50 protein-coding genes are annotated in these 57,020 nt (G+C 71.6%); 24 read left to right on the forward strand and 26 right to left on the reverse strand.

Annotated features, from left to right (window positions below):
* Positions 1–1,257 (reverse strand): BTAD domain-containing putative transcriptional regulator (locus tag KUF83_RS14875; RefSeq protein ID WP_217455140.1); only part of this gene is annotated, 1,257 nt, incomplete at its 3' end.
* A gap of 222 nt (positions 1,258–1,479) precedes the next feature.
* Between KUF83_RS14875 and KUF83_RS14880 the strand changes: the two genes are divergently transcribed.
* The 3 genes from KUF83_RS14880 to KUF83_RS14890 all read left to right on the forward strand — a co-directional run bounded on the left by KUF83_RS14880 (position 1,480) and on the right by KUF83_RS14890 (position 3,423).
* Complete coding sequence (locus KUF83_RS14880) at positions 1,480–2,394, forward strand: alpha/beta fold hydrolase (RefSeq protein ID WP_254643865.1); 915 nt, start codon at positions 1,480–1,482, stop codon at positions 2,392–2,394.
* A 47-nt stretch (positions 2,395–2,441) separates the two neighbouring features.
* Positions 2,442–2,915, forward strand: a complete 474-nt coding sequence (locus tag KUF83_RS14885; RefSeq protein WP_217455141.1) for an SgcJ/EcaC family oxidoreductase — start codon at positions 2,442–2,444, stop codon at positions 2,913–2,915.
* Positions 2,916–2,997: 82 nt separating this feature from the next.
* The gene (locus KUF83_RS14890; protein WP_217455142.1) at positions 2,998–3,423 is read left to right on the forward strand and encodes a luciferase family protein; all 426 of its coding nucleotides are present in this window, start codon (positions 2,998–3,000) and stop codon (positions 3,421–3,423) included.
* Here KUF83_RS14890 and KUF83_RS14895 read toward each other — a convergent pair.
* From KUF83_RS14895 to KUF83_RS14905, 3 genes are all read right to left on the reverse strand, one after another.
* Positions 3,404–4,534 carry a HoxN/HupN/NixA family nickel/cobalt transporter gene (locus KUF83_RS14895; protein WP_217455143.1) on the reverse strand — a complete coding sequence of 377 codons (1,131 nt, stop codon included), beginning with the start codon at positions 4,532–4,534 and terminating at the stop codon, positions 3,404–3,406. The genes KUF83_RS14890 and KUF83_RS14895 overlap by 20 nt on opposite strands.
* Before the next feature lie 138 nt (positions 4,535–4,672).
* Positions 4,673–5,515, reverse strand: a complete 843-nt coding sequence (locus KUF83_RS14900; protein WP_217455144.1) for a L,D-transpeptidase — start codon at positions 5,513–5,515, stop codon at positions 4,673–4,675.
* Entirely contained in the window at positions 5,505–6,014 is a 510-nt protein-coding gene (locus KUF83_RS14905) for a SigE family RNA polymerase sigma factor (RefSeq protein ID WP_217455145.1), read from the reverse strand. The genes KUF83_RS14900 and KUF83_RS14905 overlap by 11 nt, the downstream gene beginning before the upstream one ends.
* A gap of 192 nt (positions 6,015–6,206) precedes the next feature.
* Here KUF83_RS14905 and KUF83_RS14910 point away from each other — a divergent pair, with 192 nt between their 5' ends.
* The 3 genes from KUF83_RS14910 to KUF83_RS14920 are packed head-to-tail and all read left to right on the forward strand — an operon-like array spanning position 6,207 to position 10,874.
* Complete coding sequence (locus KUF83_RS14910) at positions 6,207–7,265, forward strand: sigma-70 family RNA polymerase sigma factor (protein WP_217455146.1); 1,059 nt, start codon at positions 6,207–6,209, stop codon at positions 7,263–7,265.
* Positions 7,262–9,037, forward strand: a complete 1,776-nt coding sequence (locus KUF83_RS14915) for a transglycosylase domain-containing protein (protein WP_217455147.1) — start codon at positions 7,262–7,264, stop codon at positions 9,035–9,037. Before KUF83_RS14910 ends, KUF83_RS14915 begins: the two co-directional genes overlap by 4 nt.
* Positions 9,027–10,874: a SpoIIE family protein phosphatase gene (locus KUF83_RS14920; protein ID WP_308403001.1), complete on the forward strand. Its 1,848-nt coding sequence runs from the start codon at positions 9,027–9,029 to the stop codon at positions 10,872–10,874. Before KUF83_RS14915 ends, KUF83_RS14920 begins: the two co-directional genes overlap by 11 nt.
* Before the next feature lie 23 nt (positions 10,875–10,897).
* Here the strand turns inward: KUF83_RS14920 and KUF83_RS14925 are convergent, their stop codons facing one another.
* The gene (locus KUF83_RS14925; RefSeq protein WP_308403003.1) at positions 10,898–11,815 is read right to left on the reverse strand and encodes a TIGR03943 family protein; all 918 of its coding nucleotides are present in this window, start codon (positions 11,813–11,815) and stop codon (positions 10,898–10,900) included.
* A complete protein-coding gene (locus KUF83_RS14930; RefSeq protein WP_217455148.1) occupies positions 11,812–12,822 on the reverse strand; it encodes a permease in 1,011 nt (336 codons plus the stop codon). Before KUF83_RS14930 ends, KUF83_RS14925 begins: the two co-directional genes overlap by 4 nt.
* 542 nt (positions 12,823–13,364) lie before the next feature.
* Here KUF83_RS14930 and KUF83_RS14935 point away from each other — a divergent pair.
* Positions 13,365–14,708 (forward strand): helix-turn-helix transcriptional regulator, encoded by a 1,344-nt coding sequence (locus KUF83_RS14935; protein ID WP_217455149.1) that lies wholly within the window; start codon positions 13,365–13,367, stop codon positions 14,706–14,708.
* Between the two features lie 109 nt (positions 14,709–14,817).
* Here the strand turns inward: KUF83_RS14935 and KUF83_RS14940 are convergent, their stop codons facing one another.
* On the reverse strand, positions 14,818–15,390 hold the full coding sequence (locus KUF83_RS14940; protein WP_217455150.1) for a TIGR03086 family metal-binding protein: 573 nt from the start codon (positions 15,388–15,390) through the stop codon (positions 14,818–14,820).
* Between the two features lie 248 nt (positions 15,391–15,638).
* Between KUF83_RS14940 and KUF83_RS14945 the strand changes: the two genes are divergently transcribed.
* A complete protein-coding gene (locus tag KUF83_RS14945) occupies positions 15,639–16,337 on the forward strand; it encodes a response regulator transcription factor (RefSeq protein ID WP_217455151.1) in 699 nt (232 codons plus the stop codon).
* A gap of 163 nt (positions 16,338–16,500) precedes the next feature.
* Here the strand turns inward: KUF83_RS14945 and KUF83_RS14950 are convergent, their stop codons facing one another.
* Together KUF83_RS14950 and KUF83_RS14955 are read right to left on the reverse strand one after the other, a co-directional pair.
* Positions 16,501–17,763, reverse strand: coding sequence for a hypothetical protein (locus KUF83_RS14950; protein ID WP_217455152.1), 1,263 nt, complete (start codon positions 17,761–17,763; stop codon positions 16,501–16,503).
* 105 nt (positions 17,764–17,868) lie between these two features.
* Positions 17,869–19,095, reverse strand: coding sequence for a PP2C family protein-serine/threonine phosphatase (locus KUF83_RS14955; protein ID WP_308403005.1), 1,227 nt, complete (start codon positions 19,093–19,095; stop codon positions 17,869–17,871).
* 292 nt (positions 19,096–19,387) lie between these two features.
* Here KUF83_RS14955 and KUF83_RS14960 point away from each other — a divergent pair, with 292 nt between their 5' ends.
* Complete coding sequence (locus KUF83_RS14960) at positions 19,388–19,789, forward strand: hypothetical protein (RefSeq protein ID WP_254643866.1); 402 nt, start codon at positions 19,388–19,390, stop codon at positions 19,787–19,789.
* A gap of 154 nt (positions 19,790–19,943) precedes the next feature.
* Here the strand turns inward: KUF83_RS14960 and KUF83_RS14965 are convergent, their stop codons facing one another.
* Positions 19,944–20,480: an SH3 domain-containing protein gene (locus KUF83_RS14965; protein ID WP_217455154.1), complete on the reverse strand. Its 537-nt coding sequence runs from the start codon at positions 20,478–20,480 to the stop codon at positions 19,944–19,946.
* Positions 20,481–20,787: 307 nt separating this feature from the next.
* Here KUF83_RS14965 and KUF83_RS14970 point away from each other — a divergent pair, with 307 nt between their 5' ends.
* The 3 genes from KUF83_RS14970 (at position 20,788) to KUF83_RS14980 (ending at position 23,727) form a co-directional block, all read left to right on the forward strand.
* A complete protein-coding gene (locus KUF83_RS14970; RefSeq protein ID WP_217455206.1) occupies positions 20,788–21,861 on the forward strand; it encodes an ATP-binding cassette domain-containing protein in 1,074 nt (357 codons plus the stop codon).
* Complete coding sequence (locus KUF83_RS14975; protein ID WP_217455155.1) at positions 21,858–22,718, forward strand: ABC transporter permease; 861 nt, start codon at positions 21,858–21,860, stop codon at positions 22,716–22,718. Before KUF83_RS14970 ends, KUF83_RS14975 begins: the two co-directional genes overlap by 4 nt.
* A gap of 124 nt (positions 22,719–22,842) precedes the next feature.
* On the forward strand, positions 22,843–23,727 hold the full coding sequence (locus KUF83_RS14980) for a hypothetical protein (protein ID WP_308403006.1): 885 nt from the start codon (positions 22,843–22,845) through the stop codon (positions 23,725–23,727).
* Here the strand turns inward: KUF83_RS14980 and KUF83_RS14985 are convergent.
* Positions 23,642–24,964, reverse strand: coding sequence for a PLP-dependent aminotransferase family protein (locus KUF83_RS14985; protein WP_217455207.1), 1,323 nt, complete (start codon positions 24,962–24,964; stop codon positions 23,642–23,644). The two genes, KUF83_RS14980 and KUF83_RS14985, sit on opposite strands and share 86 nt — an antisense overlap.
* Before the next feature lie 82 nt (positions 24,965–25,046).
* Here KUF83_RS14985 and KUF83_RS14990 point away from each other — a divergent pair, with 82 nt between their 5' ends.
* Together KUF83_RS14990 and KUF83_RS14995 are read left to right on the forward strand one after the other, a co-directional pair.
* Complete coding sequence (locus KUF83_RS14990; protein WP_217455156.1) at positions 25,047–25,823, forward strand: alpha/beta fold hydrolase; 777 nt, start codon at positions 25,047–25,049, stop codon at positions 25,821–25,823.
* A gap of 138 nt (positions 25,824–25,961) precedes the next feature.
* Positions 25,962–27,044, forward strand: coding sequence for an endonuclease/exonuclease/phosphatase family protein (locus KUF83_RS14995; protein ID WP_374106068.1), 1,083 nt, complete (start codon positions 25,962–25,964; stop codon positions 27,042–27,044).
* 96 nt (positions 27,045–27,140) lie between these two features.
* Here KUF83_RS14995 and snpA read toward each other — a convergent pair whose 3' ends face one another.
* Positions 27,141–27,797 (reverse strand): snapalysin, encoded by a 657-nt coding sequence (gene snpA / locus KUF83_RS15000; protein WP_217455157.1) that lies wholly within the window; start codon positions 27,795–27,797, stop codon positions 27,141–27,143.
* A gap of 186 nt (positions 27,798–27,983) precedes the next feature.
* Here snpA and KUF83_RS15005 point away from each other — a divergent pair, with 186 nt between their 5' ends.
* Complete coding sequence (locus KUF83_RS15005) at positions 27,984–28,907, forward strand: LysR family transcriptional regulator (protein ID WP_217455158.1); 924 nt, start codon at positions 27,984–27,986, stop codon at positions 28,905–28,907.
* Between the two features lie 321 nt (positions 28,908–29,228).
* Here the strand turns inward: KUF83_RS15005 and KUF83_RS15010 are convergent, their stop codons facing one another.
* Positions 29,229–31,301 carry a PhoX family phosphatase gene (locus KUF83_RS15010; RefSeq protein ID WP_217455159.1) on the reverse strand — a complete coding sequence of 691 codons (2,073 nt, stop codon included), beginning with the start codon at positions 31,299–31,301 and terminating at the stop codon, positions 29,229–29,231.
* Between the two features lie 237 nt (positions 31,302–31,538).
* On the opposite strand from KUF83_RS15010, the gene KUF83_RS15015 reads away from it, so the two are divergent.
* The 3 genes from KUF83_RS15015 (at position 31,539) to KUF83_RS15025 (ending at position 35,780) form a co-directional block, all read left to right on the forward strand.
* Positions 31,539–33,296 (forward strand): VWA domain-containing protein, encoded by a 1,758-nt coding sequence (locus KUF83_RS15015; RefSeq protein WP_217455160.1) that lies wholly within the window; start codon positions 31,539–31,541, stop codon positions 33,294–33,296.
* A 175-nt stretch (positions 33,297–33,471) separates the two neighbouring features.
* Positions 33,472–35,199, forward strand: coding sequence for a methionine--tRNA ligase (gene metG / locus KUF83_RS15020; RefSeq protein WP_217455161.1), 1,728 nt, complete (start codon positions 33,472–33,474; stop codon positions 35,197–35,199).
* A gap of 26 nt (positions 35,200–35,225) precedes the next feature.
* Entirely contained in the window at positions 35,226–35,780 is a 555-nt protein-coding gene (locus KUF83_RS15025; protein WP_217455162.1) for a hypothetical protein, read from the forward strand.
* A gap of 25 nt (positions 35,781–35,805) precedes the next feature.
* Here KUF83_RS15025 and KUF83_RS15030 read toward each other — a convergent pair whose 3' ends face one another.
* Both KUF83_RS15030 and KUF83_RS15035 read right to left on the reverse strand, forming a co-directional pair.
* On the reverse strand, positions 35,806–36,534 hold the full coding sequence (locus tag KUF83_RS15030) for a class E sortase (RefSeq protein ID WP_217455163.1): 729 nt from the start codon (positions 36,532–36,534) through the stop codon (positions 35,806–35,808).
* Between the two features lie 390 nt (positions 36,535–36,924).
* Entirely contained in the window at positions 36,925–37,341 is a 417-nt protein-coding gene (locus KUF83_RS15035) for an ATP-binding protein (protein WP_217455164.1), read from the reverse strand.
* Positions 37,342–37,580: 239 nt separating this feature from the next.
* Between KUF83_RS15035 and KUF83_RS15040 the strand changes: the two genes are divergently transcribed.
* On the forward strand, positions 37,581–38,432 hold the full coding sequence (locus tag KUF83_RS15040) for a helix-turn-helix transcriptional regulator (RefSeq protein ID WP_217455165.1): 852 nt from the start codon (positions 37,581–37,583) through the stop codon (positions 38,430–38,432).
* A gap of 8 nt (positions 38,433–38,440) precedes the next feature.
* The gene (locus KUF83_RS15045) at positions 38,441–38,638 is read left to right on the forward strand and encodes a DUF397 domain-containing protein (RefSeq protein WP_217455166.1); all 198 of its coding nucleotides are present in this window, start codon (positions 38,441–38,443) and stop codon (positions 38,636–38,638) included.
* A 54-nt stretch (positions 38,639–38,692) separates the two neighbouring features.
* Here KUF83_RS15045 and KUF83_RS15050 read toward each other — a convergent pair whose 3' ends face one another.
* The 3 genes from KUF83_RS15050 to KUF83_RS15060 form a co-directional block, all read right to left on the reverse strand.
* Complete coding sequence (locus KUF83_RS15050; protein WP_217455167.1) at positions 38,693–40,036, reverse strand: polysaccharide lyase family 1 protein; 1,344 nt, start codon at positions 40,034–40,036, stop codon at positions 38,693–38,695.
* A 169-nt stretch (positions 40,037–40,205) separates the two neighbouring features.
* Positions 40,206–41,171, reverse strand: a complete 966-nt coding sequence (locus tag KUF83_RS15055) for a DUF3152 domain-containing protein (protein WP_254643869.1) — start codon at positions 41,169–41,171, stop codon at positions 40,206–40,208.
* A 258-nt stretch (positions 41,172–41,429) separates the two neighbouring features.
* On the reverse strand, positions 41,430–42,275 hold the full coding sequence (locus KUF83_RS15060; protein WP_217455168.1) for a hypothetical protein: 846 nt from the start codon (positions 42,273–42,275) through the stop codon (positions 41,430–41,432).
* A gap of 327 nt (positions 42,276–42,602) precedes the next feature.
* Between KUF83_RS15060 and KUF83_RS15065 the strand changes: the two genes are divergently transcribed.
* On the forward strand, positions 42,603–43,715 hold the full coding sequence (locus tag KUF83_RS15065; RefSeq protein WP_217455210.1) for a glycosyltransferase: 1,113 nt from the start codon (positions 42,603–42,605) through the stop codon (positions 43,713–43,715).
* A 65-nt stretch (positions 43,716–43,780) separates the two neighbouring features.
* A complete protein-coding gene (locus tag KUF83_RS15070) occupies positions 43,781–44,257 on the forward strand; it encodes a hypothetical protein (RefSeq protein WP_217455169.1) in 477 nt (158 codons plus the stop codon).
* A 130-nt stretch (positions 44,258–44,387) separates the two neighbouring features.
* Here KUF83_RS15070 and KUF83_RS15075 read toward each other — a convergent pair whose 3' ends face one another.
* The 5 genes from KUF83_RS15075 to aspS all read right to left on the reverse strand — a co-directional run bounded on the left by KUF83_RS15075 (position 44,388) and on the right by aspS (position 50,577).
* Positions 44,388–44,753, reverse strand: a complete 366-nt coding sequence (locus tag KUF83_RS15075; protein ID WP_217455170.1) for a hypothetical protein — start codon at positions 44,751–44,753, stop codon at positions 44,388–44,390.
* A 222-nt stretch (positions 44,754–44,975) separates the two neighbouring features.
* Positions 44,976–45,401 carry a hypothetical protein gene (locus tag KUF83_RS15080; protein WP_217455171.1) on the reverse strand — a complete coding sequence of 142 codons (426 nt, stop codon included), beginning with the start codon at positions 45,399–45,401 and terminating at the stop codon, positions 44,976–44,978.
* A 263-nt stretch (positions 45,402–45,664) separates the two neighbouring features.
* Complete coding sequence (locus KUF83_RS15085; RefSeq protein WP_254643870.1) at positions 45,665–47,020, reverse strand: MFS transporter; 1,356 nt, start codon at positions 47,018–47,020, stop codon at positions 45,665–45,667.
* A gap of 224 nt (positions 47,021–47,244) precedes the next feature.
* On the reverse strand, positions 47,245–48,240 hold the full coding sequence (locus KUF83_RS15090; RefSeq protein WP_217455172.1) for an intradiol ring-cleavage dioxygenase: 996 nt from the start codon (positions 48,238–48,240) through the stop codon (positions 47,245–47,247).
* A 567-nt stretch (positions 48,241–48,807) separates the two neighbouring features.
* A complete protein-coding gene (gene aspS, locus KUF83_RS15095; RefSeq protein ID WP_217455173.1) occupies positions 48,808–50,577 on the reverse strand; it encodes an aspartate--tRNA ligase in 1,770 nt (589 codons plus the stop codon).
* 168 nt (positions 50,578–50,745) lie between these two features.
* Between aspS and KUF83_RS15100 the strand changes: the two genes are divergently transcribed.
* Positions 50,746–52,953 carry a SpoIIE family protein phosphatase gene (locus KUF83_RS15100; protein WP_217455174.1) on the forward strand — a complete coding sequence of 736 codons (2,208 nt, stop codon included), beginning with the start codon at positions 50,746–50,748 and terminating at the stop codon, positions 52,951–52,953.
* Here the strand turns inward: KUF83_RS15100 and KUF83_RS15105 are convergent.
* Complete coding sequence (locus tag KUF83_RS15105; protein WP_217455175.1) at positions 52,866–53,993, reverse strand: AI-2E family transporter; 1,128 nt, start codon at positions 53,991–53,993, stop codon at positions 52,866–52,868. The two genes, KUF83_RS15100 and KUF83_RS15105, sit on opposite strands and share 88 nt — an antisense overlap.
* Positions 53,994–54,205: 212 nt before the next feature.
* On the opposite strand from KUF83_RS15105, the gene KUF83_RS15110 reads away from it, so the two are divergent.
* On the forward strand, positions 54,206–55,150 hold the full coding sequence (locus tag KUF83_RS15110) for a Bro-N domain-containing protein (RefSeq protein WP_217455176.1): 945 nt from the start codon (positions 54,206–54,208) through the stop codon (positions 55,148–55,150).
* Positions 55,151–55,312: 162 nt separating this feature from the next.
* Here KUF83_RS15110 and KUF83_RS15115 read toward each other — a convergent pair whose 3' ends face one another.
* Positions 55,313–56,284 carry a pirin family protein gene (locus KUF83_RS15115; RefSeq protein WP_217455177.1) on the reverse strand — a complete coding sequence of 324 codons (972 nt, stop codon included), beginning with the start codon at positions 56,282–56,284 and terminating at the stop codon, positions 55,313–55,315.
* 137 nt (positions 56,285–56,421) lie between these two features.
* Complete coding sequence (locus KUF83_RS15120; protein WP_217455178.1) at positions 56,422–56,922, reverse strand: SseB family protein; 501 nt, start codon at positions 56,920–56,922, stop codon at positions 56,422–56,424.
* Positions 56,923–57,020: the final 98 nt, after the last annotated feature.

The following is a 57,020-nucleotide window of genomic DNA, read 5'->3' on the forward strand; positions in this document are numbered from 1 at the left end:
CCCGCGCGGCCCGCTCGCCCCGCGGGTCTCCACCGCGACGGTGGCGAGCAGGCGGCAGCGGGCCGCGTCGTGCGTACCGGCCGGCAGGGCGGCGAGAGTCCGTTCGGCGGCGGCCACGACGAGTCCGGCCGCCGCCGGATCGTCGGCGCGGGTCCAGATCGCCGGGACGTCGTACGCGCCGATCACCCGGGCGGTCAGCTCCGGGTCGGCGAACTCCTCGGCCGCGGTGACCGCGGCCGAGCGGTGCCGGCGGGCTTCCGCCAGGCCGTCGCCGCCCGTGACCGCGAGGCTCCGGATCAGGCCGACGGTGGATTCGAGGCGGGCGCGGGCGCCTCCGGCGACCGTGCGGTCGTAGGCCTTGGCGGCCTGTGTCCATAGGTCGGCCGTTGTGGGTTGTGTGTCGGGTGCGGGTGCGTGGGGGCTGGTCGCGCAGTTCCCCGCGCCCCTGGGTGGGTGGGGCTGGGCGACGTCACACGGTGGAGCCGCGTCGGGTCGTAGGTCCAGTGCCGGAGCCTGGGTGAGGATGTCCGATTCCAGGTGGCGTAGGCGGGGGCCGGGGTCCACGCCCAGTTGGCCGACCAGGACTTCTCGGGCTCGGCGGAGTACGGCGAGGGCGTCGCCCTGCCGGTGCTGGCGGTAGAGGGCCAGAGCCAGCAGGCGCCAGGCGTCCTCCCGCCAGGGATGGTCGGTGAGGTGGGCGTCGAGGTCGGGGACCGCGTCGGCCGGGCGGCCGAGGGTGAGCAGGGTCCCGGCCCGGCGTTCCACGGCCTGGAGCCGCAGTTCGGCGAGCCGGGCGCGTTCCCCGCGGGACCAGTCCTCGTCCGCGTACTCGGTGTAGGCGGGGCCCCGCCACCACCCGAGTGCCTCCTCCAGGGCCGGGAGCGCCGCCGCGGCGGGCAGGTCGGCCGCGGTGGCGATAGCCCGCTCGAAGCGCCAGGCGTCCACCGCGTCCGGCGCGGCCCGCAACGCGTACCCGGGTCCTTCGGTGACCAGCAGCCGGGCCGGTGCCCGCGGCGGACGCTCCGGTTCCAGCTCGCGCCGCAGGGCGGCCACGAAGGTCTGGACGGCCCCCACCGCACCGGGCGGCGGGTCATCCCAGAGGTCCTCCACCAGCCGGGTGACGGGGACGACGCGACGGCGGGCCACGATCAGCCGGGCCAGCACGGCCCTGTGCCGCGGCCCCTTGAGTGCGAGTTCCCGCCCGTCCCCGGCCACGGCCACCGTCGGCCCGAGCACTCCGAACGCGACCCGATCCATGCCGAACGCCGACCTCTCCGCCTGTCCCGGACCTCGTATGCCCAGGCCACGGTACTGCGCCCGGCCCGCGCCACCCGGCTGCTGACCGGCTGCTGACCGGCTGCTGATTCGCACCCGCCAGGCTCGGAGCGACACCCCACTGCCCAGGGGCGCGGGGAACCGCGCGCCCAGCCCCCACCCACCCGCAGACGACTCACCACCCGAAAGGCCCCCGTGACCCCCATGCCCAAGCCCTCCATGCCCTCCATGACCCCCGAGGCCCCCGTCATCCCGGGCTTCGCCCAGCACCGCGTCCCCGTCGCGGACGACGTCACCCTCCACGCGGCCGTCGGCGGCTCCGGCACCCCGGTCGTCCTCCTGCACGGCTTCCCGCAGACCCACCTGATGTGGCGCCACGTGGCCCCCGCGCTCGCGGCCGGGCACACCGTCATCTGCCCCGACCTGCGCGGATACGGAGCCAGTGACAAGCCCGCGGACACCGACGGGACGACGTACTCGAAACGCACGATGGCCGCCGACGTGGTCGCGCTCGCCAAGGCGCTGGGGCACGAGCGGTTCGCGCTGGTCGGCCACGACCGGGGCGCCCTCGTGGCGATCCGGGCCGGTCTCGACCACCCGGACACCGTCACCCACCTCGCCTCGCTGGACGTCCTGCCGACGCTCGACATGTGGGACGTGATGCGCGGGACGTCGGCCGCCGTCGGCTTCCACCTCTACCTCATGGCCCAACCGCCCGGTCTGCCCGAGCAGTTGATCGGGGCGAGTCCCGACGCGTTCTTCGGCCACTTCCTCGACGTGTGGACGCGCGATCCGGCCGCCGTGCCGCCCGCTGTCCGCGCCGCCTACCTGGCGGCGTGCCGCGCGGCCGTCCCCTCCATCGTCGCCGACTACCGCGCCTCCGCGGGCGTCGACGTCACGCACGACCGGGCCGACCGCGCGGCCGGCAACCGGCTGCGGATGCCGGTGGCCGTCCTCCAGCAGGACTGGGGCGCCGCCCTCGGGTTCGACGCGGCCGCCCTGTGGTCGGCGTGGGCGGCCGACCTGCGGCACACCACCGTCTCGTGCGGCCACTTCATGGCGGAGGAGGCGCCCGACGAGGTACTCAAGGCGGTGACGGACCTGCTGAACGGCGGATGAGAACACCTCTTGACCTCAAGCATCCTTGAGGTTGTTGGCTGATCCTCATGAACACAGCAACGCAGGTGAACGGGACGGGCGTCGACGCCGCGGAGGGCAACGCGAGGGGCACCGACGGGCCGGACCGGCGTGCCGACATCGAGGCCATCGAGCAGGTGGTCGCCGCGGTCGAGCACGCCCAGCGCAACGAACTGCCCGACGCGTTCGTGAGCCTCTTCCGCGAGGACGCGATCTGGACCACCGGGCACGGCAGGAGACTCGTCGGCCGGGACGAGATCTCCGAGTTCACGCACCGGGTGCTGCCCGGAGCGATGCGGGACATGACGGCCACGTACGAAGTGGTGCACGTGCTGTTCGTCCGGCCGGACGTCGCCGCCGTCAAGGTCCGCCAGCGGTACGCGACCCTCGACGGCCGGCCCGTGGAGGGCGGCCGGGAGGGCAGCCCGCTCTACGTGATGGCCCGGGAGGACGGGCGCTGGCTGCTCACCGCGTGCCAGAACACGGAAGTCACGGAGGAGTGATCGAGTAACCGGCCGTGCGGGAGGAGTAGTGGCAGGTGGCTGGGGGTGGTCCTCCAGGTGAAGCGTGAGCGAGTATGGGGTCATGACCGCGGCCCCTCGCGCCATGGCTCTCCTGGAGACCTGGCCGAACCTGGTAAGTGGCCCGCCCCGGTGCGCCGTTGGGCATGCCTTCGCTTCGGCGGGACACGAGATCGTCCACTTCCACTCCGACGACTCCGCCGACCTCTGCCTCACCTCCACGGCGGTCGAGCGCCTGCTTCCCCAACTCCTGCACGCCAGCGCCATCAGGGTCCGCCCCGGCGCGTCATGGATCACCGTGCTCCTGGACTGCGACGCCGACGTCCAGCTCCTGCTCGGCCTCGTGAGCGTCGCCCTGAAGGAGCAGGGTGTGGTCCCGCCCCGCCGCCCGTCACCGCCCTGCGACTGGGAGCGTCCGGCGGCCGTCCCCGGGCCCCGTCCGGGCGCGGCCCGCCGCGTGGTGGACCGGATCATGGCGCACGGCCACTGAGCTCCCCTCCGGCGGGCTGGGCCTGCGGCTCACGCAGGCCCGCCGTCCACCTCTCCTCGATCCGCCCGACCCGCCACACCACCAGCGCGACCACCCAGGTGGCGACGAACAGCCCCACGATGACGAACCCGACGACGTTCAGGTCGACTCCGGCCACCCGGTCCCAGAACTCCCCGTGCAGGGAGAACCGTTCGGCGAGCAGCCCGAGGAGCTCCACGGTCCCGATGAGGAGGGCGACCGCGACCGACAGCCCGGTCACGGTGAGGTTGTAGTAGACCTTGCGCACGGGCTTGGAGAAGGCCCAGCCGTACGCGAAGTTCATGAACGAGCCGTCGATCGTGTCGAGGAGCGACATGCCCGCGGCGAACAGCACCGGCAGGCACAGGATCGCGTACCACGGCAGCCCGGAGGCTGCCCCGGACCCGGCGAGCACCAGCAGCGCGACCTCGGTGGCGGTGTCGAAGCCGAGCCCGAAGAGCAGCCCCAGCGGGTACATCTGCCACGGCCTGGTGATCGACCTCGTGACCCGGCCCAGGAGCCGGTTCAGCAGACCGCGGCTGTTCAGCTGCTCCTCCAGCGCGGCCTCGTCGAAGTGTCCGTGCCGCATCTCCCGGAAGACCCTCCAGATCCCGGCGAGGACCACGAGGTTGACCGCGGCGATGAGGTACAGGAAGGCCCCGGACACGGTCGTGCCGATCAGCCCGGTGACGTCGTGCAGGCGGGAGCCGTCGTCCGTGACGGGCCCGGCGACCGCCTTCACGCCGAGCGACAGCAGGAAGGCCAGCGCGAACACGACACTGGAGTGCCCGAGCGAGAACCAGAAGCCGACCGACAGCGGCCGCTGCCCCTCGCTCATCAGCTTCCGCGTGGTGTTGTCGATCGCGGCGATGTGGTCGGCGTCGAAGGCGTGCCGCATGCCGAGCGTGTACGCGGTCACTCCGATGCCGATCCCGAAGGACTTCGTCCCGATGCTGTGGTGTTCGGGCGCCACGATCGCGACGAGCGTGAACCAGCCGATGACGTGCAGCGCCACGATGAAGGCGGCCATTCCGCCGAGCCGCACCCACTCCTCCCGGTTGAGGGAGGCACGCCAGGAGGAGCGGGTGGTCATCGGGGGTTCGCCTCACGTGCGTCCGGTGGAACTGTCCCCACCCTCACGCCGACCGGGAGCACCTGCAACTAATGCGCAGTAAAGCTCGCCCCAGGACTTGGCCCGCAACAGGTCCGCGGCAGGGAAAGTCCGCGCGCCTCAGGAGCGCGGGTCGGGGCGCGCGGTCGCCGAGGCCACCGGCGGCGCCTGGAGGGCGGGGGCCGTGGGGGACACCGTCTCCGGTGGCGCCGCGGACGCCCCGCTCCGCGCGGACGGCGTCGCCGGGGCCGAGCTCAGCACCTGCACCACCGACCCCGGCCTGAGCTCCTTGTAGAGCCACATCGCGTCGTCGGACCGCAGACCGATCGCGCCGCCGGTGATGTCGTAGCCGCCGGGTGCCTTCTCGTTCCAGCTGAGGGCGAGGAGGTAGTTCGTACGGCCGTCGGGTCCGCGCAGGGTCATCACCCAGGTCGTCTTGAGGTCGTACTCCTTGCCCTCGCCGAAGCCCGCCGTCTGGCCGGGCACCGTCGCCGTCGGGTACTTCGCGGTGACCGTCATCAGCCCTGTCGGCGTCGGCGTCCGGGCCCTCCCGGAGGAGATGGGCAGGGTCCGGCCCTCGGCGGTCAGTTCGCGCCGGGAGAGATCCACGGTGGCGGCGACCGGGGCCGCGGAGAGCTCGGGGGTGGCCGGAGGTGTACGCGCGGAGGAGGCGGCGGGCGGAGTCGACCGGGTGTCCCCACCACCGGTGAACGCCACGGTCAGGACCAGGGCCAGCGCTCCCGCCCCGGCGGCGCCCGCCGTGGCCAGCGCGGCCCGCCTGCGCCGGCGGCGGCCCACCGCCCGACGGCGGATCTCCGCCCCCGCCACGGGCACGGGTGTCTCGTGCCGCTGGGCCAACTCGTGCAGGGCGACGGTCAGTTCGGATCCGCCGGGGTCCACGGCCGGGCCCACGCCCGGGTCCTCGCCCGGGTGCCTTCGACCGGGCGTGAGTTCATCGGACACGGCCGCCCTCCCTCTCACCCAGTTCGTCGGCCTCGCCGAGCCGCCGCGCCAGCGCCGCCCGGCCACGGGACAGCCGGGCCTTGACCGTCCCCACCGGCGCACCGGTTTCGGAGGCTACCTGTTCGACACTCAAGTCGCACAGATGGTGCAGAACGACAGCCATGCGCTGCGCCTCCGGCAGCTCCCGCAACGCCCCCACCAGTACCGCCCGTTCCGGCCCCGGTCCGGCCGTGTGCTCCGGCGGCGGATTGCGGCGCACCAGTTCCAGCCAGCGCCGGGCCCGCCGCCAGCGGCTCACGGCGAGCCGCATCGCGACCGTGCGTATCCACGCCTCGGGCGCCCCCTCGGCGAGGAACTCCCGCCGCCGGTCCCAGGCACGCACGAACGCCTCCTGGACGACGTCCTGCGCCTCGCCGTGATCCCCGGTGAAGGCAAAGAGCTGCCCGGTCAGCCGGGGGAACGCGGCGGCGTAGAAGCCGTCGAACTCCTCCTCGGTCATAGCCCGCCCCGCCCTCTGCCGCTGTCGTCGCGTTCGCCGTGCAACCCGGTCGCCTCCGCCGTGCGTACAGGTCTCGTACGTCACAGACGTCGCAGAGGGCACGGAGGTTTCGGACGCCGCGTACATCGAAGCACAAGCACCACACAGGTCTGAGCCGGAGGGAGTGGCGCGCACCGGCGCGCTCGACTGACCATGGACGACGACTTCACCGCCCGTGCCGGGGCGTACTGGCCCCGGCTCACGCGTACGGCCCGTCTGCTCACGGGGAACGCCGCCGACGCGGAGAGACACGCGAGAGCGGCCCTCGCGGAGGTGTACGCACGGCGCCGGACCCCGGGCGACGACGCGGAGTTCTACGTCCGGCGGGCTCTGGTGCGTGACTTCACACGGCGGCGGCCCCGGCCGCTCGCCCGGTCCGGGCCGACACCGGAGCCGTACGTCCCCGACCCGCTCGACCCGCTCACCGAGGTGCTGGCCGCCCTTCCGCCCCGGCGGCGGGCCATCGCTGTCCTGCGGCACTGGGACGGTCTGTCCCCTCGCGAGGTCGCCGCGCTCCTCAACTCCTCGCCCGGCGCGGTCAAAGCGGTCGGACGCCGGGTGGAGAAGGCCCTGTGCGCCCATCCGGCACACGGCAGGACTCCTCACGCCGGGAGGCCGCCCGTGCCCCGGCCCGTCCCCGTCGTCGAGGTCGAGGCGGCGGGCCGCTCGCTCCGCCGCCGGCGCCGGCGCACCACGGCCCTGCTCACGTCGGCGGCGGCCCTGCTCCTCGCGCCCCTGGTCGTGGGCGCTGTACGCGGCACGGCCGGCGGGTCCGGCGACGGCACGACTCCCCCGGCCAGGACGGCGGTTCGCGTCGTCACGCCCGGCGAGCGCGTCAGTGCCGCGCCCGGTGTGCAGTTCTGGCTCACCAAGGACGGCACGCACTGGTCGACTCCCCGGCAGCCGAAGCAGTTCCGCGGCGCGGGTCAGGGCGAGGGCCCCGCCCTCACCCTCCGGTCGGCCCCCACCGCCGGGAAACGGCTGTTCCTCTCCGGCGTCCACCGGGGCACCCGTGAGGCCTCCCGCGTCGAACTCAGCACACCCGACGGCACGTTCACCGCCCGTGTCCTCACCCTCGCGGGATCACCCGGCTGGTCGGCCTGGTACGCGGACTCCCAACTCCCCGACACACAGCAGCCGTTGAAGGACGTCACCGTGAAGGCCTACGACTCCGCAGGCAAACTCCTCGCCCGGACGGACACCCCCTCATGAGCGCCCACGACCGGCTCCACGGCGTCCACTCCCGCCTCCGACGGGCCCGCCTCCGGCTGCGCCGCACCCGCGTCCGCCGTCTGCGCCGCGCCCTGGCCGCGCTGCTGGCGCTGTTCCTGTCGGCGTGCGCCGCGCTCGTCGTCGCGTACCGGATGACCGGCATCCCCGACCCGCATCCCGAGACCGTCAGCCAGAGCACGGTCTTCGTGGACACGGAGGGCGATTACCTGGGCCGCCGAGGACCGGTCGACCGCCAGGACATCCCCCTCCGGCAGGTCCCGCGGCATGTCCAGGACGCCGTGATCGCCGCCGAGAACCGCTCCTTCCGTACGGACTCCGGGGTCGCCCCGACAGCGATCCTGCGAGCCGCGCTCGCGGCGGTGACGGGCGGCGAGCGCCAGGGCGGTTCCACCATCACGCAGCAGTACGTGAAGAACGCCCTGCTGACCCCCGAGCAGTCCCTCGAGCGCAAGGCCCACGAGGCACTGATCGCCGTGAAGCTGGACCGCACGCGGTCCAAGGCCGCCATCCTGGCCGGCTACCTCAACACCGTGTACTTCGGGCGTGGCGCCGCCGGTGTCGAGTCGGCCGCACGGAACTACTTCGGCGTCGGCGCGCGGGACCTGACCGTCTCCCAGGGCGCGGCCCTCGCCTCGATCCTCAACCTGCCCTCGTACTACGAGCGGGCGGGTGCGGACGCCAAGGTGACGGGGACGCTGGAGCGCCGCTGGGCGTGGGTGCTCGACGCGATGGCGGACTCGGGCGCGATCAGCGGCCGCGAGCGGACGGCCGCCCGGTTCCCCGCCTTCCGCTTCTATCCGCCGGGCGGCACCGACGGGCAGCGGCAGTACCTGATCGACGCGGCGTCCGCCGAGGCCGCCGACCGGCTCGGCATCACGGAGGACGAGCTGGCGCGCGGCGGCTACAAGGTGCACACCACCTTCGACCTCGGCCTCCAGGACGAGACGGCGGAGCTGCTGCGCGAGCGGACGCCCGCGGACGTGAAGGGCGTCCGGCTGCACACCGCCGTCGTCGCGACCGTGCCCGGCGACGGCGCGGTCCGTGTGCTGTACGGCGGGTCCGACTACGCGCACCAGCCGTTCAACGACGCCGTCGACGGGGCGGTCGAGGCGGGCACGGTCCTCGACCCGTTCGCCTTCAAGGGCATGCGGCGCGACGGCCCGCTGGGCAGCCTCGCCGACGAGACGGCGCCCACGCCCCTGCGCCTGAACTCCGCGTACGCCACCCTTGCCGCCGGCGGCAGGCACGCGACCCCGTACACGGTCGCGAAGATCACCAGGGCGGGCCGCACGGTCCACACCGCGCGGCCGAAGACGCGTACGGCGATGCACGAGAAGGAGGCGGCGTTCATCACCGGGCTGCTGAACGAGCAGGTCGCGCCGCCGGTCGCGCCGGACAGCGCGTACGTGCCGGCCGCGACCGTGCCCGACCAGCCGGTCAGCCATTCCGCGGGCGCGGGCAGTGGGCCGGGCGCACGGACGGTGTGGCAGAGCGTGCACTCGCCGCGGCTCGCCCTCACCCTCGCCCTGTTCGCCGAACGCGGCGGAAAGCCCGCCCGGGTCGCGGGCCTCACCGGCGCGCTCCCGCCCGCCGAGTACGCGGCGCTGGGGGCGAGGGACATCTGGCAGCTGGCCGGCTCACCGGGAGGCAGGCCCCCGGAGTTGGCGGTGCCCGCGCCCGCGGTCACCCGGACAGACCCGCCCGTTGGTGGGCAGGAGGGTGCCGTGGTGCCGTGGAAGGGTGCCCGGTGACCAGGTCCAGCCCACACCGCGCGTCCTGCTGACCCAGGCGGAACTGGCGGAGCTCGCGGACGCGGTGCACCGTGCCGAAGGGGTGCGGGAACCCGCGGAGCGGCTGCTCGACGAGCTGACGCTGACCCGGCGGCTCCTCGACGGCTGCCCGGCCGGCATCGCCGTCCTCGACACCGAGCTGCGCTACCTCTACCTCAACGACGCGCTCGCCCTCCTCAACGGCGTCCCGGCCGCCGAGCACATCGGCCGCCGGCTGCGGGACGTACTGCCGGGCCTGGAGTCCTCGGAGCAGCTGCTCCGGCAGGTGCTGCGGACGGGAGTTCCGCAGGTCATCACGGTCGGCGGGCAGACCCCGGCCGATACGACGCAGGACAACCGCTGGTGGCTGGGCGCCTACCACCGGCTGTCCGCGCCGTCCGGTGAGATCCTCGGGGTGGCCGGAGTCCTCCTGGAGGTCACCGACGCGCTGCGCGGCCGCGAGGACCTCGTACGGGCGGGCAACCGCATGGCGCTGCTCGACGAGGCGAACCGCAGCACCGGCGCGACGCTCGACCTCCGCCAGGCCTGTCAGGCGCTGGCCGACCTGCTGGTACCGCGCTTCGCGGACTACGCGGCGGTGGACGTGGTGGACCCGGAGGGCACCCCCCGGGTGCCCTCCGACCGCTATCCGCTGCGCCTGCGCCGCATCGCGCTCGCCACCACCCCGGACCTTACGGAGGTGTCCTCCCCGCTCGGCCTCCTCGGCGAGTTCGTCGTGCACCGGGCCGGTTCCCCCATGGCCCACGTACTGGCCGACCGCCGGCCGCTCGTCCTCAGCCACCCCGACGACGAGGCCATGCGGCAGTTCTCACCGTCGGCCGAACGCAAGGAGCACTACCTCCGGATGGGGGCGCACTCGGGGATCTTCCTGCCCCTGACGGTCCACGAGGAACTGGTGGGCGCGGTGATGGTGTTCCGCACCGGCGAGTCCCCCCGGCTCACCGACGCGGACGTCGAGCTGCTCGTCGACCTCACCGCACGTGCCGCCACGGGCATCGCCCACGCGGTCCGCTTCACCCGCGAGCACGAGACGGCCCTGGAGATGCAGCGGGCCTTCCTGAACGCGCCCACGGTCACAGGTCCCGGTGTGGAGACCCTGGGCCGCTATCTCCCGGCGGGCTCGGGGGCGGAGGTGGGCGGCGACTGGTTCGACACGCTCGCGCTGCCGCACGGCCGGACCCTGCTGGTGGTGGGGGACGTCATGGGCCACGGGGTCCGCGCGGCGGCCGCGATGAGCGAGTACCGCTCGGTCCTGCGCACCCTGGCCATCCAGAGCAGCACCCCGGACTTCATCCTGCTCCAGGCCGAACGGACCGCGCTCACCCTGGAGCTGGACCGGGTGGCGACCTGCCTGCTGGCCCTCCTGGACCCCCGCCGGGAATGCGCCACCTTCTCCAACGCGGGCCACGTCCCCCCGCTCCTCGTCACCCCCGACGGCACCCGGACCCTGCTCAGCCTCCCGGTCGCCCCGCCCCTGGGCGTGGGCCTCGGCTCCTTCTCCGCCACCACGGTCCCCGTCCCGCCGGGCTCGGTCCTCCTCCTGTGCACCGACGGCCTGGTCGAACGCCGCGACCGCGACATCGAGACCGGCCTCGACGCCCTCGCGACCCTCCCCATCAACCCGGCCGCGCCCCTCCCCACCCTCCTCGACACGGTCATCACCCACCTGGACCCGTCCACCTCGGAGGACGACGTAGCCGTCCTCCTGGCCCGCACGGGCCCCACGAACCCGGACTCACTCCCACTGGGCTGGCTCCCCCAGGACTGGGTGAGGGGGGCGGGGTCAGCGCCGGGGTGAACCCGGTCGCCGGCCGGGACGGCCTACCGCTGCTCGTACGGGTCCGAAGGCGCCCGCGTTCTTCTCACCGATTCGGCGTCCAGGACCGGGCGGGCCGTGTCCGAGCCGGGTTCTCCCATGGGGTGCCAGGTTCCGGTGACCGTGACCCAGGTGTCGGGGGCCGGGGCGTCCGCGCCGCGGATCTCCACCTTCAGCGCCTGGGCGTCGGCGGCGCAGCAGGTGACGAGCAGCCGGGCGACGGACCAGGTGCCGTCGTCGCCGCGGGTGACGAAGCCCGTCAGCCGGACCGTGCGGCCCTTGAGGGACGCCCCCGTGTCCCACTCCGCCCGGGAGGCGAAGGCGCCGAGGGTCAGGTCGACCGGGTTGCCGGCGGGGAGCTCGGGGAAGGTGCCGGCTCCTTGCGCGGCGACCCTCGCCTCCTCGCGTTCCGCGCTGTACGAGCCGAGGGCGGGCGGGGGGAAGAGGAGGAGGGCGAGGGCGGGAGCGGTGAGGAGCCAGGCGATGCGCGGATTGCGGGCGTGGTCGTGGTCGTGGTCGTGGTCGTGGCGGTGGTCGTGGTTGTGGTTGTGGTCCTCGTCCCAGTCACGGCCGTCGTCCTGGTCACGGCCGTCGTCCCCGTCCCGGCCGTCGTTCGGGTCATGGTCCTCGTACGGGGCGTGGTCCTCGTACGGGGCGTGGCCGTCCTGCGGGGCGTCGTCCGTGGCCGGGGCGTGGGTGGTCTTCTCGTCGTGGGTGTGGGTGTGGGTGTGGGCGTGGTCGCGGGTGAGCAGGCCCACCAGGCCGAGTGCGATCAGTGCCACGCCGGAGACGACCAGGTAGGGGCGCAGCCCCTCCTTCACGTACCGCAGGTACAGCTCGCTGAAGAGCCCGATCCTGAGCAGCGCCGCTCCGCACAGGAGCAGCAGCACGCCCTGGGGGCGCAGACGTATTCGCGGGCTCACAGCAGCCACCAGCCCACCAGCACGCTGCTCGCCACGGCCACCACCCACGTCACGGACGAGAACCGCACCGCGAACGCCCGCCCGAAGGTGCCCGTCTGGAGGGCGATGAGCTTCAGGTCGACCATGGGTCCGACGACCATGAAGGCCAGCCGGGCCGTAGGGGAGAACCCGGTCAGCGAGGCCGCCACGAAGGCGTCCGCCTCGGAACACACGCACAGCACGACGGCGAGGACCGCGAGCAGCAGCACCGACAGCCAGGGCGATCCGGTGAACACGTCGAGCACGGACCGCGGTACCAGGATGTTGAACGTCGCCGCGGCGGCCGCTCCCAGGACGAGGAAGCCTCCTGCGTGCAGGAAGTCGTGCTGGAGCCCGTCCCTGAAGCCCCGCCATCCGCCGGGGGCGGCCGGTCCCCGGCCCGCGCGCCGTACGGAGGGCAGCCACTCCTCCTTGCCGAACCGCACCCACAGCCAGCCCATCACCACGGCGGTGGCGAGCGAGGCGACGAGGCGGGCGCCGACCATGGCCGGATCCCCCGGGAAGGCGATGGAGGTGGCGACGAGGACGACCGGGTTGATGGCGGGCGCGGACAGCAGGAAGGCGAGAGCGGCCGCCGGAGCGACCCCGCGCCGCATCAGGCTGTCCGCCACGGGTACGGACGCGCACTCGCAGCCCGGCAGCACGACCCCGGCCGCCCCGGCGACGGGCACGGCCAGCGCCGGGTTCTTCGGCAGTACGCGCCGGAAGACCCGCTCCGGCACGAACGCCCCGATCGCCGCCGAGACGACCGTGCCCAGCAGCAGGAAGGGGATTCCCTGTACGGCGACGGCCGTGAACACGGTCCACCAGGCGGCCATCGCGGGGGTGGCGAGGTCGAGTGCGACCATCGGGCCGAGCACGGACCCGACGGTGGCGATGGCGATCAGCGCGACGCCGCCGACCACCGCGTACACCAGGGCACGGGCCGCCACCCGGGCCCCGTCGGCCACACTCCGTCGGTTCTCCACGCGCCTTGCTTCCCGCCCGCCTCACCCGTTCGTACGTTCGGGCAGGTTATCGGGTGCTTCTGTGCGGGACCCGCGTACGGGCCAGGAGGGACCTGTGGACGGGCGCGGCGCCCCTCACGGGCAGCGCGCCCGCGGCGGGCGCGCCGAAGGGGCGCGGGGAATCGCGCGCCCGGCCCTCGACAGCTCTCGGAGGCGAACCGAAGCGCCCGGCGGAGCTCCTACTGGGGAATCGCGTTCGCCGCACTCATCAGCGCGGAGAACGCGATGACGGCAGCCCCCAGCGCGGCGATGAACCGAGCCGGGATGTAACGCGCGGCAATGCGTCGGAACACGGCGGCAACCTCGCATCGTCAACGTAGGCCAGCGTATTAAGTCTGCGTCATCGTGCGTTTAACGCGCCGCTTAACCTAGGGCGTGTTCGCCTTCGGGGCAAGGGCCGCATTGAGCCGTTCGGGTTGTCGCCCGGGCTGTTTAACTCCCCCTTTTCAAGAGGAAGTTGGATAGCAGACGGGTGTAAGTCGCCTTACTGGCATGCTTACGCCATGGCCGAGCGCGACGACCCGGGAATCATCGGGCGCAGAGTGCAGCAACTGCGTACGGAACGCGGGCTGACACAGAAGCAGTTGGCGGAACCCGCCTACACCCCCGCCTACGTCTCCACACTGGAGGCAGGGCGCGTACGGCCCTCCGAGGAGGCCCTGCGGCACATCGCCGAGCGCCTCGGGGTCGCGTACGAGGAGCTGGCCACCGGGCGGCCCGCCCACCTGGCCACCGACCTGCGACTGAGGCTCACGGACGCCCAGCGGACCCTGGCGACCGGCGAGGCGGAGATCGCCGCCGAGCAGTACACCGCGCTGCTCGCGGAGGCCGAGGCCCACCGGCTGGACGCCGAGTGCGCGGCGGCCCTCCTCGGGCTCGGCGAGTGCGCCCTGGACACCGGTGACCTGGCGACGGCCCGGCTGCGGTTCGAGCAGACGGAGAAGCGGCTGGCGGACGCCCCGCTGCCGGTCCGGGTCCCCGCCCTGCGCGGCCGGGCGGTCTCGCACTACCTCGCGGGCGAACTCCGGTACGCCTGCTACCTGTTGGAGTCGACGCTCGACGAACTGAACCGGGGCGGACTGCACGACCCGGACGCCCTGCTGCTGCTCTACGCGGCGGTGATCGCCCCGTACATGGACATGGGTGCGCACGCGCGGGCCGCGCAGGCCGCCGAGTTCGCGCTCGCACTCGCCCCGCAGGTCGGCGATCCCGCGCTGCTGGCCCGTATGCACCGGTCCGTCGCCCGCACGATGATCGCCGAGGGGCGGATGGCCGAGGCCGACGCGTCCCTGGGAAAGGCGGCGGAGCTGTACCGGCAGCTCCAGATCCGCACCGAGCTGGCGAACTGCCACTGGATGCGCGGCTACCTGTACGCGCAGAACGGCGACCTGGAGCGGGCGGAGGCCGAGCTGCGCGAGGCACTGGAGATGCATTCCGTCCAGCGCGCCACGCTCTACACCAGCCAGGTCGCGGTGGAACTGGCGGACGTGCTCCACCGGCGCGGGAAGTCGCAGGAGGCGGCGGCGCTGCTCCACGGCGTGCTGGGGGACCTCAACTCGGAGCGGGGGGCCGTCCATTCCGCGGCCGCGCACCGGCTGCTCGGCATCATCGCGGACGACGCCGGGGACACCGAGACGGCCGAGGAGCACTACGTCCGTGCCCTCAGCCTCCTCGAACGGGCGGGCGCGGCGGGCGACCTGGCCGACCTGTGCCGCCTGCTCGGCGACCTGCTCCGGCGTACGGGCCGGATCGACGCGGCCCTGGACGCGTACCGCACGGGACTCGGGCACCGCACCGCGCCCGGCACGACGACCCTGGGCCCGGCCCCGGCGCACCCACCGCTCTGAACCGCACCCACCGCTCGGAACCGCGTCCACCGCCCCGAAGCGCGCACGCCTCACCGGGCGGAGCCGCCTCCCCGCGCCGCCGGCCCCGGGCGACCGCCCGCGCCCGCGTCTACGCCCGCCAGGCCGGATCGCGTCCGAGGAAGCCCGCGAGCCGGTCCACGGCCGGCGCGTCCCGGGGCACGGGGACGATGTCGCCGAAGGACATGCCCTCGCCCCGGTACTGCGGCGGGAGCGTGACCTCGGCGCGGGCCAGGACCTCCGCCGCCTCCCGCTCCGTGAAGGGGGCCGGCCGGCCGGTGGCCACCGCCAGGTCCCAGCCGTGGACCGTGAACTCCATGAGCGCCATGTCGAACACCATGGCGGCGGGCAGCCCGCTCGCACCGGTCAGGGCCACCTCGCGGTCGAAGCCGTACTTCTCCCACCCGGCGACCAGTCCTGCCGCGGCGGCGCGGAACTCACCGGCGGGGTCGGCCCCGCACCGGTGCCGCGCGGGGTCGGCGTCGTACGCACGGCCGTTGCAGCGGGCCTCGAACAGCAGCAGCCAGCCGACGAGATGCCCGACCAGGGTCTCTACGTCGTAGTCGTCGCACGGCGTCGGCGAACCGAGCTGTCCGGGTTCCACGCCCTCGATGAGGTCACCGGTCTTGGACAGAACACCTGAAAGCAGAGCGGTATCGGCCATGCCGCGAGTCTAGGAGCGCCCGCGGACCCCGGTCTTGAAGAAACACGACACGGTGGGCGCCCCGGACCGTCACTTCGAGGGCGCCCCGGCGCGTGCCGGGCCGGGTGCGCCGCCGTGGGACGCCGGCGCTGTTTGCCGCGTAGCAGCTGTTACCCACTACCTGCCGGTACGTGTGACGATGTGCGACCAGCGATGTTGAAACCTCAATCGTCCCCACCCGCATGGCCGGTACAGCGAAGGAACAGGACATGACCGCCCCTGTCTCCGCGGCCCCCGCCCATCTCCTCGTCGTGGACGACGAGGAGGGCGCCCGCGGTGAACTCACCACGGCGATGGAGTTCCTCGGCTTCCGGGTGACCGCCGCCGCCACCGGACACCAGGCCCTGGAAGCCCTCTCCCACCACAGACCCGACCTCGTGCTGCTCGACGTCGGCCTCCCCGGCCTCGACGGCTTCGACGTCTGCCGGACCCTGCGGACCCGGGGGCACACCATGCCGGTGATGTTCCTCGCCGGCCGCGACGACGTCGACGAAGGCGTACGCGGACTCGACCTGGGCGGCGACGACTTCGTCACCAGACCCTTCGAGCTCAAGGAGGTCGCGGCACGGATCCGCGCCCTCCTGCGCCGCACCGCCGACCGCTCGGCCGAACACCGCACCCTGCGCGCCGGCGACGTACTGCTGGACGCCGTCACCTACGAGGTGTGGTCCGGCGGAACCCCCGTGCGCCTCACCACCACCGAGTTCGCCCTGCTGCGCTACCTGCTGGAGAACCCCGGCCGCGTGCTGACCCGCGCCCAGATCCAGGACCGCGTCTGGAACCACCGCGCCGAGGGCCCGGGCAGCGTCGACACGTACGTCTACTATCTGCGCCGCAAGCTGGGCGCCCCCGGGCGGACGCTGATACGGACCGTGCGCGGCGCGGGCTACCTGCTGCGCGCGGACTGACCCGGGCGGTCCGCCCGCCGCGTCGCACCCGGTCTACCCGCATAGGGATTTCTGAGAGAAATCTGATGCAGGGCACACCATTTCGTGATCTTGGATTGATTCACTCAGCACCTGGAAGTGCGCTCCCCGGCGGCTTCCGTCGACGAGGAAAGGCTCAGCCTCGTCACACCTGCGCCTGAAGCCGGCTGAGGTGCCGCTGGACGTCGTCCAGCGCGCCCTGCCGACGCCCCGGAACGCGCAGGCGCAGGTCGGCCAGCGCGGGCCCGAGCTCACGGGCCCGCGCCGAGTCGTCGATACGGCCCCACTGGTGGTGCGCCCGGTCGACGGCCGCCTCCACCCCGGGCGCGTCCGCCGGCTGCCCCGCGGTCAGCCGTACGTCGGCCACCGCCAGCCAGATCCGGCAGCTCAGCTCGGCGTCACCCGCGAACTTGGCCAGGTCCGCTCGCACCTCCATCCAGTGCACGACCTCGTCGGCGCCCGGACCGTGCGTCCGCAGCGCCGCCCGCTCCCAGCGCTCGGCCAGCGCGACGGCCTCGGCGTGACGCCCACCCTGCACGGCGGCGGCGATCTCGGCGTGCGGATCGGCGGGCGGGACGGGCGCGGGCACCACCACGGGCACCACCACCGCCACGGGCATGGACGCGGGTGCGGGTGCGGGTTTGGGTTCGGCGGCAGGTGCAGGTGCGGGTGCGGGTGCCAATACCGGTACGGGTACGGGTACGGGTACGGCGGACGTTGTGGGGCGGGCCGTCGGTGCCGTGTACGCGGCTGCGGGAGCCGGGTTCGTGGGATCGACCGTCAGCAGCAGGTCCCGGCGGGCGGCGTCCGGGTCCTCGCCGTACGACCGGGTCAGTGCCTGCTGGTGGAGCTGCGCGAGCGGCGGACGGTGACCACTGCGGAGAATCGTGGCCAGGGACTTCATGTACGTGGGCACCGCCACCGAGCGCCGCGGGGGAGGCGGGGCCACGCGGCCGTACAGTGCGGCGCCCGGCCCCACGACGAGCGGCCGGCCGGCCAGGTACTGCCAGGCCTCCGCGTCGGCGTGCAGGTCGACGACCAGGGTCGTGGTGCCCGGGGTGCGCAGGCGGAGTTCCTCGGGGATCCAGTGCCACGGGAAGCCGGTGTAGCGGACGGTCGCGGGGGTCGTCCGGGCGAGCGCCAGGTGCGGAAGCCGCTGGCGGCGGTCCAGCTGGAGCTGCCCGGTGAGGAAGACCGTGAGCGGGCCGGGGGCCGTCGCGGCGGCACGCAGCCGGGTCAGGACCGCCTGCGGTTCCAGGGGGTCGGCGAGTTCGACCACGTTCGCGGTGTCCGTGCCGGAGAGCACGGAGGGTGCCACCGCGGCGAGCACGGGGAGCACGGACGCGGCGTCCACGAGGCAGCTCCTGCCGGTCGGCGACGCCGCGAGCAGCAGTACGGTTCCTGGCATCGCCGTTGTCTCCTGCCCTTGGATCACCACGGTCAGCACCGTAACCGGTGCGGGTGCAAAGGGGGTTGGGGTGGGGGCGATAGAGGGCGGGTGGTGCCGGTTTGTTCAGCCCTCGCGGGGTGTTCCGGGCCGGTCGGGCGGTTCACCGGGCCCCTGGTGCGCCCCGGGAGGCGCCTGCCGCACCGCGAAGATCGTCGTGTCGTCCGCGAGGCGGTCCGTGCTGTGGCGGAGGGTGCCCTCGCGGACCAGCTCCACCAGGTGGCGGGGGTGGGCGGCCGCGGGGTCGGCGGCCACGGCGAGGACGACGTGTTCGCGCAGAGGGAAGAAGACGCCGTCGGCGTCACGGGCCTCGGTCACCCCGTCCGTGACGAGGAGCAGGGTCTCGTCGGGGGCGAGGGGCACCCGGCGGACCGGCGGGACTCCCGAGTCCGGCCCGGCAAGACCGCCCAGCCCGAGCGGCAGGCCGTCACCGGGCGGCAGGGCCCGCACCCCGGACGGCCCGACCACCAGCGGGGGCTCGTGCCCGAAGTTGACGACCTCGATGTGGCCTCCGGGGACGCCCGGCGGCGGGAACGCGACGAGGACCGCGGTCGCGAAGCGCTCCACGCCCCGCGCCGGTTCCCCCTCCGGGTCCTCGCCCAGGTCCGTCACGTACTGCCGGTGGCGGCCCATCCGCACCTCCAGCCGTTCGGCGACGGCGGCCAGGGACGCCTCGTGGAAGCCGGCCTCGCGGAACGTGCCGAGCAGCGCGGCGGCCGCGGCGACGGCGGGCAGGCCCTTGCCCTGGACGTCCCCGAGGAGCACCCGCGTGCCGTGCGGACCCGGCTGGATGTCGTAGAAGTCGCCGCCGACGCGTGCCTCGCTGTCGGCGGCCAGATACACGGCCGCGTGCTCCAGCCCGGCCCAGGGGGACGGCATGGGGCGCAGCACGGTACGGCGGGTCGTGTCGGCCACGTCCTGCATGTGGAGCATCCGCCGCTCCTCCCGGACCCGCACGGCGCACGCCGTCGTCGCCAGGGCCCCGCCCACCGCGACGAGGATGAAGTCGGGCAGCCCGGTCTGGTCCTGGTGCGGCCAGGCGGCGTCCACCTCGATGTACGTGACGAGGGCGAGCACGGCGAAGGCCGCCGTCCCCCTGACCCCGCAGATCGCCGCCGCGATGCCGGGCACGAGGACGATCCAGGAGATGATCCTGAACTCTCCCGAGGTGTTGCTGTCGATCGCGGCGATGGCGACGAGCAGCAGCAGGGGCGGTACCCAGGCGACGCTCCGTCCGCGCACGCGCAGCAGTTGCTGCCGCCGGGCGCGGCTGCGCGGGTCCGTGCCGCTCACTTGTTCAGCGAAGCATGGGTGGGTGCTTGGCGCACGCCGGGGTGGTTTTGGGTGGCTCGTGTGTCTGGTGCGGGTGGGTGGGGGTTGATCGCGCAGTTCCCCGCGCCCCTTGGAAGCCGGGGCTGCGCCCCTTGCCCATGTGATCTGCCCCGATGTGATCTGCGGGTGCGTGGGGGCTGATCGCGCCGTTCCCCGCGCCCCTTGAAGGCAGGGCGTGGCCCCACCGACTTGCCTGTGGGCTCCCCCAGGTGTGCTCTGGAAGGCGGGGGTGAGGAAAGAGAGGAGTGCTGTCATGGCTCAAGCGGCACCCGCAACACCCGCACCGGCCACGAAGCGGCCGGCGATGCCCGCGGTCACCGCGAAACTGGTGGTGCCCGCGCTGGCCGGCGTCGTCTACGGCCTGTGGACCTCCGGCATCGACCGGCATTCGGGCCCGATCACCGGCTGGAACGTCCTCCTGGGCGTGGTGTCGGCTCTCGTGTTCGCCGGGGTGATGTACGGCATCCACGCCTTCGCGCCGCGCCTGCCCCGCGAACTGCACGCGTTCGCGTGGGCGGCCTTCGCGGGCATCTCGTTCGGCTTCCTCTACAGCCTGTCGGACGCCAGCATCCTCAAGTCCGCAGGCCTGTCCCTCGTCGTCACCGCGGGCGTGTTCGCGATGGTGTTCTACCGCTTCTACACGACCGAGGACTGACCGGCGCCCGCCGAAGGACGCCGTTCCAGAGCGGCGGAGGACGTACGAAAGCGGTTCCGGGGCCCCGGCTTTGCGCCGGGGCCCCGGAACCGCGTGCGGGCGTCCGGGCCTCACCCACAACTTCCCCGTCCCGGACGACCCGCTGTCCTCGGACTCACCGCCTGCCGGGCACCCACTCCCAGCCCGAGCCCGAGGCGTCCCAGGAGCCGGAGAAGGTCCAGCTCCACGTTCCGGACGCGGTCCAGGAGCCGGTGGAGCTCCAGGAACCCTCGTCGCAGCCGTTGCAGTTGCCGGTGTCGTGCCACCGGTCCTTCCAGTCCCCCTCGCAGGGGTCGGAGCACCTCGGCACCCCCGCCGTGCCGATGTCCACGAACGCGGCACTCGCCCAGGCCCGCGCCCCGACGAGCCAGTACCAGTACGGGTCGCCGAACACCCGCGATCCGGTCGTGGCGCACGCGACCCGGTCCTGACTGCCGGGCGAGAGCCGCCCGAGGACGGCCGAGCCGGTGTCGGGGTGGGCCCGCAGGTTCAGTTCGCCGCGGGAGACGACGGTGCCCCACACGGGTTCCCCGTCGTCGTGGCCGAGGCCGCGGGAGTCTCCCGCGGTCGCCGTGCCGGCGGCCGCGACGGTCAGCACACCACCGCTGACCAGCGCGATTCCAAGGGTCCGCAGAGCCGGGGTCACACGCATGATCGGCCTCCTTTCCCCAGAACCAGGTAACACCCGTTCGGGTGAACCCTCCACCGGAGGCCCGTCGGGCACCGCCGTCACGGGCCCGGCGCACATCTCCCGCCGTCCGGCCGATGAGTTTTCGAACCGTCGGAGGTCTACATCCCGAGACCGATCGAAAACCGCGCCGCCGGACCGATGCCCTCCTGGGACGGCGGACGCACCCTTGAGGGGTCCCGGCAGTGAGCCGGGGGATCCCGAAGGACACCGGCAGGGCCACGGGCAGGCAACGAGCAACCACGTGAACGACGCGAATGGGCGGACCGACATGACGAGCAGCAAGCGCACCGACCAGTGGGCCGGGCCGGCCATCGAGACGGCGGGCCTGGTGAAGACCTTCGGCGACAACCGCGCGGTCGACGGAGTGGATCTGCGCATCGAGGCGGGCACGGTCTACGGCCTCCTCGGTCCGAACGGCGCGGGCAAGACCACGACCGTGCGCATGCTGGCGACCCTGCTGCGTCCCGACGGCGGCGAGGCCCACGTCTTCGGCCACGACGTCGTCCGGGACGCGGACGCGGTCCGCAGCCGGGTGAGCCTCACCGGCCAGTACGCCTCGGTGGACGAGGACCTGACCGGCACCGAGAACCTCGTGCTGCTGGCCCGCCTGACGGGCCACGCCAAGAAGGCCTCGTACGACCGCGCGGCCCAACTGCTCGACGCCTTCGGCCTGTCGGAGGCGGCCGGCCGGCAGGTGAAGAACTACTCCGGCGGCATGCGGCGCCGCATCGACATCGCCGCGTCCATCCTCAACACACCCGACCTGCTGTTCCTGGACGAGCCGACGACGGGTCTGGACCCGCGCAGCCGCAACCAGGTCTGGGAGATCGTGCGGGCGGTCGTCGCCCAGGGGACGACGGTCCTGCTGACGACCCAGTACCTCGACGAGGCCGACCAGTTGGCCGCCCGGATCGCGGTCATCGACAAGGGCAAGGTCATCGCCGAGGGCACCAAGGGCGAGCTGAAGGCGTCGGTGGGTGCGGGAGCGGTCCACGTACGGCTGCGGGACGCCGACCGCCGCCCGGACGCCGAGCGGCTGCTCCGGCAGGCCCTGGACGCCGACGTCCAGCTGGAGCCCGACCCGGTGGCACTGACCGCCCGCGTCGGCAACGGCGGCCAGAACGGGAGCGGGGCCGCCGAGAAGGCGTCCCGGGCCCTCGCCGAACTCGCCCGGGCGGGCATCACCGTCGACAACTTCTCCCTGGGCCAGCCGAGTCTGGACGAGGTGTTCCTGGCCCTCACCGGAAAGTCCGAGCACCCGCAGACGCCGTCCGACACGCAGTCCGGGACGCCGACCGACACGCGGCACGAGTCGCAGCAGAAGAAAGAGGCCACGGCATGAGCACCGCGACCAAGTCCACCACCACCGCGGACGCCGCGGACCTCGCGCCGGTCCGCGCCGAGAGCCTGGCCGAGGTCCTCGTCTCCGGCGAGCGGCCACCGCGCCCCAACGCGCTGCAGACGTCCCTGACCTTCGGCTGGCGGGCGATGCTGAAGATCAAGCACGTCCCCGAGCAGCTCTTCGACGTGACCGCGTTCCCGATCATGCTGGTGCTGATGTACACGTACCTGTTCGGGGGCGCGCTCGCCGGTTCCCCGCGGGAGTACATCCAGTACCTGCTGCCCGGCATCCTCGTCATGTCCGTCACCATGATCACGATGTACACGGGTCTCGCGGTCAACATCGACATCGAGAAGGGTGTCTTCGACCGCTTCCGCTCGCTGCCCATCTGGCGTCCGTCCACGCTCGTCGGCTATCTGCTCGGCGACGCCCTGCGCTACACGATCGCGTCCGTCGTGATGCTGGTGGTGGGGCTGATCATGGGCTTCCGTCCGGACGGCGGTGTCCAGGGCGTGGTGGGCGGTGTCCTCCTCCTCATCGTCTTCTCCTTCGCCTTCTCCTGGGTGTGGACGATGTTCGGCCTGCTGCTGCGCACGGAGAAGTCCGTGATGGGCGTGAGCATGATGATCCTGTTCCCGCTGACCTTCCTCAGCGACATCTTCGTCCGCCCCGAGACGATGCCCGGCTGGCTCCAGGCCTTCGTCAACAACAACCCCATCACGCACCTCGCCTCGGCGGTGCGCGGCCTGATGGACGGCACCTCGCCGAGCACCGAGATCGCGTGGTCGCTGGGCTGGGCCGCGGTGCTGATCGCCGTCTTCGGCCCGGTCACGATGAGGCTCTACAACCGCAAGTGAGCCGGCGGGTCCCGGGCGGCCGAAGGCCCGCGGGTCCCCCGGAAGAACGCAATCCGCGTCCGGATGCAGTCACCCCGGCCGTGCCCCGATGGCGGAGGGCACGGCCGGGGTTCTTCCTTGAGGGGTGCGGAAAGTCCTCTCGGCGGTGCTGATCGTGCTCGCCTGCGTCCTCGTGCCGCTGGGCGGCCTCTCGGCGTGGGCGAAGTACGAGATCGGCGACACCGGGCGGTACGTCGACACGATGGCGCCGCTCGCCGCCGGACCCGACGTGCAGGGCGCGATCGCCGACACGGTCACCGACGGGATCATGAGCGAGGTCGAGGTCGGGCCGCTGGAGGGCGAGGTCCGCGCGTACGTGCGCAGGGCGGTGCGGTCCTTCACGGGTACGGAGGCCTTCCGCGCGGCCTGGAACACCGCGAACCGGGCCGCCCACGACGCCGTCCTGCGGGCCCTGCGCAGCGACAGCGAGGGCGCCGTCACCGTCGACCTGGCGCCGGTCACGGCCCGGCTCAAGGCGCAACTCGCCGACGACCGCGTGCCGTTGGCGAACCGCATCCCCGTCGAGCACACCGAGGTCACGGTCCTTCGGGCCCAGGAGCTGAGCTCCCTGCGAAAGGGTTTCCACATGCTGGAGATCGCCGGTTTCTGGCTCCCGCTCTCGGCCGTCGCCCTGGCCGCCGGCGGCATCCTCCTGGCGGTACGCAGACGCCGGGCCGTCACGGCCACGGCACTCGGCATGGCCCTGGGCGCCGCCCTGCTGGCCCTCGCCACGGTCGCCGGACGGGCCCTGACCCTCGCCGGCCTGCCCCCGCACGTCTCCCGGGCGGCGGTGGGCGCGGTCTACGACGCCCTCACCTCGACCCTGCGCACGGCCACCTGGTTCATCCTCGCCCTCGGGCTCACGGTGGCCCTGGCGACCTGGCTCATCGACCACCGCGCGCGACGTCGCGCAGCGTCCGCAGCGCCTGGCCCAGCACCGGCACCGGCACCGACGCGAGCCCGAGCCTGACGGCGTCCGGCGCGCCCTGCGGCCCCACGGCGAAGGCGGGCCCGGGGGTGACCGCGATGCCCCGCGCGGCGGCGGCCGCCGTGAAGGTGTCCGCGCGCCAGGGTGCGGGCAGCTCCCACCAGGCGTAGTACGCGTACGGATCGGCCCGTACGCGGAAGCCGCCGAGCAGTTCCGCGACGATCCGCTGCCGCCGGGCCGCGTCCGCCCGTTTCTGTCCGACGAGCCGCTCGACCGTCCCGTCCCGGATCCACCGTGTGCCCGCCTCCAGCGCGAACCGCCCCGCCGTCCAGCCTCCCGACCGCAGCGTCCCCGCCACCGCGTCGACCCGTTCCTCGGGCACGACGAGGAAGCCGACGGTCAGTCCGGGCGCGACCCGCTTCGACAGGCCGTCGACGACGTGGACGCGCTCGGGAGCGTAGGCGGCCAGCGGCACGCCCTCCGCGTGGAGGAAGGACCAGATGCGGTCCTCCACCACGGGCAGGTCCAACTTCCGCACGACATCGGCAAGTTCACGCTTGCGTGCGTCTCCGGCCGTCACCGAGGTGGGATTGTGCAGCGTCGGCTGGACGTACAGGGCGGAGAGCGGCGCGGCGCGGTGGGCGGCGACGACGGCGTCGGGCCGCAGCCCCTCCTCGTCCGTGGCGAGGGGGACGAGCGGGCATCCGATCCGCGCCGCGATCTCCTTGACCAGCGGATACGTCAGCGCCTCGACGCCCACCCGGCCGCCGGGCCGTACCAGCGAGGCGAGGACGCCCGCGATGGCCTGTCGCGCGTTCCCGGCGAAGAGGAGCTGTTCCGGGCGGGGCCGCCACCCCGATGCGGCCAGCAGTCCGGCGACGGCCTCCCGTGCGGGGGCGGTCCCGGTGGCGGGGACGGTACGGGTGGCCTCGCCCAGCACGTCGGTCCGCAACAGCGGCGCCAGTCCGCCCGCCAGCAGCTCCGACTGGCCTTCCACGGACGGGTAGTTGAGCTCCAGGTTGACGGCCGCCTCGCCCGTGGCCTCGGCGAGGGCCCGGCCGGACGGCACCGGCGCGGCGCGCACGAAGGTGCCCCGCCCGACCTCGCCGACGACGAGTCCGCGCCGCACCAGTTCCCCGTACACGCGCCCGGCCGTGGATCCCGCGATGCGCCGCCGCCGGGCGAACACCCGCTGCGGCGGCAGCCGTTCACCGGCCTTCAGCCGCCCCGAGTAGATCTCCTCGGCCAGCCGGTCGGCGATACGCCGGTAGTCCTCCACGTCCACCCCTCCCCTCCCTGGATTGCACCGAGAGCAAAGATCTTATTGCACCGAGGAGTTGCCTCGATCTAGGGTCCGTTTCATGGCTCCCTTCCTCGCATACGAGGACAAAGGCGCACAAGCCACCACGGCTGTGCCCCTTGTCCTGATCCACGGCCACCCCTTCGACCGCACGATGTGGGCTCCCCAAGTGGCGGCCTTCTCCCCGGCCCGCCGGGTGATCGCCCCGGACCTCCGCGGTTACGGCGCGTCCCCCGTGGTCCCCGGGATCACGCCGCTCTCCGTCTTCGCCGAGGACGTCGCGGCACTCCTCGACGACCTCCGAGTACCCGAGTTCGCCCTGGCAGGCCTCTCGATGGGCGGCCAGATCGCCATGGAGTGCTACCGCCTGTTCCCGGAGCGGGTGCGGGCCCTGGTCCTGGCGGACACCTTCGCGGCCGCCGAGACACCGGCCGGGAAGGTGTCCCGCAACGAGACCGCGGACCGGCTGCTCCGCGAGGGGATGGACGGGTACGCCGACGAGGTCCTCCACAAGATGGTCGCCCCGTACGCCCGCCCGGAGGTGGCGGCCCACGTACGCCGCATGATGACGGGAACGCCCGCCGAGGGTGCCGCGGCCGCCCTGCGGGGGCGCGCGGAGCGTCCCGACTACCGCGAGCTCCTGACCCGGGTCACGGTCCCCACGCTGGTGGTGGTGGGCGAGGACGACGAGTACACCCCCGTGGCGGACGCGCAGGCCCTGCACGAGGCCGTTCCGGACTCGGTCCTCCACGTCGTCCGCAAAGCCGCGCACATGCCGAACCTGGAACAGCCGGACGAGTTCAACGAGGCCCTGGCAGGGCTGCTGGCCCGGCTCTGACGGGAGGGGCGCCGGGGGCGCTCCCTGACCCCTGACAGGACCGTCTCGCGCAACCCTTGTCACGCTCCCTCCGTCTTTGAGGGAGGATCCATGCAGATGGACGGGGTGGGAGGGACCGACGGGGTGGGAGGGGTGGGCGTGCGCAGTGCGACGGCCGAGGCGGGCCAGTGGACCGATGACGAGGACATTCCGGTGTCGCGGCGCGGCGGCACACGGGCGGGCGCGTGGTTCGCCGCGCTGCTGCTGCTCTGCGTGAGCGTCGTCATGGGCTGCCGCATCGCCGACACCGACGCCGTCACGCCCGTACCGCAACTGCTCGCGTTCCTGCCCTGGCTCCTCGCCCCCACCGCGCTCGCCCTCGTCCTCGCCGCCCTCTCCCGCTGGCGCACGGGACTCGTCTGGGGTGTGGCCGCCCTCGCCGTGATCGCCTGGTACATCGAGCCGTACGGAAAGACGATGGAGCCCGGGGGCGTACCGGCCGCCGAGATCCGCGTCCTCACCTCGAACGTCGAGTTCGGCCAGGCGACGGACGCCCTGATCGAGGCGGTCGGGAAACAGCGGCCCGACCTTGTCTTCGTCCAGGAGTGCGACCGGACCTGCGAGGAGAAGCTGGAGCAGGCCTTCGGCAAGAGCGGGAAGGGCAGCACAGAAAGCCAGGGGAACAAGGGGAACAAGGGCGAGGAGAACGGGAAGGGCAAGGGGACCTATCCCTACCGGCAGGCCGTCGAGGGCGCCGGGTCCGACGGGTCCGTCATCCTCAGCCGTCACCCCCTCACACCGGCGAAGGGCATCCCCGCCACCATGGGCATGCCCGGCGCCACCGCCGACGTGAAGGGCCACGCGGTCCGCCTCCAGCTGGCCCACCCCATGCCGCCGCTCCCGTCCCACCTGGGCACCTGGCGCAAGGAGCTGTCCGGCCTCCGCGACTACGCCGCCGCGAACGTCGCCCGCCCGGCCATCGTCGCCGGCGACTTCAACGCCTCCCAGGACCACGCGGCCTTCCGCCGCATCCTGGACACCGGCTTCATGGACGGCGCCCGCCTCACCGGCGACACCCGCACTCCGAGCTGGCCCGCACTGACGGCCCCGGCCTTCGGCACCCAGATCGACCACGTCCTCGTGTCCCGGAGCTTCTCGGCCACCAGGACCCGGTTCCTGGACCTCGGGGACACCGACCACCGGGCACTCGTCGTGGACCTGACCCTCCACAAGAACCCCTGACGCGACATGGGCCGCCCCTGTGCAGGAGGGGCGGCCCACGTCAGTGGGGGGTGGGGTGGTGCATCCGGAGGGGGACCCGACGGTCCCGGTGGTGGATCAGTCCTGGTTCACCTTCGCCAGGGCCTTCGCGAGCCCGTTGGCCCACAGCTGGTTCACGCGCGCCCGCTCAGCCGCGTTGGGGTTCGCGTTCCGGCAGGACGTGCCCGGCCCGCCGCCCGACATCAGCTCGCTGCACGGCCCGGAGTAGTGGTCGGGCAGACCGAGCACGTGCCCGGTCTCGTGGGCGGTCACGCGCGTGGAGTCGTACCGCTGGTTCTGCGCGTAGTCGAGGAATATGTAGCCGCGCCCATGCCCGTCCGTCGAGGCGTACGAACCGCGCGAGTCGTTCCCCTCGCGGTACGTGAAGTCGGCGCGGGAGCCGGCCTGGAGCTTGACGTTCGAGACGGAGCTGTTCCAGATCTGCGTGCTGCGGGCTATCTGGGCGCTGAAGGACGGCGCGGCCGACGCGTTGTAGACGACGGTGACGGCGGCGGCCGCCGGGTTCGCGGCCCGCTTCTCGGCCACGGACTCCAGTACGGCGTCGAAGAAGGCGCGGTTGGCTCTGGCCTCTTCACCGGAGCCGTTGTAGCCCGCTACGGGGGCGGCGGACACCGGGTCAGGCGCCGGGGCCGCCACGGCCGGGACGGTGCCGAGCGCGGCTCCGGTGAGGCCGAGGCCCACCGCGAGCGAGAGCAGGGGAGTGGACAGTCGCATCGATGACTCCTTGAGTGGGGGGTGAAGTCGTCACCGGTGAGTTTCGGCGCCTGTGAGGCGGCTGTGATGATGCCAACTGGCGATAGGACACCCCTATCGGTCCGAAACCGATCGCCCAACTCGCCTCTTTTGGATGAGGTTTGTACGTCTGGTGAAAGCTGTACTTCCGCCTTAGGCTCCGACGGCATGGACCTCGAGGTGAGGCACCTCCGCGCACTGTGCGCCATAGCCGACACCGGCAGCCTGCACCGGGCGGCCCGCCAGCTCGGTGTGGCCCAGCCCTCGTTGAGCACCCAGCTCAAACGCATCGAGCAGGAGCTCGGCGGCCCTCTCTTCCTCCGCGAACGCACCGGCTGCCGGCCGACCCCGCTCGGTCTCGTCGTCCTCGGCCGCGCCCGCCCGCTCGTGGCCGAAATGCGCGCCCTGGTGGCGGAGGCGCGGGCCGCCGCCACCGACGCCGACGGGCCCCAGCTGCGTATCGGCTCCACCGCGAGCCGCGCCCTCGCGGGCTGGCTGCGCCGGCTGCGCGCACGGCAGCGGGAGCCGGTCCTCCAGATGGACGTCTCACCGAACGCCCTGCTGCGCATGCTCGCCGACGGACGGCTCGACGTGGCCTTCGTGCACGAGGTGGAGGGCAGTCCGCTGCGCGTGCCGGACGGGCTGGCGTTGCGCGTCCTCATCGAACGCGAGCCGCAGTTCGTCTCGCTGCCCGCAGACCATCCGGCGGCCGGCTTCCCGGAGGTCCAGCTCTCGGACCTGGCCGAGGACCGGTGGATGATCGACCCGACGGTCGACGGCGAGTGGGACGCCGTGCACCGCATGCTGCGGACGGCGGGCCTCAGCCCCCGGGTGCTGCACGGGGATTACCACACGGCCGCGTCCCTGGTCGCCACCGGCGAGGTCGTCACCGTGTGCCAGCCGACGTGCCAGCCCCGCCCCGAGATGGCGGTGCGGCGGATCCAGGGGGACCCGCTGGGCGTACGGCTGCTGCTCGCGGCGCGTACGGAGGGGGAGCTGGACTGCGTCTATCCCGAGCTGTGGGAGGCGTACGCGGAGGTCGCCCGGGAGGCGCCGGGGTACCGGGAGTGGCTGGATCGGGTGGGTGTGTGACGGGTGGCTGCCGCCGGCCAGCGGGACACCGTCGTGAATCGTGTGCGGGTGGGTGGGGGCTGGGCGCGCAGTTCCCGCGCCCCTGAAAAGCAGGCGTTGCCGACGCCGCTGAAAAACAGGCGGTCGCCGACGCTGCTGAAAAGCAGGCGGTCGCTGGCGCCGCTTAAAAGCAGGCGGTCGTCGGCGCCGCTGAAGACAGAACCGGGTCCGGCAACGGCATGGGGCGCCCCTTCAAGTGGGGCGCCCCAGCACCGTGCGTGCGCGTGGACCTGGTCGCTCGCCGCGGCCCAGGCGGTGTCGGACGTCTCAGACGCCGATGTCTCAGACGCCGATGTCGCAGCCGTCCTTGCGCCAGACCGCCACCACCGACGGGCGGACGATCTTGCCGGGCCCGTCGGGCCAGACACTCGCGGGCTTCTCGACGGTCGCGCCGGTGATCTCGCCCGGGTGCTGCACCGCCACGAGGACACGGCGGTCCTGAACGATCGGGCCGCAGGTCTCGGCGCCCTTCGGCACGGTCAGGAACTGCTTCAGCTCACCTCGCCGGTCGCCCTTGGTCGCCACGCCGAACAGGCCGTCGTGGGAGCCGAGCTGGGCGCCGTCGGTGGAGATCCACAGGTTGCCGTGCGGGTCGAAGGCCACGTTGTCCGGGCAGGAGATCTGGCTGACCCGGTCCTTCGGGAAGCCCGCGAAGTACGTGGCCGGGTCCTTCGGGTCACCCGCGACGAGGAACAGCGACCAGGCGAAGCTGGTGGCGTCGGCACGGTTGCGGCGCTCGGTGAGCTCCAGGACGTGCCCGTGCTTGTTGGCGTTGCGCGGGTTGGCCTCGTCCGCCTTGGCGTTCGAGCCGACACCGCGGTTGGTGTTGTTCGTCAGGGCGACGTACACCTTGCCGGTGTGCGGGGAGGGCTGGATGTCCTCGGGGCGGTCCATCTTCGTGGCGCCCACCTTGTCACCGGCGAGGCGCGTGAAGACGTACACCTCCTCGGCGGTCATGCCCTCGACGTGCGAGACGGCGCCCTTCGCTGTGGCGGTGGCCAGCGGGATCCACGTACCGCCGCCGTCGAACTCGCCGTCCGCCGGAAGCTTGCCGGTGCCGTCGATCTCGATGGCCGGGGAGTCGCCGGTGAGCTTGGCGACGTACAGGGTGCCCTCGTCGAGGAGGGTCAGGTTGTGCTCGCGGGCGGAGCGGCTGTTGCCGTGGCGCATCCGCTTGCTGCCGACGAACTTGTACATGTAGTCGAAGCGCTCGTCGTCACCGGAGTAGGCGACCGGGCGGCCGTCGTCCGTGAGGCGGATGGTCGCGCCCTCGTGCTTGAACCGGCCGAGCGCGGTGCGCTTGCGGGGCGTCGAGGTGGGGTCGTACGGGTCCAGCTCGACGATGTAGCCGAAGCGGTGCACCTCGTTCGGCTCCTGGGCGACGTCGAAGCGCTTGTCGAAACGCTCCCACTTGCGCTCGCTGGCCCCGGTGCCGATGCCGTAGCGGGCGTCCGTCGGCCGGCTCGCATTGGCGAAGTACTGGTTGAAGTTCTCCTCGCCGTGCAGCGTGGTGCCCCACGGGGTCTGGCCGCCGGCGCAGTTGTTGAGCGTGCCGAGGACCTTCTTGCCGGTCGGGTCGGCCGAGGTCCGCAGGAGGGCGGAGCCGGCCGCCGGGCCGGTCACCCTGAACTCGGTGGTCGCGGTGACGCGGCGGTTGAGGTGGTGGCGGGGGACGACGGTGAGCTTGCCGCTCCTGCGGTCCTCCTCGACCACGACGACGCCCAGACCGTGGGCGGCCCAGGCGATCTCCACCTGCTCGCGGGTCGGGTTGGCGGCGTCGTATCCCCTGAACATCAGGATCTCGTCCGTGTACTCGTGGTTCGCCACGAGCACCTGGCGGCCGCGCTCGCCCGGCAGCGGGAGCAGGGCGAGGAAGTCGCAGTTGTAGCCGAACTGGCCCGCCTGCGCCTTCGCGGTCTGCTTGTCCGGGTCGAAGGCCGGGGCGCCGCGCAGGATGGGCTCGCCCCAGCGGACGACCACGTTCTGGGCGTAGCCCTCGGGGACGGTCACGGCGTCGGCGGTGTTCGGCGCGACGGCGGTGAAGCGCAGACCGCGGGCCGCCTTGTCCTTCGTGAACGCGGCGGCAGTGCCCTCGGCCGGCTGGGCGGCGGCGGGCGTCGCACCGGCGCCGACGACAGCGCTCCCGGCGGCCGCGGTGACGGTCACGGCGGCTGCCGCGCGCATCATGGAGCGTCGGCTGAGCGCTCCGGCGATGACGTCGCCGACGTATTCGTTGGCGCTGGTGTTGGGCGCCGGGTGGAAGCAGGCGTCACCACAGCGGAACCGACAGGTCATCTCGGATCGGCCGCCCGGGTGTGAGCCGGTCGGACCGATCAACGGCAGCAGGTTGCGCACGTTCCCTCCCCTATGTCTGTGTCGGGCGTGACGCTAGGGGCACGCGCGTGCGAGGGCGCGGACGTGAGGTGAACGGAGAGTGAACTGGCGGGAGCCAAGAGGGTATTGACCCTGACAGGCGTGCGGGAACCGGACCTGCGTTTGGGCCCGATAAAGATCTTCGGTCCTGGCGGCTAACCTTACGTGTCCGTCCTGGCCAGGGATTGACGGAACCAACTCACGCGAAGGGTTGCGCACATGGGCATTCTCACCCGCCTGCGGAATGCGTTCGGAAAGTCACGCAAGGGGGACGCCGACACCGCTGCGGCCCCTTCCGCCCCGGCCGCCGAGCCGATCGTACCGGCGGCCCGGCAGGAGACGGCTCCCGAGCCCACGCCTGCGGCAGCCGAGCCCGAGGTCTCTGTCCCCGCACCGGCCACCGAGCCCAGGGCCGAGCGCAGGCCCGAGCCGAAGGCGTCCGTGGTGGACGACCTGGTTTCGGCGGCGTTCGACAACGTGACGGTCCCGAAGCAGGCACCTGCGGCGACAAAGCCGACAGATGCGGCAGAGGCGCCAGAGCCGTCCAAGCCGTCAGAGGCGAAGCCGACGGCGAAGACGGAGCCCGCGGCGAAGCCCGAGGCCGAGGCCAAGCCCGAGGCGGAGCCTGCCACGAAGACCGAGGCCGAGGTCAAGCCCGAGGCCGAGCCTGCCGCGAAGCCGGAGCCCGTGGTGGCGGAGGCCGAGCCGGAGACGGCACCGGAGCCGGAGCCGGAGGCCGCACCTGAGCCTGCCGTGGCTGCCGAGCCCGTCGCGGCCGCCGAGCCCGAGGTCAAGGCCGAGCCCGTCGCCGCCGAGCCCGAGCCGGAAGCGGCACCCGAGCCGGAGCCCGTCGCGGCGGAGGCCGCCCCGGCGGCCGAGGCCGAGTCGAAGCCCGAGCCCGTTGTCGCCGAGGTGGCCCCTGAGAAGGAGCCCGAGCCGGTGGCCGTCGGTGCCGACGCCGAGCCCGAGCTGATCATCCAGATCGTTCCGGAGCCCGAGGTCGAAGAGGTCGTCGAGGCGGACCCCGTCGTCGAGGTCGCGCAGGAGTCGGCGGCCAAGGCCGTCGCCGCCCCTGAGCCCGAGGCCGAGGAAGAGGTCGCCGGGACGGCCCCCGAGGCCGAGGTGGCAGAGGAGCCCGAGCCCGTCGCCGCGCAGGCGGACGAGCCGTCGGCCGCCGACGGCGATCAGGCCGCGCAGGGGGCACCGTCAGCCGACGACGAGAGCAGCACGGGTGGTGCGGGTGGGAAATCCGGCGCGGCCGATGGCGAAGCCGAGGCCGTTGCCGAGCCGGAGCCCAAGGCGGAGCCCACCGCGGAGCCCACCGCGGAGCCCGCCGCCGGGCTCACCCCTCCCGGCCTCCTCACCGCCTACGAGGCCGCCGCCACCGCCCTCGAGAACAGGGACCTCACCGGCACCCGCGCCAAGGTCTACCTCGTGCTGGACCGCTCCGCGTCGATGCGCGCGTACTACAAGGACGGCTCCGCGCAGGCCCTCGGCGAGCAGACACTCGCCCTCGCCGCCCACCTCGCTCCGGAGGCGACCGTCCAGGTCGTGTTCTTCTCCACCGAGCTGGACGGCACGGGCGAACTGACGCTCGCCGAGTACGACAACAAGATCGACGAACTGCACGCCGGCCTCGGCCGCATGGGCCGTACGAGCTATCACGCGGCCGTGCAGGAAGTGATCGCTCTCCACGAGAAGTCGGACGCCCCCGCGGGTCCCGCCCTCGTGGTCTTCCAGACGGACGGCGCCCCGGACGCCAAGACCCCGGCCACCCAGTCCCTCACGGAAGCCGCGAAGAGCCACCCCGGCATCTTCTTCTCCTTCGTCGCGTTCGGCGAGCACGAGAACAAGGCCTTCGACTACCTCCGGAAGCTGAAGACGGACAACACCGCCTTCTTCCACGCGGGCCCGACCCCGCGCGAGCTCACGGACGCGGAGATCTACGAGGGCGTACTGGCGAACTGGCGCCCGTAACCAGCGCCGTGTCCACCTCCCTCACACCCCTGGGCCGCCCCCTTCTCACCCCGTAAAACGAGGAGCGGGCGGCCCACCCGTGTCGGCTACGATTTCAAGGTTCGTAAGACGGTCGAAAATCGCGGCACCACAACGCGATCCGTCACCACACGTAGCGACTCGGGAGCAGCCCGCAATGGCTCGACACCTCATCACCAGCGCCCTTCCGTACATCAACGGGATCAAGCACCTGGGCAACATGGTGGGGTCCATGCTCCCGGCGGACGTGTACGCCCGGTACCTCCGCCAGCGCGGCCACGAGGTCCTCTACATCTGCGCGACGGACGAGCACGGCACCCCGGCCGAACTGGCGGCCAAGGAGCAGGGTCTCCCCGTCGACGAGTTCTGCGCGCAGGCGCACGACGCCCAGAAGGCGGTCTACGACGGCTTCGAGCTGGCCTTCGACTACTTCGGCCGCAGCTCCAGCCCGCAGAACGCCGAGCTGACGCAGCACTTCGCCCGCAAGCTCAACGAGAACGGCTTCATCGAGGAGCGCGCGATCCGGCAGGTGTACTCGCCCGCCGACGGCCGCTTCCTGCCCGACCGTTACGTCGAGGGCACGTGCCCGCACTGCGGTTACGACAAGGCGCGCGGCGACCAGTGCGAGAACTGCACGCGCGTCCTGGACCCCACGGACCTGATCAACCCGCGCTCGGCGATCTCGGGTTCGACGGAGCTCGAAGTCCGCGAGACGAAGCACCTCTTCCTCCTCCAGTCGAAGCTGCAGGGCGAGGTCGAGACGTGGATCGACCAGGTCTCGGACGAGTGGCCGCAGCTCGCCTCCTCCATCGCCCGCAAGTGGCTGACCGAGGGCCTGCACGACCGTGCGATCACCCGTGACCTGGACTGGGGCGTGCCGGTCCCGGCGGACACCTGGCCGACGCTGGCCGCCGAGGGCAAGGTCTTCTACGTCTGGTTCGACGCACCGATCGAGTACATCGGCGCGACGAAGGAGTGGTCGGACGCGGCCCCGGCCGGCGAGAACCGCGACTGGAAGTCGTGGTGGTACGAGCCGGCGGGCGCCTCCGACGTGCGCTACACCGAGTTCATGGCGAAGGACAACGTCCCCTTCCACAGCGTGATGTTCCCCGCCACGGAGATGGGCGTGCGGGAGCCGTGGAAGAAGGTCGACCAGCTCAAGGCCTTCAACTGGCTGACGTACTACGGCGGGAAGTTCTCCACGTCGCAGAAGCGGGGCGTCTTCACCGACCAGGCCCTCGACATCCTGCCCGCCGACTACTGGCGCTACTTCCTCATCGCCAACGCCCCCGAGTCGGACGACTCGTCGTTCACGTGGGAGCACTTCACGGCGACGGTGAACAAGGACCTGGCGGACACCCTCGGCAACTTCGTCAACCGCGTCCTGTCCTTCTCGAAGAAGCGCTTCGGCGAGGAGGTCCCGGCGGGCGCGGAGGCGGGCGAGCCGGAGTCGCGGCTGGGCGAGGAGATCGCGTCGCTCCTCGCCGAGTACGAGACCCAGATGGAGACCCTCCAGTTCCGCAAGGCCGCGGCGGCTCTGCGCGCCCTGTGGTCGGCGGGCAACTCCTACCTTGAGGAGAAGGCCCCCTGGCTGGAGATCAAGACCAACCCCGACGGGGCGGCCCTGACCCTGCGCACGGCGATGAACCTGATCCACCTCTACTCGGTGGTCTCGGAGCCGTTCATCCCGGCCTCCTCCAAGGCGATGCGCTCGTCGTTCGCCCTGAAGGACGACACGGCGACGTGGGTGACACCGACCGAGGCGAGGTCCCTCGACTCCCTCCCCGCCGGCACACCGTTCACGGTCCCCCCGGTCCTCTTCGCCAAGATCACGGACGAGGACCTGGAGACGTACAAGGAGCGGTTCGGCGGGGCGCCGGAGTAACAGCCACCCGTGTCCGGAAGGGGCCGATGGACTCGCTGAGACGGGCTTTCCTGAAATTCGACCGGCGTCACGGCGGGGCCGAGCCGCCGCCCCGGGTCCAGGTGTCCATCGCCCGTCATCCGGTGCGCTCGGGCGTGGTGTTCGGCGTTCTCCAGGGTCTGCTGTTCGTCTGGGCGCTGTCCGGCTTCGACGACCCGGAACGCGTGCTCCAGGGGGTGCTGTCGGGTCTGGGCACGGGGCTGCTGTGCTGGCTCTTCTGCCGCTTCGAACGCCGACGGCAGGCGCACTACGAGCGGACGGGAGGTTTCCGTCCGGCTCCTCCCAAACCTCCGCTGCAGGCTCCCCCGCCCGTGTGGTTCCAGGGCATGGTGTTGTGGATCTGCCACTGGGCATTCTTCACGGTGTTCCTGCGGCTGTGGATGTGGCATTTCGATTCACCGAGCGGTTGGCTGGGGAGCGCGGTCCTCGCCGGGATCACCGTCATGGCTCTCTGGGCGATCCACCTGGCCAAGCACCGCAGGCGCAACCGTCGGCCGGGCCCGGCCGACCGGGCAGAACACCGAAGCGACCTCCCCGACTGAGAGCACGCACCGGAAATCGACTCGCTCACGGCGCAGCGGGGCCGATGCGGTGGAGGCGCTGTCCCGGGCGCTGAGCAAGTACGGCCTCGACCTGGGCGTGACCTGGTACGGGGCCGAGGGCGGCATGCGCCGGGCCCAGCGACCTCAGCACGCCGATCTTGTCGATGCGGTGTTCCGGATTTCCTCTGTCGTCGCGCCAGTGGTTTCCCGCCGCGTCGTCCTCCGGTGTGGCGCAGGTGGAGATGGTGATCATGGCCTGGGTGGGGCGCCTGCCAGGGAAGCCCGGCACCGGCGCCCGTTGTTCGGCGAGCGAGCGTACGGAGCGGAAGGACGTCTCCCTCGTGCCGGTGATCACGTACTCGTGGACCGTGCCGCCCGAGGTGACGCGGACCGTGTCGCCCTGCGCGAGGAGCGGGAGGTCGCGCAGGGGCCCGCCGGCGGACAGACGGTGGGCCGTGACCAGGTAGTTGCCGACCTCGCCGGGGCCGACGCCGCCGCGGCTGCCGTACGGGCTGGCGCCGACGCCGCGGTTCTGGATCCGGGTGCCCGGCCAGTCGTCGGTCGTCCCCTCGTACGGGACGACGCGCAGGTCCTCGAGCCCGATCTTCGGGATGCTGAGCGAGGCCGCCAGGGCCCGGGTGCCGGTCTCGCGGGGTGTCGGCGTGACGGAGGGGGTGGCCCGTGGGGACTCGGCGGGGGTGGTCGCCGGCCCGGTCACGGTGGACGCCGCCGGTCCGGGGACACCCGAAGACACGTCGGCTGCACCTTCGCCGCCGGAACAGCCAAGAAGCAGGCCGACGACGGCGCCCGCGAGAACGGCGGGACAGCTTCGGGTGCGGGTGCGAGCTGGGATACGGAACATGGCACTCGGAATCGGTCGCCGGAGGGGCATACCGCACCACCTCGGCCGGCGGGCGGTCGCCTGAAAGGGGAACGACGGGAGCGGGCCGGGCGTTCCCCGCCCCCTGACGACGCGGCCTGGGAAGGGCCCTCGCTCCGGACTGTGGAGAGCGACTTCGGAGCCGGTGTCATGTCACAGCGTTCAGGCTTCGCGGAAGAGCTGCGCCGCGTCGGTCGCCCACTTCGCCTGGGATCGACCAGGCGTGACTCGGTGAACTGCGCGAAGTCCGACGTGATCAACGAGCTACGCGGCGCCCAGGTCGCACCACACGTACTTGCCCCTGTTGCCTTCTCTCGCCAGTGGGTGCCAGCCCCAGACGTCCGCGCACGCCTGGACGAGGGTCAGGCCCCGGCCCGTCTCCGAGTCCACGGAGGCCTGGTCCAACGCCGGTGCCGGTTCTGGAGGCCCGGGGTCCCCGTCCCACGCTCCGATCCGCAGGACTCCGTCCCGCCAGCGCAGGCGCAGGGCCGCGGGGCCCTTTGTATGGCGTACGGCGTTGGAGATCAGCTCCGTCGCCAGGAGTTCGGCGACGTCCGTGAGGCGGATCAGGCCGTGGATCGTGAGGATCAGGCGGAGGGTCCGGCGGCAGACCGTCACCGCTCGGGGGTCGTGGGGGATGTGGAGCGTGTACTCCCAGGGCTCGCTGACGTCTTGAGGCATGCGTGAACTCCAGCTCAGGTGTGGGGAGTTGGGGACCTACTGCAGGAGTCGGGCGGTGGCTGTGTCACGGCCGTCATGGCAGGACGGAGTGGTGCACTTCCGGGATCCCCGGCGTTCCGCAGCGTGTGCGTCGCGTCACTGACGGTAGGTCCTCAAATTAGGACCTTGCAAGTCGTTGCCATAATCTTCCCCCTGAACGAGTCACTGCCTCCCGGAAGTTGGGGGGCGAGGAGGAAGCCATGCCGCGTCGACGGCAGCCCACCGCGCGCCAGGTACGCCTGGGTTCCGAGCTGCGCAAACTGCGCGAAGCAGCAGGCCTGAAGGCCCGTGAGGCCGCGGAACTGCTCGGAGCCGACTCCGTCCAGATGAGCCAGATCGAGTACGCCATCGCGGGCGTGAGCGAGACGCGCATACGTCGTCTTGCCGCGCACTACGCCTGTGTGGACGAAGAGTTGGTCGCGGCACTGGTCGCGATGGCCACCGATCGCACGCGCGGCTGGTGGGAGGAGTACCGGGGCTTGCTGCCCACCTCGTTCCTGGACCTGTCCGAGCTGGAGCACCACGCCACCTTTCGATGGGACGTGGACTGCCTGTACGTGCCGGGTCTTCTCCAGACAGAGGAGTACGCCCACAGGGTCTTCTCACACAGGGTGCCCGCGCTTCCTCCGAGTGAGCTCGGCTTGCGCGTTGAGCACCGGATGAAGCGGCGCACCATCATCGAGGGCGCGCAGCCCACTCCGTACACAGCAGTGATGCACGAAGCAGCCCTGCGCATCAGGGTCGGCAGCCGCGCCGCTTCACGCGCCCAGCTCGTCCGCGTCCTGGAACTCTCGGAAGCGGATCACGTGACCGTGCGGGTGATCCCGTTCGACCTCGACGGGTTCATCGACGCCGGGAGCGCGATGGTCTTCGCGGGGGGCGCGGTTCCCCAGCTGGACACCGTCGTACGAGACGCGCCGCACGGCTCGGCCTTCGTCGACTCCGAAGCCCAACTCCACAGTTTTCGAACGCTTTTCCATAGAGTGGAAGGTGCGTCACTCGAACCCGAACGGTCGCGTGACTTCATCCACAGGCTGGCGAAGGAACTGTGAGGCGCACCATGCAGACCCCCGGCAACTGGCAGAAGTCGTCCTTCTCCGGTGGCGGCGACGGCAACGCCTGCGTCGAACTCGCCACCACCCCCCACACCATCCACCTCCGCGAGAGCGACGACCCCGCCATACAACTCGTCACCACTCCCACTCCCCTCGCCCACCTCCTCCACGGCATACGTTCCGGCGGGTTCCAGGGCGTGTGAGTGGGGCCCGGGACGACCCCAGGTCCCGGGCCCCACTCACGTCTTGAGGGAGGGTCAGGAAAGGACCCCGGCCCCCGTCGTCCCCAGCAGCTCCGTCGGCAGACTCTTCGCCGAGGTCTGGAGGCCGGCCGTCAGGGCCGGCTTCCAGTTCACCGTCGTCTTCAGCTTCTTCGAGTTCGCCGAGTTGTACGCGGCGACGACGTCCGTCGCCTTGCCGTTGACGAGGTTGCCGCTGCCCGCGACCGAACCCGTTCCGTCGCCGCTCAGCAGCTTGGCGACCTTCGCGCCGGACGGCAGGGTCCAGGAGTTGTGCTCGGCGACGACCTGGGCCTTGGCCCGCGAGTCGAGGCTGTACTTGGGCTCGTAGCCGTTGAGGGCCGTCGTGTCGTACACGTTGTTGTAGAGGTGGATCTGGCCGATGCGGGCCAGCGGGGCGCGCTGGGTGATGCCCTTCCACACGTTGTGGTGGATGGAGACCCGCAGCTTGCCGACGCTGTCGGTGTCGCTGCTGCCGATGAGCATCGTCTTGTCGTGGTTGGTGAACTGGTTGCGCTCGACGGTCACCAGGTCGGAGCCGTTGGTGATGTCCAGGGCGCCGTCGTGGACCTGGTACTTACGGCCGAAGTACGTCTTCTCGGACTTGTCGAAGAACGGCGCGTCACTGAACGTGTTGTGGTCCGCCCAGACATGGGTCGCCCCGCGCAACGTCACCGAGTCGTAGTTCGAGTTCCACTCGCCCGAGGAGCCGTCCGTCGGGTCCCACTGCGGGAAGCAGTCCTCGGTGGCGGTGAGGGAGAGGTTGCGGATGATGACGTTGTCGACGTCCTGCACCTGGAGGCTGCCGCCGGTGATCCCCGCCTTGCTGCCCGGGACGCCCACGATGGTGGTGTTGGCGGGCACCCGGAAGACGATGTTCTTCTTCTGCTTGGTCTGCGCGGCGGCGCGGGCCTTCTCCTGCGTGCCCGCGGGGGCCTTCTTGCCGTAGGTGGCCGGGTCGAACGCCTTCAGGTACGCGGACAGTGAATAGCCCGTCCCGGAGGCGTAGTCGGCGCAGGTCAGCTTCTTGCCGGCGTCGTCCGTGTTCGCGTCGATCGTGCCCTTGACCTTGATGATCTTCGGGGTGGAGTTCGTCTGCGAACCGAGTGCCTTCACCAGCTGGGCCCGCGTGCTGACGGTGAAGGTGTGCGCCGAGTCGGCCTTCGCGCCACCGGTCGTACCTGAACCGGAGGCCGCCCAGCCGTCCTTGGCGGGCAGGACCTGGTGCGCCAGGTCGACGGCACCCGCGTTCGCGTTCATCACGAAGGTGCCGGCGCCGAGACCCGCGGCCGCGACGGCGGCGACGGAGACGAGGACGGTGCGCCGCTTACGAAGGGACCTGCGGTGGGAGGGGGATGCCACGGATGAGTCCTTACGTGGTTCTTGTGGGGCTGGTGCGTTGTGTGGAGCCCCCGTGAACGGAGTTCCGACTCATCTGTGGTCGCGGGGTCCGGAAAGGTTGCCGTGCGTTCTTCGGCCGCCCGCTCAGGACGCGGTCGGCCATCGGCTCAGGACGCGGTTGGCCACCCGCTCAGGACACGGCGGGCCCCGTGACGAACCGTCCCTTGGTGTCGTACGGCCACACGTTGGGCTTGCAGCCGCGCATGCCCTTGATCTGCTGCATCATCGCCGGGGCGGGCTTGCCCGCCCCGGGGCACGTGACGTGGCCGTGGCCCAGGAAGTGGCCGACCTCGTGGTTGATGATCAGCGCCCGGTAGGCGTCCACGTCGTCGGCGTAGACCGGAGTCGCCAGCAGCCACCGCTTGAGGTTGACCACGACGTCCTTGCCCACGTTGCAGTTGACCTCGCCGCGGGTGTTGAGGCCGTACTTGCCGCAGATGGCGTCCACCGTGCCCGGTGTGGCGAGCCGTACGACGAAGTCGGTCGTACCGCTGGAGACGCGCCGGAAGCCCGACCGGCCGTCCGCCGTCCAGCCGCGCCGGTCGGCGAGGATCCCCTCCACCTGCCGGGCGACGTCCGCCGCCGACTGCGTGAGGCCCTTCTCGACGACGACCTTGTAGCGCAGGACGTCGGAGCCCTTGCCCACGGTGCCGCTCCCGCCGCCGGCGGTGGCGAACGTGCCGGGTCCCGTCGCGGGGATGTCGGACGAGTCCGGCGGGGCCACGCCCTCCCCGTCGGCGTCGGAGTCCCTGTCGGCCTCCTCGTCCGGCACGGCACCCGGCTCGCCCCCGGCGTCCGCCGACGCCGTGCCGCCGCCACTCGGTTCCGCCGACTCCGAACGCTCCGGTGCCGGCGCCTGTGCGGACGGCTGCGCCACGTCGGCGGCTCCGTCGTCGGAGCTGGACGCAGCCGGTGTCGTCCCGTTCACGATCAGGGCGCCGACGGATAACACCGCCAGCGCGGCCAGGCCCCCCAGCAGGGGCCCCTTCCCTCTCCCGCCACCGCGTCCGCCGCCGCTGCGCGCGGAACCTCTGCGGCGGCGCCGTGATCGCGTGGTCGAAGGAGTGTCGGTCGCGCGGCGATTGATCATCGTCATGGACATCAAGAGGGAATACGTGACGCGATGGTTTCCGGCTCAGAGGACTCAGAAGACAGAGAAGACGGAGAAGACGGAGAACAGAACAGACGACAGAGCAGAGAGCAGAGAGCAGAACAACGAGCAGGACAACGAGCAGAGAAGTGCCCCGGGCCGGACCCGGACGACCAGGCCCCGAGCCCCTTCGAGACGAAAGGGACCCGGGGACTGTTCGGCCGCAAGGTCACCCCGGAGCCCGGCGACCTCGATCACGAACCCTTACGGCTTGGTCAGTTGCGTCCAGCCCTCGTTCCAGACGAACGTCGTGCCGTTGGTGTCTCCGTGCGTCTCCCAGACCTCGCCACCCGTCGTCAGCACCTTGATCCAGGCGTCGTTCCCCTGGGCGGAGATGGAGACGGCACAGGCGGTCGTGGGGAACCTCGGGTTGTCGGCGTTGGTGAGGTCCTGCCAGGCGTATGCCCCCTGAGGCTGCATCGGGTTGAGCTCCCGTCGCCCCGCGTACGCCTTCCCACCGGTCAGTACGGCACTGAACTCCTCCGAGTTCGAAGGCGCGTACGAGTCGATGTCCGAGCACGGGCCCGCCGCGCCGGTGTCACCCTTGGGACCCTGCGGTCCGGGAGGACCCGTGGGACCGCCACCGGGGCCGGGAGGACCGGCGGGGCCGGTGTCGCCCTTGGGGCCGGGCGGGCCCGTGGGGCCCTTCGGGCCGGGCGGACCCGTGGGACCGACCTTGCACTTGTCGTGGTGCCCGTCGGTGGACGGCGCCTGGGCCTTCCCCTCCGGTCTCGGACCGTTCGGGTTGTGGGGCCTGGGTGGATGGTTCGGCTTCTTGCAGTCGTCGCCCGTCGAAGGCGCCGACAGGCCCCACGGGCCCGGTACGCCGGACGGACCCGACACGCCGGTCGGACCCGACGGCCCCGACAGACCGGACGGGCCGGTCGCGAGGGTGCCGGCAAGCGGCGCGACCGTGCGCGACGCGGCCACGGCCGGGTTCGCGACACCGGCGAGCGCGAGGGCGATCGAGACGACGGCTCCGCCGGTCAGCAAGACGCTGCGGGCGGGAAGCGGGCCGAGGGACGACCTGGTCCCGGGTGCAGGACTCATGTACTGCTCCTTCTGATCCGGTGCACCGCTGCACTGCCACGTGAAGCGCAGATTCACGGAAGCACGAATGCACAGATGTACGGATTTCCCGGAAGCGAGTTCGAGCTTCCTCGGGGTACATCGGACCGCGGCTCCGGCGACTGAAGAGTTCTCCGGAACGATCAACAGATCAGCCGACAGGCAAAACTCCAATGGGCGCCTGCGTGACAGCGAATCGGGAAGCGGCCGCGGCGAGCCTCACCAAGGCCGACGGCGTCCGGTGCCTACGGTCTCCCGCGCCGAGTCACCGGGAGTGGTGTTGCCGTGAAGCCGTCCATCTGCCTGTGCATGATCGTCAAGAACGAGGCGAAGGTCATCGAACGGTGCCTCGCCTCCGTCCGGGACCTGATCGACAGCTGGGTCATCTCCGACACCGGGTCGACGGACGGCACGCAGGACCTGATCCGTACGGCGCTGGACGGCATCCCCGGTGACCTCCACGAGGACCCCTGGGTCGACTTCGGCCACAACCGCAGCCGGAACATCAGCCGCGCCCGGGCCCGGGCGGATTACCTGCTGCTGCTCGACGCGGACCTCGTACTCCGCCAGGACGGGCCCCTGCCGCCGCTCACCGCCGACTCGTACATGCTGCGTCACGAGGGCACGACCGAGTACCGCATCAAGCGTCTGGTGCGCGGCGACCTGCCCTGGCGGTACGAGGGCGTCACCCACGAGTACCTCACCGCCGACCGGGACCACACGCAGGAGAACCTCGACGCCGTCGTCGTCGAGGACTTCGCCGACGGCGGCTCGCGCGACGACAAGTTCGAGCGCGACGCGCGGCTCCTCGGCGCCGAGCTGGAACGGGACCCCGCCAACGCCCGCACCGTCTTCTACCTGGCCCAGACCATGCGTGACCTGGGCAGGACGCCCGAGGCGATCGACCTGTACGAGCGGCGGGCCGCGATGGGCGGCTGGCCGGAGGAGGTGTACTACTCACTTCTCCAGGTGGGCGTCCTGAGCGCGGAGCCCACGGCCCGTCCCGGCCCAGGTTCCGGGGCCGGGGTCGGGGTCGGGGTCGGGGTCGGCTCCGGCTCCGGCGGCTGGGCCGGCGCGGTGGACGCCCTCACCCGGGCCTGGGAAGTCCGGCCGCAGCGGCTGGAGGCCTGCTACGAGCTCGCCTCGCGCCTTCGCGTCCAGGGCCGCCATCACAGCGCGCACGCCGTCGTCCGCGCGGGGCTCGACCGGGAAGCCCCGGACGACCTGCTCTTCGTACAGCCGTGGGTGTACCGCTGGGGGCTGCTGTTCGAGTACTCGATCACGTCCTACTGGGTGGGCGACCCTGCCGCCTCGCTGCGGGCCTGCGACCGGCTCCTGGCGATGCCGGACCTGCCCGACGCGCACCGCCGCCAGACGCTCACGAACCGGGAGTTCGCACAACGGCGCGTCGGCGCCGGCTGAAGCCCTCGCTCCTGTTATGGGACCCCGCTCCTGGCATGGGCACGATTCATCCGTATGGTTTCGCCATGGCAGTCCCCCAGCTCATCCCGATCGCCTACGAGCCGCGCCACCGCACCGAGGCCATCGGTCACTACGCGGAGGGGCAGTTCCTGGGGTCGGTCACGTACGCCTTCCCCGAGGGTTTCCGCCCCGACGACGGCTGGGAACAGCACAAACGACTGTTCACCGTGCTCCACACCTTCGACTCCGAGGGCCGCCACCGCGACTCGGAGATCTGGTGCGCCGGCACGTGGGCCGAGCAGCAGCGCGCCCCGCACGGGCCGGACTCGGTCCTCTCCCAGGCCCAGGCCCACCTGGCGAAGCTCCTGCGCAGCCTCCCCCGGCGCCGCTACACGGACATCGCCATCCGGCCCTTCCAACTCACCCGCGACGGCGTGCTGTTCGGCCTGCTGACCGGCGAGGACGAGGGGGAACCGTGGGGCGAGCTGTACCCGGAACGGCTCGGCTTCGGACCGCCCTGGGACGGCACGTACGACACCTGAGTCGGTACGTCGCGTGCTTCGTACGTCACCTGAGCCCGTACGACACGTGACCTCGTACATCACCTGAGCCCGTCGTCCCACGACCTCGTGCGTCACATGAACCCGTACGTCACGTCAGTGCGTGTCGGCGTCAGCCCGCCTGTGCCTTGATGTGGTCGATGACCTCGTTGAACTCCTTCGTCGGCGAGAAGTCGACGTACTCGCAGTCCTCCAGCGCCTCCGGTACGTGGCCGGGCGCCCAGTAGAAGGCCTGGCCCTCCTCGTAGATCTCGTCCCCCGACTTGGTGCTCATCCTCAGTCGGCCCTTGAGCAGGTAGCCCCAGTGGGGGCACTGGCACAGGTCGTCGGGCAGGCCCTTGACCGCCGGCGCCATGTCCGTCCCCTTGGGGAACCGTGCGAAGGCGACGCTCATGTCGCCCCCGACCTCCTGCGTGCGCAGCTCCACACCGTTGCCCTCGATCGCGACGGGGGTGTCGTTCCGCGTCATTGCCGTCATGATTCCTCCACGGCCGACGGGCTACGGGGCCCGGGTGCTGCGGATCGGCCCTCGTGGCTCGACCCCTGTGCCCCGGCCTCCGTGTCTCGGCCCTGTGTCTCGGCCCCGTGTCTCGGAGATCCCGCCTCCCTCCAGTCTGGACCCGGGGGTCACGGAGTGCGACAGCTCACCGGGTCGCCGGGACGCCGGGGCGCCGGGTCGCGAAGGTCCGGCCGGATCTCGTCACGTCCGGACGTGATCCCGATGGTGCGGCTGTTGGCCTGCGGAAGGTTGGCCCGAGGGCGGAAGGTCCGCGGGACGCGAAGCCGCCGACGGGGCGATGCCCAGTGCCGTCCGGGCCGCGCGGACGTGGTGCATGCCCTCCTGGGCCGTTCGCGTCACGACCACGTACTCGGCGGGGGTGCGGGCAGCGGCCAGCTGAAGCCGGGCGGTGCGGTGGCGCTCGGCGGCGGCCGACAGCTCGCGGGCCGCGATGCGGTCGGCCCGGGCCCCCGCGCCGAAGGCGGACAGGCTGCCGCCCAGCCGGACCACCCAACGGTTCGCCTCGGCCTCCGCGTCCAGACCGGACACGGCGCCCGCGCCGTACGACCGCCGCTGTGCGACGACCGCGGCCACCGCCCCGGCGATCAGGAACAGTGCGAGCAGCATGAACCCCATGGTTTCCTCCGGCGCTTCGTGGTGCTGCGCGGGGCGATCACACCCCGCCACAGTTTCCATGACACTCCCCGCCGCTGTGCACTCCCCACGAGAGGCCTGTGCGCCGACTGCGAACTTCCGGAGTTCCTTGCGGAGTTCCTTCCGGAGTTCCGGGGGCCCGAAAGGGCGGTCGGCGGCGGGGTGCCTGCGCGCCCCGGCCACGGCCGGTCACCGGCAGACACGGGTGGCCACCGACGTCCGCACGCCCGTCGGCGTCAGCGTGCCTCGCCCGTCGCCACCTGGCCCTTGACCAGCGTCGGTTCCGGTTCGTCCCGGCCGGTCGCCGTACCGCCGCCGCCGTGCCTGCGGATCAGCGCCACTCCGATCACGGCGAGGATCGACGCCGCCGACAGCGTGTAGAGACCGCCGTTCGTGCTGCCCGTCGAGTCCTTGAGGTAGCCGAAGAGAGTGGGGGAGACGAAACCGCCCAGGTTTCCGATGGAGTTGACGACCGCGAGACCCGGCGCCGCGATCTTCAGGTCGAGGCCCGACTGGGCCATCGGCCAGAACAGGGTGGCCGCACACTTCCCACCGACCGCGGCGAGCGTGATCGCGGCGAGCCCGAACCAGGGGGAGCCGAGGGTGGCGAGGAAGGTACCCGTCGCCGACAGGACCAGGGCGGCGGCGAGATAGGGGCGCCGGTCCCGGGCACGGTCCGTGAAGTGGGACATCGAGTACATGGCGATCACGGCACAGATCCACGGGATCGCCGACAACAGCCCCACCTGGAAGGGCGAGAGTCCGCCGATGTCGTCGACCAGACTCGGCAGCCAGAACGTGATCGCGTACCCGGTCAGGGCCATCGCGAAGAAGACGGCGGTCAGCACGGCGACCTGCGGGTGCAGGATCAGCCTGATCCGGGAGACCTTCGGCGCCCGGCTGCGGGCCTCCTCGTCACGGGCCACCGCCGCGCTCAGCGCGTCCTTCTCCTCCCGCGTGAGCCAGGGGGCGTCCTCGATCCGTGAGACCAGGAAGAAGCCGGCGACGATCCCCACGACGATCGAGAAGGCGCCTTCGAGCGCGAACATCCAGCGCCAGCCGGCGAATCCGCCCGCCCCGTGCAGTTCGAGCAGGGCGCCGGTGATCGGACCCGTCACGATGTACGCCGTCGCCGAGCCGCCCAGGAAGATCGCGCTCGCCCGGCCACGGCTGGAATCGGGCAGCCACTGGGTGAAGTAGAGGAGCACGCCGGGGAAGAACCCGGCCTCCGCGACCCCGAGCAGGAAACGCAGCGCGTAGAACATCGTCACGTTGTGGATGAAGCACATCGCCACGATCACCGCACCCCAGGTGATCATGATCCGGGTCAGCCAGACCCGGGCGCCGAACCGCTCCAGGAGCATGTTGCTCGGCACCTCGAACAGGGCGTACCCGATGAAGAACAGGCCTGCGCCGAGACCGTAGGCGGTGGCGCTCACTCCGACGTCGGCCCGCAGCTCGTCCTGGACGAAGCCCACGTTCGTCCGGTCCATCTGGTTGACCAGCAGCATCAGGACCAGGATCGGCAGCATGCGGCGCAGGAATTTGCTGACCGCACGACGCTCGGCGTCGGGTATCACGGCTTCTGACATCGTTGTCTCCCCTACATTGCACATATACGTGAACCACGATCACGTACGCGGGAACTTGGGGAACGTAGCGGAGGCAAATCTTCCGGGTCAATGGGCTGGACTTGAAATCATGTATGTGAATGGCTGGGTGAGCGGGCCCGGAATCGAATGTTCCGGGCCCGCTCCTGGCCCGCTCCGCGCGTCCGCCTCGGCCGGTGGCAGGACTCAGCCGGCGACCGGGACGATCAACTCGCCGCAGCCGACGCCGAGTTCGAGGCCGTCGCCGAAGCCCCCGGCTGCACGGCGTCGCCCGTGCCCTCCTGGGTCGCGTCCGGGTCGACGCCCATCGTGATGGTGCCGAGGACGCCCTTCGCGATGCCGTTCTTCTTGTACTTGAGCTTGAGGAGACCGCCCGTCGTGCCGGACTGGTCGTAGATCGTGTCCTCGGAGAGCGTGGTGCGCTCGGTGGTGCTCGTGGAGTACGGCTCGACCTCGGCGGAGGCGAGCACCGACTCCTCGTCGAAGAAGAACTGGCCGGTGTGGCAGGTGTTGCCGCCCTCGTACCCGGCGTCCGTCCAGGTGCCGCCGACGTGCACCTTGGTATGGATGTGGACGCAACGGCCCCGGTACCAGCCCGGGAAGACCGTCTTGAAGGTGACGAAGCCCTGCCGGTCCGTCCTCCATGTGCCGCGCAGGTACCGCTTGTCGTCGGTGGGTTCCTGGTGGCCGCCACCACCACCGCCGCCGCCCTCGGGCGGGGAGCCGGTCGGCGTACCGGAGGGAGCGTCGGCGGGCGTCCCGCTGGGCGGCGTACCGCCGCCACCGCCGCCGGTGGAGAGGTCCTCGTAACCGGAGTAGAGACCCAGCGCGTCGCAGTGCCAGATGTCGACGGCGGCGTTCCTGAGGGGCTTGCAGGTCTCGTTGTCGATCACCTTGAGGCGGAGGGTCAGGGGGATGCCCTCCCTGTCCTCGGTGATGTCCTGGCGGAGCTTGTCCGCGTCGATGTAGTACGGGCCCTCGGTGGTCTCCGACGTGAGCTTGTAGCACGTCGCGGACGAGGTGGAGGAGGCGGTCGGCGAGGCGCCCTTCTTCGTCTGGCCGGCGTTCGCGGTCGCGGCGATGGTGCCGCCCACGCCCACCGCGGCGACCGCCGCGCCACCTGCCACGACGACCTTTCGGCGCGTCACGTTCCGCTTGTGTTTCGGCCCTTGGGCCGTCTGGTTTCCCTGGGTTCCGGTCATGAGGAGGGAAGCTAGGCAAGAAGCCTGTCAGGGGCGTGGGCGCCGACTGTGCGTTGCTGTGCACCTGAGGAACGTGGCGGGAATTCGCTCGCGGCCCGGGAGTTGCCGCGCGTTGCGCGGGGGTGCGGGATCCCACGGGGGACGGCTGGTCGCGCGGTCACCCGCGGTCACCCGCGGCCCCGCGTGGTCCCCGTGTGTGTCACGGTGCGTGTCGCACTGAGCTGCCGGGAGCCTCGGCGGCTCGGCGGCTCGGCTCGACGGGCCGCCGGTCGGGGGGCGTGGTCCGGGACGCGCGCCGGACGGGTGGGGGTGGGGCTGCCGACTCGGCCGCGCCCCGAAGCCGGGGCGCCGCACGCTGTCCGGAATTCTCCGTCCGGTCCGGGGGAGGAGCAGGGATCACCCATATGGGTGCTTGCAGGCCCGCTCCTCGCCGCCGGTCCTGCGCCTTCGATCGGTCCCGCGCTCTGGGTCCGTACGGCACTATCGGTCGGTCCGGCACTATCCGTTCAGCGCTCTCGGCCCGACACTTCCGGTCGGGCGCCGTCCGTGACGGCGCCCTCGCGAGTCCTACTTCGCCGGGTTCACCGGCTTGCGCACCGAGAGGTGCAGCTCACGCAGCCGCGTCTCGTCCAGCTCCGTCGGCGCGCCCATCATCAGGTCCTGCGCGTTGCCGTTCAGCGGGAAGGCGATGGTCTCCCGGATGTTCGGCTCGTCGGCGAGGAGCATGACGATGCGGTCGACGCCGGGCGCGATACCGCCGTGCGGAGGGGCGCCGAAGCGGAAGGCGCGGAGCATGCCCGCGAACTGCTCCTCGACGGTCTCACGGTCGTAGCCCGCGATCTCGAAGGCCTTGAGCATGATCTCGGGCTCGTGGTTCCGGATCGCGCCGGAGGACAGCTCGACGCCGTTGCAGACGATGTCGTACTGCCAGCCCAGGATGTCCAGCGGGTCCTGGGTCTCCAGGGCCTCCAGACCGCCCTGCGGCATCGAGAACGGGTTGTGCGAGAAGTCGATCTTGCCGGTGTCCTCGTCCTTCTCGTACATCGGGAAGTCGACGATCCAGCAGAAGCGGAAGACGCCTTCCTCGAAGTGGCCGGCTCGCTTGGCGGTCTCGACGCGCACCGCGCCCATGATCTTCGAGACCTCGTCGAACTCGCCCGCGCCGAAGAACACGGCGTGACCGGCGGCCAGCTGGAGCCGCTTGGTCAGCTCGGCGACGTTCTCCTCGGTCAGGAACTTCGCGATCGGGCCCGTCAGCGAGCCGTCCTCGGCCACCCGCACCCAGGCGAGGCCCTTCGCGCCCTGCGAGACCGCGTAGTCACCGAGCTGGTCGAAGAACTTCCGGGACTGCGCGGCCACGTCCGGCACCGGCAGGGCCCGTACGTGCTTGCCCGCGAAGGCCTTGAACTCCGAGCCCTCGAAGATGTCGGTGATGTCGACGAGCTCCAGCTGGGCCCGCAGGTCCGGCTTGTCGGAGCCGTACTTCAGCATCGACTCGCGGAACGGGATCCGCGGGAACGGGGAGGTGACGTTCCGGCCGTTGCCGAACTCCTCGAACAGCTCGGTCATGAGCTTCTCGATGGGCTGGAACACGTCCTCCTGCTCGACGAAGGACATCTCCACGTCGAGCTGGTAGAACTCGCCCGGCGAACGGTCCGCACGCGCGTCCTCGTCACGGAAACAGGGCGCGATCTGGAAGTACCGGTCGAAGCCCGAGATCATCAGCAGCTGCTTGAACTGCTGCGGGGCCTGCGGCAGCGCGTAGAAGCGGCCCGGGTTCAGGCGCGACGGGACGACGAAGTCGCGAGCGCCCTCCGGGGAGGTCGCGCTGAGGATCGGGGTCGCCATCTCGTTGAAGCCCAGCGTCGTCATCTTGTGACGGATGGCGGAGATGACCGAGGTGCGCAGCAGGATGTTGCGGTGCATGCGCTCGCGGCGCAGGTCGAGGAAGCGGTACTCCAGGCGCCGCTCCTCGTTCACACCGTCCTCGGCGTTGATCGTGAAGGGGAGCGGGGCGGCCGCGCCGAGCAGCTCGACCTCACCCACCTCGACCTCGATCTCACCGGTCGGCAGGTCCGGGTTCACGTTCTCCGCGCCACGGGAGACGACCTTGCCGTCGACCCGGACGGTGGACTCCTTGGAGACCTTGTCGAGGGCCGCGTACGCGGGGGTGCCGGGGCGGGCGACGAGCTGCGTGATGCCGTAGTGATCGCGCAGATCGATGAAGAGGATGCCGCCCAGGTCTCGGCGATTGTGCAGCCAGCCGCTCAGCCGGACGTCACTGCCGACGTCAGAGGCGCGGAGCTCGCCGCAGGTGTGGGACCTGTACCGATGCATCGTCGTTCATCCAGTCTTCGCGGATCGGGGACGTGTTTCACGTGAAACACGTGCAAGCGTACCGGCCACCCCAAGGTCACCGTCCGCAATAGTTCCGGGGCCGGGCGCCCACCCCCGCCTCACCTGCCTCAGTGGCACCCTTCGTTCACCTCTTCATACAGTGGGTCAATGCGCATCGGTGATCCCCTTCCCTCTGTAGGGGACGTCCTCGCCACTCTGTCCACCGGTCTGTGGAGGTGGGACGACGCCGCCGGGAAGGTCACCCTCGACGCCGAGGCCTCCCGGCTCCTCGGCCTGCCCGCGGAGGCGGCCGTACTGACGGAGGCGGGCGTACGGGCCCGTTTCCATCCCGTCGACTGGAACGAGGTCAACGGGGTCGTCCAGCTCGCCGCCGCCGAGGGCACGCTCGCCGAGCTGCGCCTTCGGGTGATGGACGAGCAGGGCCATGTGATCCGGACCGTGCGCAGCCGCTCCAAGCCGTCCTTCGACCCGGGCACCGGCTCGTACCAGCTGATCGGCACCCTCCAGGAGGTCACCGAGCAGCCTCCGGGGGCCGCCGCGCGCACACCGGTCACCGGCGACTGGAGACGCTCGCGCGAGGCGTTCCTGCTGGACGCGGGACGCGCGCTGGCCGAGGCACGGTCCACGGAGGAGGTGCTGCGGGTCGCCGCCGGCCTGTCGATGCCCGGGTTCTCGCCGGACGGGCTGGCCGTCTTCGGCGCGGAGGGCGACCGGCTCACGGTCATCGGCCACCACGGGCACCAGCCCGGGGACGAGGAACCCTTCACCCATATGCCGCTGGACACGGACTATCCGGCCGCCGAGGTCGTCCGCGCGGGCCGTGCCGTCTATCTCTCCTCGCCCGACCACTACCGCGACCGCTATCCGGCCGCCTGGCCGCTAGCCCAGCAGTTCGGCCGCCAGTCCTGGGCGTTCCTGCCGCTGACGTTCGCGGGGCGCACGATGGGCGCGTGGATGGCGGCCTTCACGTATCCGGTCACCTTCACGCCCGACGAGCGCTCCGTGCTGACGACCGTGGCGCGGATGCTGGCCCAGGCCCTCTCGCGGGCCGGGGTCGCCGAGTCCGAGCGAGAGCTCACGGACGGCCTCCAGCGCTCGATGCTGCCCACCCTCGGGCCGCAGATCCCCGGGATGAGCGTCGCGGCCCGGTACGTGCCCACGGGCGGTGGGCTCCAGGTCGGCGGCGACTGGTACGACATGATCCCGCTGCCCGGCGGCACCTCGCGGACGAGTCCGGTGGGTGGCCGCTTCGCCCTTGTCATCGGTGACGTCCAGGGTCACGACGTACGCGCCGCGGGACTGATGGGCCAGCTGCGGATAGCGCTGCGGGCGTACGCCTCCGAGGGGCACCGCCCGGACGCGGTCCTCTCGCGTGCCTCACGCTTCCTGTACGGGATCACGTACGACGAGGAGATCTCGGACCTGCGCTTCGCGACCTGCCTGTACGTCGAGGTCGACCCGGAGAGCGGCGTCCTGGAGATAGCCAGGGCCGGGCATCCCGACCCGGCGATACGCATGGCGGACGGGACCGTGCTGACCCGGACCACCGCGGGCGGGCTGCCGCTGGGGATCGACCCGGACGCCGACTATCCGACGACGCGGTTCGTGCTGGAGCACGGCGAGACGATGCTGCTGTGCACGGACGGGCTGATCGAGACCGGCGGGCACGACCTGGACACCGGATGGCTCAGGATCCGCAAGATCCTGGAGAGCCACGACGGCGACATGGAGGTGCTCGCCGACGCGCTGGTCCAGGCCGTGCACGGGCCCTCCTCGCACCACACGACCGGGCCGCTGGCGGACCGCCGTGAGGACGACATAGCGGTGCTGCTGCTGTGCCGGGCGGGTGAGGAGGGCTGCGACCCCGACGGTTCGGCGACCGAGCGGCCCGCCGTACGGCGCACCATGCTGACCGTCGCGCAGGCCGAGCCCCAGAAGGTCGCGGGGGCACGGCAGCAGCTGCGGGAGTTCCTGCACGACTGGACCTCCGCCGACCAGGTCGACTCGGCGGTACTGCTGGTCTCCGAGATGGTCACGAACGTCCTCGTCCACACGGACGCGGACGCGCTGCTCGTCGCCGAGATGACGGGCCCCGCGGGCGCCCGCCGCATGCGGATCCAGGTGACCGACGGCAGCGACGACCTGCCCCACAAGCGACAGCCCGGCGAGCTCGCGTCCTCCGGGCGGGGCCTGGTGCTGACGGAGCTGCTCGCCGACGCCTGGGGGGTGGACCCCCGGGGCGAGGGCAAGAGCATCTGGTTCGAGCTCTACGAAGAGGGGGCCGGGCCCGGCGAGGACGACGAGCCCGGGCTCCCTGAGGACTCCGCGGCCTCCACGGCCCCCGGGGACGCGTAACGCCCCCGCAGTTCCGCCACCACCCCGAACGCGGCCGCCGTCAGGGGCACCGCCAGCAGCATCCCGAGGATCCCCGCCACCGACGCGCCCGCGGTGATGGCCAGCATCACGGCCGCGGGATGCATCTGCACGGTCCGGCTCTGGACCATCGGCTGGAGCACGTGCCCCTCCAGGACCTGCACGGCCAGGACGACCCCGAGCACCCACAGCGCGATCACGAAACCCCGGTCGGCCAGCGCCACCAGGATCGCCACCGCGCCGGACAGGAAGGCGCCCAGATAGGGGATGAACGCGCCGACGAACACGAGGGCGCCCAGCCCCAGCGCGCCCGGTACCCGCAGCACGAGCAGCCCCACGGTGATGCAGACCGCGTCGATGAACGCGATGACCGTCGTCCCGCGCATGAACCCCTCGACGGCCTGGTACGCCCGTCGCGCCATCGCCTCGGCCGTGTCCCCCGCGTGCCGGGGCACCAGCGAGCGCAGCGTCCCGGCCGCCCGGTGCGAGTCCCGCAGGAAGAAGAAGACGAGCAGCAGCGCGAGGACGGCCATGGCGATGGCCTCCCCCACGACACTGATCCCGCTGATCACCCCGGACGCCGCCGTCCCGCCGAACTTGCCCAGCAGCTCCCTGGAGTTGGAGGCGAGGTCGTCGAGCGAGGTGCCGGCCGCCCCGAAGTGCTCGGACAGCGACCGGGCCGCCTGCCTGAGCGAGGCGGTGATCTCGTCACCGGTGTCGATCAGTGCGGCCACCACGATGTACGTGGCACCGCCGACGACGGCGACCACGGCGGCGCACGTCACCCCGGCCGCGATCGAACGGTTGACCTTCGCCCTCACCAGCCGCCGGTACAACGGCCCGAGCAGGGCCGTGCCGAGGAGCGCGAGCAGCACGGGCACCACGGCCGTCTTGAACTCCACGCACAGCCGCACGCCGACCACCACGACACCGGTGACCAGCAGAACGACGACGCACCAGGCGGCCACGCGGCGCACAGGTTCGGGCAGGAGCCGGGCGGACTCGGGAGGAAGGGGCTGCACGCCTCCACCTGACCATGCGTCAGTCGTGGCGGCGCGCCCCGAGGGCTGAACGGGGGAGGCACCGGATGACGGCAGCCGGACGCCCTGGTCGACGGCGTGGAGACCCGACCGACGGCAGAATCGATACCTCTGCCCCTATCGGGTGAACATCCTTGCTGTGGACATGAGTTGCCTCCCTACATGCCTACTTTCCGAGGCGGAGGTGATGCTCGATGTACGAGCAGAACAACACACAGCGGAACACGGCAGCGGCACCACGACAGGACGCGATCGACGTCAACGACTTCGTGTTCGCGGCAACGGGGGCGCGGGTGCGGAGGCTCACGTTGCCGAACGGAGACCACTGGTTCGTGGCGACAGACGTCGCCTCGGATCTCGGCTACGCAAACACACGCCAGGCACTCCAGTGGCACGTTGCAGCAGACTGCGCAAAGCGGCTGGGCGAACTTGCACCGGGTGTCTATGGAGTAGACACCTCAAGCAAACTCGCAGCTCACCGGCTACAAAAATCAATGAAGATGGTGAACATCCAAGGTCTCGTCGCACTCGTCAACGGGTGCACGAAGCCCGCGTGTGAACCCTTCAAAGCGTGGGTCGCCGAGGTAGTCGCCACCATCCAGCGCGACGGCTCCTACACCCTGGAACCGGCCCCCGTTCAGCCCGCCGCCGACGGCGCGACCGCGTACGTCATGCCCCAACGGATCGCCGACGCCATCGTGCGCCTGGAGGAGCGGAACATCCGGGCGGACGAGCTGCTGCTCGCCTTCCAGGAGGAGCGCGGCGAACTGCTGCGCCGGATCAGCCACAGCCAGGACCTGATGGCCGGGGCACTGCAGCAGATCGCCGAGGCTCTCAGGTCTCCGCAGGGCCGCCCCCCGGTCACGGAGACACCGGAACCCGAGACGACACCCCAGGACCTCCTCGCCACCTGGAAGGCGAGGAACCTCGTCGTCACGGGAGACGTCCACGCGGTGGCGGCCTATCTGGCCCCGGCACTCCTGCGGGGCGGGGCCCGGTACCGCCTGGAGGAGATCGCCACCCGTACGGGGCTGCCGCAGGAGCGGGTCCACGACTGCGTGCGGATGCTGCTGAAGCGGGGATGCGTGCGGCAGAAGGGCTGCGCTCCGGACGGGGCGCCGGTCTACGTACTGCCGTAACCCGTAGTGGCGTAACCCCGTGGTGCCGTCACCCCGTGGTGCCGTGAACGCGCCGTGCCAGGACAGAAGACAGGCCCGAAGCCGCAAAAAGTAGTTGCGGCTTCGGGCCTTGTCGTACCGTACCGGACCACGCGGGATGATCGCCGCGAAGGCCGTGAAAACCTACAGGCCGCTCTCGGACATCCCGTGCACGGCGGGAACGGTCCCCAGCCGTCCCTTCTGGAAGTCCTCGAAGGCCTGCTGGAGCTCCTCGCGGGTGTTCATCACGAACGGGCCGTAGTGCGCCATCGGCTCACGGATCGGCCGGCCGCCCAGGATGACGATCTCCAGGTCGGGCGTGTTCGCGTCCTGCTTCTCGTCCGCGCGGACGGTCAGCGAGGAACCCTCTCCGAAGACGGTCGTCTGGCCGGTGTGCACGGGCCGGCGCTCGGCGCCGACACTGCCGCGGCCCGCCATCACGTACGCGAGGGCGTTGAAGTCCTCGCGCCACGGGAGCGTGAGCTCGGCGCCGGGCGCCACGGTCGCGTGGATCATGGTGATCGGCGTGTGCGTGATGCCGGGGCCCTCGTGACCGTCCAGCTCACCGGCGATGACACGCAGGAGCGCGCCGCCGTCGGGGGTGCTGAGCAGCTGGACCGAGCCACCGCGGATGTCCTGGTAACGCGGCGCCATCATCTTGTCCGCGGCCGGCAGGTTCACCCACAGCTGGAGCCCGTGGAAGAGACCGCCCGACACGACGAGCGACTCCGGCGGAGCCTCGATGTGCAGGAGGCCCGAGCCCGCCGTCATCCACTGGGTGTCGCCGTTGGTGATGGTGCCGCCGCCACCGTTGGAGTCCTGGTGGTCGAAAACGCCGTCGATGATGTAGGTCACGGTCTCGAAGCCACGGTGGGGGTGCCAGGGAGTGCCCTTGGGCTCGCCCGGCGCGTACTCCACCTCACCCATCTGGTCCATCATGATGAACGGGTCGAGGTGGCGGTAGTTGATCCCGGCGAACGCGCGACGGACCGGGAAGCCCTCTCCCTCGAAGCCGCTGGGCGCGGTGGTCACGGTGAGCACGGGACGGGCCACGGCCTCGGCCGACGCCGCCACACGCGGCAGGGTCAGCGGGTTCTCGACGGTCACTGCAGGCATGTCGGTACCTCCTTGTGCTCCGAGTTTAGTTGAACGTAGAACTTTCTGCCACCGGGAACACAGAACGCCCGGAGGGCATTCCCTCCGGGCGTCACTCGTGGAACGGGGCGCACCGGCCGTCCGAGAAGCAACGGCGGCTAGCCGTACATGCGGCGCATCGCGAAGTCCACCATCTGCTCGACCGCCTTCGCGTCGAAGACGATGCGGTGCTCGCCCTCCATGTCGAGGACGAAGCCGTAGCCGGTGGGGAGCAGGTCGATCACCTCGGCTCCGGTGATCACGAAGTACTTGGACTCCTTGCCGGCGTACCGGCGGAGCTCCTTGAGCGAGGTGAACATCGGGATCACGGGCTGCTGGGTGTTGTGCAGTGCCAGGAAACCGGGGTTGTCGCCGCGCGGGCAGTAGACCTTGGACGTGGCGAAGACCTGCTGGAAGTCCTCGGGGGTCAGCGACCCGGTGGTGAACGCGCGCACCGCGTCCGCGAGCGACGGCGGCGACGGCTCGGGGTAGAGCGGCTGCTGCTGCTGACCGTACCCGCCGACCCCGCCGACACCACCGGGCATCTGCTGCTGCGGGGGCGGCTGGGACTGCGCGTACTGCTGCTGCCCCGGTCCCACGTTCTGGTCGTAGCCGTACATGGGGGCAAGACTACCGAGGGCATGGGGCACAAGGTCGCCGATGCCGGATTTCCTCGAACAGGTGGCGGAGTCGTGGACCCGCACCCGAGGGTGGACCC

Source organism: Streptomyces sp. BV286 (genome assembly GCF_019090165.1).
Taxonomy (GTDB): domain Bacteria; phylum Actinomycetota; class Actinomycetes; order Streptomycetales; family Streptomycetaceae; genus Streptomyces.

Coding starts and splice junctions, on each gene's coding strand:
- KUF83_RS14880 (WP_254643865.1), top strand. CDS start 1,480: ATGCCCAAGCCCTCCATGCCCTCCATGACCCCCGAGGCCCCCGTCATC.
- KUF83_RS14885 (WP_217455141.1), top strand. CDS start 2,442: ATGAACACAGCAACGCAGGTGAACGGGACGGGCGTCGACGCCGCGGAG.
- KUF83_RS14890 (WP_217455142.1), top strand. CDS start 2,998: ATGACCGCGGCCCCTCGCGCCATGGCTCTCCTGGAGACCTGGCCGAAC.
- KUF83_RS14895 (WP_217455143.1), bottom strand. CDS start 4,534: ATGACCACCCGCTCCTCCTGGCGTGCCTCCCTCAACCGGGAGGAGTGG.
- KUF83_RS14905 (WP_217455145.1), bottom strand. CDS start 6,014: ATGACCGAGGAGGAGTTCGACGGCTTCTACGCCGCCGCGTTCCCCCGG.
- KUF83_RS14910 (WP_217455146.1), top strand. CDS start 6,207: ATGGACGACGACTTCACCGCCCGTGCCGGGGCGTACTGGCCCCGGCTC.
- KUF83_RS14915 (WP_217455147.1), top strand. CDS start 7,262: ATGAGCGCCCACGACCGGCTCCACGGCGTCCACTCCCGCCTCCGACGG.
- KUF83_RS14935 (WP_217455149.1), top strand. CDS start 13,365: ATGGCCGAGCGCGACGACCCGGGAATCATCGGGCGCAGAGTGCAGCAA.
- KUF83_RS14940 (WP_217455150.1), bottom strand. CDS start 15,390: ATGGCCGATACCGCTCTGCTTTCAGGTGTTCTGTCCAAGACCGGTGAC.
- KUF83_RS14945 (WP_217455151.1), top strand. CDS start 15,639: ATGACCGCCCCTGTCTCCGCGGCCCCCGCCCATCTCCTCGTCGTGGAC.
- KUF83_RS14950 (WP_217455152.1), bottom strand. CDS start 17,763: ATGCCAGGAACCGTACTGCTGCTCGCGGCGTCGCCGACCGGCAGGAGC.
- KUF83_RS14960 (WP_254643866.1), top strand. CDS start 19,388: ATGGCTCAAGCGGCACCCGCAACACCCGCACCGGCCACGAAGCGGCCG.
- KUF83_RS14965 (WP_217455154.1), bottom strand. CDS start 20,480: ATGCGTGTGACCCCGGCTCTGCGGACCCTTGGAATCGCGCTGGTCAGC.
- KUF83_RS14970 (WP_217455206.1), top strand. CDS start 20,788: ATGACGAGCAGCAAGCGCACCGACCAGTGGGCCGGGCCGGCCATCGAG.
- KUF83_RS14975 (WP_217455155.1), top strand. CDS start 21,858: ATGAGCACCGCGACCAAGTCCACCACCACCGCGGACGCCGCGGACCTC.
- KUF83_RS14990 (WP_217455156.1), top strand. CDS start 25,047: ATGGCTCCCTTCCTCGCATACGAGGACAAAGGCGCACAAGCCACCACG.
- snpA (WP_217455157.1), bottom strand. CDS start 27,797: ATGCGACTGTCCACTCCCCTGCTCTCGCTCGCGGTGGGCCTCGGCCTC.
- KUF83_RS15005 (WP_217455158.1), top strand. CDS start 27,984: ATGGACCTCGAGGTGAGGCACCTCCGCGCACTGTGCGCCATAGCCGAC.
- KUF83_RS15015 (WP_217455160.1), top strand. CDS start 31,539: ATGGGCATTCTCACCCGCCTGCGGAATGCGTTCGGAAAGTCACGCAAG.
- metG (WP_217455161.1), top strand. CDS start 33,472: ATGGCTCGACACCTCATCACCAGCGCCCTTCCGTACATCAACGGGATC.
- KUF83_RS15025 (WP_217455162.1), top strand. CDS start 35,226: ATGGACTCGCTGAGACGGGCTTTCCTGAAATTCGACCGGCGTCACGGC.
- KUF83_RS15035 (WP_217455164.1), bottom strand. CDS start 37,341: ATGCCTCAAGACGTCAGCGAGCCCTGGGAGTACACGCTCCACATCCCC.
- KUF83_RS15040 (WP_217455165.1), top strand. CDS start 37,581: ATGCCGCGTCGACGGCAGCCCACCGCGCGCCAGGTACGCCTGGGTTCC.
- KUF83_RS15045 (WP_217455166.1), top strand. CDS start 38,441: ATGCAGACCCCCGGCAACTGGCAGAAGTCGTCCTTCTCCGGTGGCGGC.
- KUF83_RS15055 (WP_254643869.1), bottom strand. CDS start 41,171: ATGACGATGATCAATCGCCGCGCGACCGACACTCCTTCGACCACGCGA.
- KUF83_RS15060 (WP_217455168.1), bottom strand. CDS start 42,275: ATGAGTCCTGCACCCGGGACCAGGTCGTCCCTCGGCCCGCTTCCCGCC.
- KUF83_RS15065 (WP_217455210.1), top strand. CDS start 42,603: ATGATCGTCAAGAACGAGGCGAAGGTCATCGAACGGTGCCTCGCCTCC.
- KUF83_RS15070 (WP_217455169.1), top strand. CDS start 43,781: ATGGCAGTCCCCCAGCTCATCCCGATCGCCTACGAGCCGCGCCACCGC.
- KUF83_RS15075 (WP_217455170.1), bottom strand. CDS start 44,753: ATGACGGCAATGACGCGGAACGACACCCCCGTCGCGATCGAGGGCAAC.
- KUF83_RS15080 (WP_217455171.1), bottom strand. CDS start 45,401: ATGCTGCTCGCACTGTTCCTGATCGCCGGGGCGGTGGCCGCGGTCGTC.
- KUF83_RS15085 (WP_254643870.1), bottom strand. CDS start 47,020: ATGTCAGAAGCCGTGATACCCGACGCCGAGCGTCGTGCGGTCAGCAAA.
- KUF83_RS15090 (WP_217455172.1), bottom strand. CDS start 48,240: ATGACCGGAACCCAGGGAAACCAGACGGCCCAAGGGCCGAAACACAAG.
- aspS (WP_217455173.1), bottom strand. CDS start 50,577: ATGCATCGGTACAGGTCCCACACCTGCGGCGAGCTCCGCGCCTCTGAC.
- KUF83_RS15100 (WP_217455174.1), top strand. CDS start 50,746: ATGCGCATCGGTGATCCCCTTCCCTCTGTAGGGGACGTCCTCGCCACT.
- KUF83_RS15110 (WP_217455176.1), top strand. CDS start 54,206: ATGTACGAGCAGAACAACACACAGCGGAACACGGCAGCGGCACCACGA.
- KUF83_RS15115 (WP_217455177.1), bottom strand. CDS start 56,284: ATGCCTGCAGTGACCGTCGAGAACCCGCTGACCCTGCCGCGTGTGGCG.
- KUF83_RS15120 (WP_217455178.1), bottom strand. CDS start 56,922: ATGTACGGCTACGACCAGAACGTGGGACCGGGGCAGCAGCAGTACGCG.